This is a genomic window from Actinomyces lilanjuaniae, assembly GCF_003606385.1.
GTDB classification, from domain to species: Bacteria; Actinomycetota; Actinomycetes; order Actinomycetales; family Actinomycetaceae; genus Actinomyces; species Actinomyces lilanjuaniae.
In genome coordinates, this window is record NZ_CP032514.1 from 2,761,245 (window position 1) to 2,817,609 (window position 56,365).

The 56,365-nt window shown below is 69.1% G+C and carries 56 protein-coding genes, 1 tRNA gene and 4 pseudogenes (2 of these 61 only partly in view); 20 read left to right on the forward strand and 41 right to left on the reverse strand.

Annotation, left to right across the window (positions count from 1 at the left end; genetic code table 11):
• Positions 1-86, forward strand: the 3' portion of a protein-coding gene (locus D5R93_RS11795; protein ID WP_243106778.1) for a bifunctional glycosyltransferase family 2/GtrA family protein. It extends 1,198 nt beyond the left edge of the window; the window shows 86 of its 1,284 coding nt (coding positions 1,199-1,284); the start codon falls outside the window, past its left edge; it ends in the stop codon at positions 84-86.
• 101 nt (positions 87-187) lie between these two features.
• On the forward strand, positions 188-994 hold the full coding sequence (locus tag D5R93_RS11800) for an LppM family (lipo)protein (protein WP_147392838.1): 807 nt from the start codon (positions 188-190) through the stop codon (positions 992-994).
• A 108-nt stretch (positions 995-1,102) separates the two neighbouring features.
• Here the strand turns inward: D5R93_RS11800 and D5R93_RS11805 are convergent, their stop codons facing one another.
• The 7 genes and pseudogenes from D5R93_RS11805 to D5R93_RS11830 all read right to left on the reverse strand — a co-directional run bounded on the left by D5R93_RS11805 (position 1,103) and on the right by D5R93_RS11830 (position 6,680).
• A complete protein-coding gene (locus D5R93_RS11805; protein WP_205570057.1) occupies positions 1,103-1,483 on the reverse strand; it encodes an Rv3654c family TadE-like protein in 381 nt (126 codons plus the stop codon).
• A gap of 134 nt (positions 1,484-1,617) precedes the next feature.
• Complete coding sequence (locus D5R93_RS11810; RefSeq protein ID WP_119835552.1) at positions 1,618-1,932, reverse strand: TadE family type IV pilus minor pilin; 315 nt, start codon at positions 1,930-1,932, stop codon at positions 1,618-1,620.
• Positions 1,933-2,032: 100 nt separating this feature from the next.
• Entirely contained in the window at positions 2,033-2,281 is a 249-nt protein-coding gene (locus tag D5R93_RS11815) for a DUF4244 domain-containing protein (protein ID WP_119835551.1), read from the reverse strand.
• A gap of 206 nt (positions 2,282-2,487) precedes the next feature.
• Positions 2,488-3,399, reverse strand: coding sequence for an alpha/beta fold hydrolase (locus tag D5R93_RS11820; protein ID WP_120205425.1), 912 nt, complete (start codon positions 3,397-3,399; stop codon positions 2,488-2,490).
• 46 nt (positions 3,400-3,445) lie between these two features.
• Positions 3,446-3,904, reverse strand: a pseudogene (locus D5R93_RS15070) (phospholipase D-like domain-containing protein); the annotation flags it as partial.
• Between the two features lie 39 nt (positions 3,905-3,943).
• Entirely contained in the window at positions 3,944-4,981 is a 1,038-nt protein-coding gene (locus D5R93_RS11825; RefSeq protein ID WP_243106780.1) for a phospholipase D-like domain-containing protein, read from the reverse strand.
• 682 nt (positions 4,982-5,663) lie between these two features.
• A complete protein-coding gene (locus D5R93_RS11830) occupies positions 5,664-6,680 on the reverse strand; it encodes a hemagglutinin (protein WP_310732065.1) in 1,017 nt (338 codons plus the stop codon).
• A 202-nt stretch (positions 6,681-6,882) separates the two neighbouring features.
• Here D5R93_RS11830 and D5R93_RS11835 point away from each other — a divergent pair, with 202 nt between their 5' ends.
• Positions 6,883-7,431, forward strand: a complete 549-nt coding sequence (locus tag D5R93_RS11835; RefSeq protein ID WP_119835548.1) for a SprT-like domain-containing protein — start codon at positions 6,883-6,885, stop codon at positions 7,429-7,431.
• 173 nt (positions 7,432-7,604) lie between these two features.
• Positions 7,605-7,934 (forward strand): putative heavy metal-binding protein, encoded by a 330-nt coding sequence (locus D5R93_RS11840; protein ID WP_119835547.1) that lies wholly within the window; start codon positions 7,605-7,607, stop codon positions 7,932-7,934.
• 81 nt (positions 7,935-8,015) lie between these two features.
• Here D5R93_RS11840 and D5R93_RS11845 read toward each other — a convergent pair whose 3' ends face one another.
• The gene (locus D5R93_RS11845; protein WP_119835546.1) at positions 8,016-9,023 is read right to left on the reverse strand and encodes a LacI family DNA-binding transcriptional regulator; all 1,008 of its coding nucleotides are present in this window, start codon (positions 9,021-9,023) and stop codon (positions 8,016-8,018) included.
• Positions 9,024-9,562: 539 nt separating this feature from the next.
• Between D5R93_RS11845 and D5R93_RS11850 the strand changes: the two genes are divergently transcribed.
• The 6 genes from D5R93_RS11850 (at position 9,563) to D5R93_RS11875 (ending at position 17,128) form a co-directional block, all read left to right on the forward strand.
• On the forward strand, positions 9,563-10,852 hold the full coding sequence (locus D5R93_RS11850; protein ID WP_119835545.1) for an MFS transporter: 1,290 nt from the start codon (positions 9,563-9,565) through the stop codon (positions 10,850-10,852).
• A 285-nt stretch (positions 10,853-11,137) separates the two neighbouring features.
• A complete protein-coding gene (gene rhaI / locus D5R93_RS11855; RefSeq protein ID WP_120205428.1) occupies positions 11,138-12,307 on the forward strand; it encodes an L-rhamnose isomerase in 1,170 nt (389 codons plus the stop codon).
• A gap of 23 nt (positions 12,308-12,330) precedes the next feature.
• Positions 12,331-13,911 (forward strand): rhamnulokinase, encoded by a 1,581-nt coding sequence (locus D5R93_RS11860; protein ID WP_120205431.1) that lies wholly within the window; start codon positions 12,331-12,333, stop codon positions 13,909-13,911.
• A gap of 105 nt (positions 13,912-14,016) precedes the next feature.
• A complete protein-coding gene (locus tag D5R93_RS11865; RefSeq protein WP_120205434.1) occupies positions 14,017-14,853 on the forward strand; it encodes a class II aldolase/adducin family protein in 837 nt (278 codons plus the stop codon).
• A 14-nt stretch (positions 14,854-14,867) separates the two neighbouring features.
• Positions 14,868-15,740: an MBL fold metallo-hydrolase gene (locus D5R93_RS11870; protein WP_120205437.1), complete on the forward strand. Its 873-nt coding sequence runs from the start codon at positions 14,868-14,870 to the stop codon at positions 15,738-15,740.
• A gap of 56 nt (positions 15,741-15,796) precedes the next feature.
• Positions 15,797-17,128, forward strand: a complete 1,332-nt coding sequence (locus D5R93_RS11875) for an MFS transporter (RefSeq protein ID WP_119835541.1) — start codon at positions 15,797-15,799, stop codon at positions 17,126-17,128.
• Between the two features lie 293 nt (positions 17,129-17,421).
• Here D5R93_RS11875 and D5R93_RS11880 read toward each other — a convergent pair whose 3' ends face one another.
• The gene (locus D5R93_RS11880; protein WP_120205439.1) at positions 17,422-18,744 is read right to left on the reverse strand and encodes a glycoside hydrolase family 1 protein; all 1,323 of its coding nucleotides are present in this window, start codon (positions 18,742-18,744) and stop codon (positions 17,422-17,424) included.
• 322 nt (positions 18,745-19,066) lie between these two features.
• Between D5R93_RS11880 and D5R93_RS11885 the strand changes: the two genes are divergently transcribed.
• Positions 19,067-22,261, forward strand: a complete 3,195-nt coding sequence (locus D5R93_RS11885; RefSeq protein ID WP_162933961.1) for an alpha-L-rhamnosidase — start codon at positions 19,067-19,069, stop codon at positions 22,259-22,261.
• A 776-nt stretch (positions 22,262-23,037) separates the two neighbouring features.
• On the opposite strand, the gene D5R93_RS11890 is transcribed toward D5R93_RS11885, so the two are convergent.
• On the reverse strand, positions 23,038-23,610 hold the full coding sequence (locus D5R93_RS11890) for a hypothetical protein (RefSeq protein WP_119835537.1): 573 nt from the start codon (positions 23,608-23,610) through the stop codon (positions 23,038-23,040).
• Positions 23,611-23,785: 175 nt separating this feature from the next.
• Here D5R93_RS11890 and D5R93_RS11895 point away from each other — a divergent pair, with 175 nt between their 5' ends.
• The gene (locus tag D5R93_RS11895) at positions 23,786-25,111 is read left to right on the forward strand and encodes an AAA family ATPase (RefSeq protein ID WP_120205444.1); all 1,326 of its coding nucleotides are present in this window, start codon (positions 23,786-23,788) and stop codon (positions 25,109-25,111) included.
• Position 25,112: 1 nt separating this feature from the next.
• Entirely contained in the window at positions 25,113-25,727 is a 615-nt protein-coding gene (locus tag D5R93_RS11900; RefSeq protein WP_120205447.1) for an RloB family protein, read from the forward strand.
• A 495-nt stretch (positions 25,728-26,222) separates the two neighbouring features.
• On the opposite strand, the gene D5R93_RS14615 is transcribed toward D5R93_RS11900, so the two are convergent.
• From D5R93_RS14615 to D5R93_RS15080, 4 genes and pseudogenes are all read right to left on the reverse strand, one after another.
• Entirely contained in the window at positions 26,223-26,348 is a 126-nt protein-coding gene (locus D5R93_RS14615) for a hypothetical protein (protein ID WP_279221360.1), read from the reverse strand.
• Positions 26,349-26,469: 121 nt separating this feature from the next.
• Positions 26,470-27,342, reverse strand: coding sequence for a glycoside hydrolase family 3 protein (locus D5R93_RS11905; RefSeq protein ID WP_243106783.1), 873 nt, complete (start codon positions 27,340-27,342; stop codon positions 26,470-26,472).
• Between the two features lie 58 nt (positions 27,343-27,400).
• A pseudogene (locus D5R93_RS15075) lies at positions 27,401-27,769 on the reverse strand (MFS transporter); the annotation flags it as partial.
• Positions 27,652-28,221 carry an MFS transporter gene (locus D5R93_RS15080; protein ID WP_423243302.1) on the reverse strand — a complete coding sequence of 190 codons (570 nt, stop codon included), beginning with the start codon at positions 28,219-28,221 and terminating at the stop codon, positions 27,652-27,654. The pseudogene D5R93_RS15075 and the gene D5R93_RS15080, both read right to left, overlap by 118 nt.
• 117 nt (positions 28,222-28,338) lie before the next feature.
• Between D5R93_RS15080 and D5R93_RS11915 the strand changes: the two genes are divergently transcribed.
• From D5R93_RS11915 to D5R93_RS11925, 3 genes are all read left to right on the forward strand, one after another.
• Positions 28,339-29,385: a Gfo/Idh/MocA family oxidoreductase gene (locus D5R93_RS11915; RefSeq protein ID WP_120205454.1), complete on the forward strand. Its 1,047-nt coding sequence runs from the start codon at positions 28,339-28,341 to the stop codon at positions 29,383-29,385.
• Between the two features lie 183 nt (positions 29,386-29,568).
• Entirely contained in the window at positions 29,569-29,853 is a 285-nt protein-coding gene (locus tag D5R93_RS11920) for a putative quinol monooxygenase (RefSeq protein WP_119835535.1), read from the forward strand.
• A gap of 182 nt (positions 29,854-30,035) precedes the next feature.
• Positions 30,036-30,452 carry a DUF2218 domain-containing protein gene (locus D5R93_RS11925; protein ID WP_119835534.1) on the forward strand — a complete coding sequence of 139 codons (417 nt, stop codon included), beginning with the start codon at positions 30,036-30,038 and terminating at the stop codon, positions 30,450-30,452.
• Between the two features lie 152 nt (positions 30,453-30,604).
• Here the strand turns inward: D5R93_RS11925 and D5R93_RS11930 are convergent, their stop codons facing one another.
• The 5 genes from D5R93_RS11930 to D5R93_RS11950 all read right to left on the reverse strand — a co-directional run bounded on the left by D5R93_RS11930 (position 30,605) and on the right by D5R93_RS11950 (position 35,562).
• Complete coding sequence (locus D5R93_RS11930) at positions 30,605-32,107, reverse strand: MFS transporter (RefSeq protein ID WP_119835533.1); 1,503 nt, start codon at positions 32,105-32,107, stop codon at positions 30,605-30,607.
• Between the two features lie 10 nt (positions 32,108-32,117).
• Positions 32,118-32,981, reverse strand: a complete 864-nt coding sequence (locus D5R93_RS11935) for an IspD/TarI family cytidylyltransferase (protein WP_120205457.1) — start codon at positions 32,979-32,981, stop codon at positions 32,118-32,120.
• 72 nt (positions 32,982-33,053) lie between these two features.
• Positions 33,054-33,536, reverse strand: a complete 483-nt coding sequence (locus D5R93_RS11940; RefSeq protein ID WP_119835531.1) for a CarD family transcriptional regulator — start codon at positions 33,534-33,536, stop codon at positions 33,054-33,056.
• Between the two features lie 111 nt (positions 33,537-33,647).
• Positions 33,648-34,367, reverse strand: coding sequence for a response regulator transcription factor (locus tag D5R93_RS11945; RefSeq protein WP_119835530.1), 720 nt, complete (start codon positions 34,365-34,367; stop codon positions 33,648-33,650).
• A 1-nt stretch (position 34,368) separates the two neighbouring features.
• Complete coding sequence (locus D5R93_RS11950; protein WP_119835529.1) at positions 34,369-35,562, reverse strand: sensor histidine kinase; 1,194 nt, start codon at positions 35,560-35,562, stop codon at positions 34,369-34,371.
• A gap of 110 nt (positions 35,563-35,672) precedes the next feature.
• On the opposite strand from D5R93_RS11950, the gene phoU reads away from it, so the two are divergent.
• Positions 35,673-36,359 (forward strand): phosphate signaling complex protein PhoU, encoded by a 687-nt coding sequence (phoU, locus tag D5R93_RS11955; RefSeq protein WP_119835528.1) that lies wholly within the window; start codon positions 35,673-35,675, stop codon positions 36,357-36,359.
• A 133-nt stretch (positions 36,360-36,492) separates the two neighbouring features.
• On the opposite strand, the gene D5R93_RS11960 is transcribed toward phoU, so the two are convergent.
• From D5R93_RS11960 to D5R93_RS11970, 3 genes are all read right to left on the reverse strand, one after another.
• On the reverse strand, positions 36,493-37,230 hold the full coding sequence (locus D5R93_RS11960; RefSeq protein WP_119835527.1) for a phosphoglyceromutase: 738 nt from the start codon (positions 37,228-37,230) through the stop codon (positions 36,493-36,495).
• A gap of 162 nt (positions 37,231-37,392) precedes the next feature.
• The gene (locus D5R93_RS11965) at positions 37,393-37,710 is read right to left on the reverse strand and encodes a histone-like nucleoid-structuring protein Lsr2 (protein ID WP_119835526.1); all 318 of its coding nucleotides are present in this window, start codon (positions 37,708-37,710) and stop codon (positions 37,393-37,395) included.
• 492 nt (positions 37,711-38,202) lie between these two features.
• A tRNA-Thr gene (locus tag D5R93_RS11970) sits at positions 38,203-38,275 on the reverse strand.
• A gap of 408 nt (positions 38,276-38,683) precedes the next feature.
• On the opposite strand from D5R93_RS11970, the gene D5R93_RS11975 reads away from it, so the two are divergent.
• Together D5R93_RS11975 and D5R93_RS11980 are read left to right on the forward strand one after the other, a co-directional pair.
• Positions 38,684-40,249 carry an amino acid permease gene (locus tag D5R93_RS11975; RefSeq protein ID WP_120205459.1) on the forward strand — a complete coding sequence of 522 codons (1,566 nt, stop codon included), beginning with the start codon at positions 38,684-38,686 and terminating at the stop codon, positions 40,247-40,249.
• 1 nt (position 40,250) lies between these two features.
• Complete coding sequence (locus D5R93_RS11980; protein WP_119835524.1) at positions 40,251-41,267, forward strand: asparaginase; 1,017 nt, start codon at positions 40,251-40,253, stop codon at positions 41,265-41,267.
• Positions 41,268-41,315: 48 nt separating this feature from the next.
• Here the strand turns inward: D5R93_RS11980 and D5R93_RS11985 are convergent, their stop codons facing one another.
• Positions 41,316-42,605: an alpha/beta hydrolase gene (locus tag D5R93_RS11985; protein ID WP_243106785.1), complete on the reverse strand. Its 1,290-nt coding sequence runs from the start codon at positions 42,603-42,605 to the stop codon at positions 41,316-41,318.
• Positions 42,606-42,612: 7 nt separating this feature from the next.
• Positions 42,613-42,879 carry a hypothetical protein gene (locus D5R93_RS14355; protein ID WP_243106786.1) on the reverse strand — a complete coding sequence of 89 codons (267 nt, stop codon included), beginning with the start codon at positions 42,877-42,879 and terminating at the stop codon, positions 42,613-42,615.
• 159 nt (positions 42,880-43,038) lie between these two features.
• Between D5R93_RS14355 and D5R93_RS11990 the strand changes: the two genes are divergently transcribed.
• Positions 43,039-43,971, forward strand: coding sequence for a helix-turn-helix domain-containing protein (locus tag D5R93_RS11990; RefSeq protein WP_120205462.1), 933 nt, complete (start codon positions 43,039-43,041; stop codon positions 43,969-43,971).
• A gap of 59 nt (positions 43,972-44,030) precedes the next feature.
• On the opposite strand, the gene D5R93_RS11995 is transcribed toward D5R93_RS11990, so the two are convergent.
• From D5R93_RS11995 to topA, 17 genes and pseudogenes are all read right to left on the reverse strand, one after another.
• Positions 44,031-44,684 carry a hypothetical protein gene (locus tag D5R93_RS11995; RefSeq protein ID WP_162933963.1) on the reverse strand — a complete coding sequence of 218 codons (654 nt, stop codon included), beginning with the start codon at positions 44,682-44,684 and terminating at the stop codon, positions 44,031-44,033.
• Positions 44,660-45,340 carry a hypothetical protein gene (locus D5R93_RS12000; RefSeq protein ID WP_162933964.1) on the reverse strand — a complete coding sequence of 227 codons (681 nt, stop codon included), beginning with the start codon at positions 45,338-45,340 and terminating at the stop codon, positions 44,660-44,662. Before D5R93_RS12000 ends, D5R93_RS11995 begins: the two co-directional genes overlap by 25 nt.
• Before the next feature lie 105 nt (positions 45,341-45,445).
• Complete coding sequence (locus D5R93_RS12005; protein WP_120206080.1) at positions 45,446-46,684, reverse strand: DNA polymerase III subunit delta'; 1,239 nt, start codon at positions 46,682-46,684, stop codon at positions 45,446-45,448.
• Entirely contained in the window at positions 46,681-47,376 is a 696-nt protein-coding gene (gene tmk / locus D5R93_RS12010) for a dTMP kinase (protein ID WP_243106788.1), read from the reverse strand. The genes D5R93_RS12005 and tmk overlap by 4 nt, the downstream gene beginning before the upstream one ends.
• Before the next feature lie 49 nt (positions 47,377-47,425).
• Positions 47,426-47,983, reverse strand: a complete 558-nt coding sequence (locus tag D5R93_RS12015; RefSeq protein ID WP_162933965.1) for a hypothetical protein — start codon at positions 47,981-47,983, stop codon at positions 47,426-47,428.
• A 187-nt stretch (positions 47,984-48,170) separates the two neighbouring features.
• On the reverse strand, positions 48,171-48,458 hold the full coding sequence (locus D5R93_RS12020; protein ID WP_120205471.1) for a hypothetical protein: 288 nt from the start codon (positions 48,456-48,458) through the stop codon (positions 48,171-48,173).
• 76 nt (positions 48,459-48,534) lie between these two features.
• On the reverse strand, positions 48,535-48,744 hold the full coding sequence (locus D5R93_RS12025) for a hypothetical protein (protein WP_119835520.1): 210 nt from the start codon (positions 48,742-48,744) through the stop codon (positions 48,535-48,537).
• Positions 48,745-48,784: 40 nt separating this feature from the next.
• Positions 48,785-48,976: a hypothetical protein gene (locus tag D5R93_RS14360; protein WP_243106790.1), complete on the reverse strand. Its 192-nt coding sequence runs from the start codon at positions 48,974-48,976 to the stop codon at positions 48,785-48,787.
• Positions 48,960-49,325, reverse strand: coding sequence for an ATP-binding cassette domain-containing protein (locus tag D5R93_RS12030; RefSeq protein WP_243106792.1), 366 nt, complete (start codon positions 49,323-49,325; stop codon positions 48,960-48,962). Before D5R93_RS12030 ends, D5R93_RS14360 begins: the two co-directional genes overlap by 17 nt.
• Positions 49,325-49,747 (reverse strand): GntR family transcriptional regulator, encoded by a 423-nt coding sequence (locus tag D5R93_RS12035; protein ID WP_120205473.1) that lies wholly within the window; start codon positions 49,745-49,747, stop codon positions 49,325-49,327. The genes D5R93_RS12030 and D5R93_RS12035 overlap by 1 nt, the downstream gene beginning before the upstream one ends.
• Positions 49,748-49,861: 114 nt before the next feature.
• Entirely contained in the window at positions 49,862-50,584 is a 723-nt protein-coding gene (locus D5R93_RS13425) for a hypothetical protein (protein WP_162933966.1), read from the reverse strand.
• Between the two features lie 57 nt (positions 50,585-50,641).
• Positions 50,642-51,649 carry an OmpA family protein gene (locus tag D5R93_RS12050; protein WP_243106794.1) on the reverse strand — a complete coding sequence of 336 codons (1,008 nt, stop codon included), beginning with the start codon at positions 51,647-51,649 and terminating at the stop codon, positions 50,642-50,644.
• 505 nt (positions 51,650-52,154) lie between these two features.
• Complete coding sequence (locus D5R93_RS14620) at positions 52,155-52,286, reverse strand: hypothetical protein (protein WP_279221362.1); 132 nt, start codon at positions 52,284-52,286, stop codon at positions 52,155-52,157.
• Between the two features lie 49 nt (positions 52,287-52,335).
• On the reverse strand, positions 52,336-52,935 hold the full coding sequence (locus D5R93_RS12055; RefSeq protein ID WP_243107092.1) for a sensor histidine kinase: 600 nt from the start codon (positions 52,933-52,935) through the stop codon (positions 52,336-52,338).
• Positions 52,936-53,153: 218 nt separating this feature from the next.
• Positions 53,154-53,919: pseudogene (locus tag D5R93_RS12060) on the reverse strand (response regulator transcription factor).
• A 167-nt stretch (positions 53,920-54,086) separates the two neighbouring features.
• Positions 54,087-54,671, reverse strand: a complete 585-nt coding sequence (locus tag D5R93_RS12065; protein ID WP_147392835.1) for a DUF3060 domain-containing protein — start codon at positions 54,669-54,671, stop codon at positions 54,087-54,089.
• A gap of 935 nt (positions 54,672-55,606) precedes the next feature.
• A pseudogene (topA, locus tag D5R93_RS12070) lies at positions 55,607-56,365 on the reverse strand (type I DNA topoisomerase); it runs 2,335 nt beyond the window's last position.

Consider the following 56,365-nt stretch of genomic DNA (forward strand, 5'->3'; position numbering starts at 1 on the left):
TCTTCGGGCACCCTCCGACCGGAGGCGCTCCGCGACAGCCGGGGCACGTACGGAGAAAAGAGTCTGCAACAAGCATGCGTCAATGAGGTCTCAGGGTTCTGTATCCCTGTAGTGCCCTGTCATCCAGGTATCCGGAAGCAGACAACGAGCTTGCCTGGACACACCTCATCCCTATAAGAATTCGGGCATGACAAGACGTTCTCCCATGCGCCTGCGCTGCACCGCGGCCTTACTCCTTGCCTCTGCGGCGCTGCTTCTCACCTCCTGCGACGCTCACATCACCATGACGATCGACGGGGACAAGGACACAGTTCGCTCCTCGGTCGTGGTGTGGGACAGCGCGCTGTCGGAGACGGACTGCTCGGCGGAAGGAATGTCCGACATGCTGGGCGCCACCGCCCCCCTCCCTGACACTGCCGAGGAGACGGCCTTCACCTGGACCGACCACCAGGGCCAGCCCGCCTGCCAGATCACCAGCGCTGACGTCCCCCTGGATGAGATGGACGCCAGCACGACGGTGTCTCACGAGGAGGGCAGCTACGTCGTCGAGCTCGACCGCGGGACAACCTCTCGAGAGACCATCGAGTCGTTCTACGGACCTATGGACGTCAGCCTCACCATTACCTTCCCGGGAGAGGTGACTGAGGCCTCCGGGAACGCTGAGATCGACGGGAGCTCAGTCACCTGGTCGGACGTCCTTGAGGAGGAGGGCACGCTGCGCGCCCAGGCCGAGGACTCCTCGTTCTCGCCACTGCCGTGGGTGGCTCTGGGCGGGGTAGCGCTCCTGGCCGTGGTCGGGGCCGTGACCACCACCATCCTCCTACGCCGTAGAAGGAGGCATCGGGCAGCGCCAGCCAGCCCGGAGCCGCCCGCAACGGGGACGGCACCCTCCGCACAGCCTGGCCCGCCACCTCTCCAGCAGCCTGCTGCCAACCAGGACCAGCAGCCGCCTGCTCAGCCGCAGCAGCCTCACCAGTACACGAGCCAGGAGTGACGGGCGTCCTTCTGGTAGGCCGCCCGCTTCCAGAGGCGGCCTACCAGAAGGAGGGCGCCCACCAGGCCGTCGCCACTATGGTGGCAGTGACAGCAGCCAGAGGAGCGCTCAAAGGCCGGGGAGCGCGTTGAGGGGGCCGGCCCGGGCCTGGGCCTGGGCGTGACGAGGAACTCCTAGGACCTCCACCGGTACCGTGACACTCACGGTCACGTCCTCCCCCTTGACAGTGCACTCACCCAACCGGGCACCGTTGGCCCCCGCCACCCGCTGGGCCGCGTCGCAGGGATCTCCCGGTGCAGTCACCGAGGAGACGACCGTGGCACCTGCGAGCGCCGAGAGGTCGGCAGCCGTCCGCGCCCGGCCCGAGGCCGCCTGGGCCTGGGCGAGACCGATGACGCCAAGAGCCAGGACCAGAAGCACCCCCACCACCCCCAGCGCCGTCACGGTCCCCGCCCCGCGGTCGTCCTCGTAGACCCGGCGCGGCGCCACGGACCGCAGAGGTTCCTGCCAGCGCCTCCACCAGTACCTCCACCGGCACTCCCGCTGCGGTCCCGGCCGGGGCACTGGAGGAGGCTGCCTGTGCCTCCCGGGCTCCTGCCTTCCGAGGACTCCTACGGCTGCCCTCACGGAACACCCGGTTCCGTGTAGGCGCAGGCCCGGGAGGTGACTGTCAGCCCCAGGACCGAGAACGGCCCGGACACGGGCCGGGAGGCGGTGACACACGTCAGCTCACCGGTCTCGACACGCAGGCTCACCCTGTCCGCTACGGCCTGGGCCGGGCCCTCCACGTCCTGGGCACCCACGGCGGCCTGGCGGGCCGCGGTCCGGGCGGCGTCGGCCACCCGCATCTGGGCCAGGCCGGCGCTCACCGCGGACAGGGTCAGGAGCAGCACAAGAAGGACAGCAGGCAGGGACACTGCCAGCTCGGCAGTCACCATGCCCCGCTCTTCCCGCCACCTCGGGACCTGCCTCCCTGTCTGCTCCCGGGGCCGGAGGACCCCGGGGCCGGTCTCCCTGGGGATGAAGCCACACATCGCATCAGCCCACGGACAGGGCCGACTCGATCAGGGCCTGCAGCGCCCCGGTGAGGCTACCGGAGCGGATCAGGGCCAGGAGCAGGCCTGCGAAGGCGGCAGCCGCCAAGGTGCCGACGGCGTACTCGGCAGTCGCCATGCCTTCCTCGCCATGCCTGCTCCCCCTCATGACAAGAGCCCGAGGGGCTGACTGGCTCAGCCCGGGCCGAGTCAGAATGAGGCACGCCCATAACGTGCCCAGCGTCCTGCGCATACAGTCCTCCTTAGGTGCTTGGGGCGCGGTCGGGGCGCCCCGCGGGCACCGTGCCCGCTTCTCCAGGCTGAGCGCATCGAAGGACGTCGTCCCTGCGCCGCCGTCGGCCCTGTGGAGGCTGCCCGCACGCACGCACCTGTGGTTCCCGGGACGCCCCGCGACACCGCGAGGAAGCAGCTCCTGCGGCAGGAACGACACCGGGCTTCTCAGACAGGCCCCCCGACAGGATGCTGACCGGCACCTCGACGCCCTGCCGCTGCCTGCCGCGCCAGCCAGCGGTCCACGGCGTCGTAGAAGGCGCTGGGGCAGGAACGCCGTACCTGGTGCCCCGCCCCGGGGACAAGGACGGTCTCCACCCACGGACTGGCTATGGCCTCCACCACCGCCAGCCCCTCCCGCCCCACACGGGCGCTTCCCGGGCGGTCTCCTGTCACCAGCAGGGTCGGCACCCTCAGCGCCGCAACCGCCTCCCGCCACGGCAGCGCCGGGGCCACCACCCCGCTGAGAAGAAACGCCGGGTCACATCGCTGGGACGCCCAGACCGAGGGCAGGACCTCTGCGTCGGGCAGCACCTGGGCACCGCGAGCCACCCCCGCCGCCGGGTCCGCAGCCTCGGCAGCACGCGCACGCTCCCGGGCGGCCCCCCGGACGGCCAGCTCCTCGGGGGTGCGCGTGCCGTAGAGGGCAGGGTCCTCCAGGACCACCCCCGCTACCTTCCCAGGACAGCGCACCGCCACCGCCATCGCCGTAGCCGCACCCATGGAGTGCCCGACCAGCACCGGCGCGCCGCCCCGGAAGCCAGCAGCCCCCTGCCCGTCCTCGGGTACGCCCCCGCCGACAGGAGCGGCCTGCGTCCCAGGTCCGCAGGAGTCTTGCAGCTCGTCGAGGACGCCGACGACGTCCTCGACGAGGACCTCCCCCGCCCGGGCCAGGTCCCCCTGCGTCCACCGGGGTGACAGCCCATGGCCGCGGGCATCGACAGCCACCACCCGGTAGCCCAGCCCCGCCCAGTGCTCAATCGCGTCAGCCAGCGAGACAGCCGATCCGGTGACACCGTGCAGGAGAAGGAGGACCGGGCCATCGGCCGGACCGGACACGACACGTGCAAGACAGCTCATGACTCCATCCTCCTTCACCGAGCACAGCCCAGCACGAGGGAGGGGGCTACAGCACGGCCGACAGCAAGCGGCAGACGTTGTCCACGTAGCGACGGTACCAGGGCTCACGCGCCCACTCCTGGGCCGTCAGCTCGGAGGAGACGCGGCGGTAGCGCTCGTCGTTGGCCCGCAGCAGGTCGTCCATGTCCCCGCCGAAGGCAAGGAGCATCACCTCATAGTTCAGCGCGAAGGAGCGGTAGTCCATGTTGGAGGAACCGATCACCCCCACCTCGTCGTCCACCGTCATGTACTTGGCGTGCAGCACCGTGGGAGCCGGGTACCTGTAGATCCTCACCCCTGCGGCCAGCAGCATCCCGTAGTAGGAGCGCTGGGCGTGGTTGACGACGAACTGGTCAGACTCCTTGCCCACGAACAGCTCCACCTCGACTCCCCGGTAAGCCGCAGAAGTCATGGCCGCCAGCAGGGCTTCGTCAGGTATGAAGTAGGGGCTGGTGATGGACACCCGGTGCCGTGCCCGTGGATGAGTCCGAGGAACATCCGCAGGTTAGGCTGGGTGGGGTACCCGGGCCCCGAGGGGACCAGCTGCATGGCATTGACGACCGCACCTGGCCGCCCCGGACGAGATGCCGGTGCACCAACCAGCGGGCCCGCCCCCCGCGTGACGCGGAGCTCGGGCCTGGTCGCTAAAGGCCATCTCCAGCTCTGCTAGCTGCTCGTCGGCCTCAAAGTACCAGTCCATCGCGAAGACAGCCTGGGCCTCCTGGACGATCTCACCGGTGACCTCGACCGACAGGTCGGCCCAGGTGCGCCCTGACCACCGGTTGCGCCGCAGCCGGTAGGTCGGGTCGATGACGTTGTGCGAGCCCACGAAGGCGCGCTCGCCGTCGACAACCAGGATCTTGCGGTGGTTACGCAGATCCGGACGACGCCATCTGCCCCGCAGCGGCAGCAGCGGCATCATGAGGTGCCAGTGGATACCCGCGTCGCTCAGACGCTGGCCCAGGCTCCTCCACCCCGGGTACTTGCGGCTGCCCAGGTGGTCCAGGAGGAGCCGCACCGTCACCCCGCGCGAGGCTGCCCGCTCCAGCGCTGCGAAGAAGCCATCCGTGACCTCGTCCCAGCTCATGATGTAGAACTCGACGTGGACGTAGGAGGTGGCGGCATCGACGGCACGCGCCATCTGCTCGTAGGTGCTGACCGCGTCAGTGTGGACAGCGACTACCTCACCGGTCACGCACGGCAGCCCTGTCAGCTCGCGGTTCATACGCAGCACTCCCGCCACGGCGCTGCTGGGAAGCGCGTCGGCTGGCACGTCCGGGACGGAGCGGGTATACCTCAGGGCGACCTCATTGACAGCGTTCTGCTGCTCCAGCCGCTTGCCGCGCACCCACGGGCTGCCGATAAGCAGGTACAGAGGAAAACCCACGACAGGAAGCAGAAAGATCAGCAGCAGCCACGCTGTCGAGGACGACGGACGCCGGTTCTCTGGCACCACCCCCAGCGCGACCACCTTAATGAGGTACTCCACGACCACCCAGGACGTGGCGGCCCAGGTAGCCTGCGAGAGCAGCGGCAGTGTCATGGCCGCATAGTCTCACGAGGTCGGCGAGGCACGAAGCACCGGTGCGTACGGGACGCTCCCGCCGCGTGCACGCGTGCTCCGGTACGGCCTGACCGCCCTGCTCTCCCTCCCGGCTCCCCGCCTGCAGGAACCGGCAGCACAGGCACCGCAGATACTGTCCAGGACACACTGTCCAGGACACGGCGAGGGCCCGTTCCCGGTATGGACCAACCGGGGACGGGCCCTTCGCATCGAGGTCGCTTACCGGTTCCCATTCGGCAGCGGGTCCTCCTTCGCTGGGACGCCCAGACACATTCCCTTGGCTGTGGCCCGGACTCGGTGACAACCGGTCAGCAGTACTCCCCAGTACCTCGCGGCAGCCCCCGTCCAGCGGTGAGTAAAACTCTGCCGACATTCCCTGAAAGAATACTTAAAGGAACACTGAATATAGCCTGAAAAAGGGGCATCAAAACGGTGACGCCCTGCAACAAAACGATATCCATCAATATCGGCGACAAGAATGACGCTCTTATAAGCGCCCTCACTATGTGCGCTCGCACCAAGAGACCCGAACCCCACCACTGCCGGCTGTCCCGGCGCGCCACCGCAGCGTCTACCGGGCCGGGTGACAGACCAGCCACAGGTCACAGACCCGCCTCACCAGGCCCCGCCTCAGGGACGCCGACGCGCCGCCCGCAGCGGTTCAGGAGGACCTGGACGGTGTCGGGTCACCAAAGAACGTACGAAAGTACCCGTAGAAGTTCCAGTTCCCCCAGGAGGTACAGCCGTCACCGCCGACAGACACCGCCTCGTTCGGCTGGAAGGGAGTGTAGTTGTACAGACCGGCCGTCGCCTGGTTGGCGACTGTCAACCGCGCGGAACCGCATTCAGCCTGCGGGGAGTACGAGACCTCGGCGGGCACACCCGCTACCACGTCGTATCCCCCGGGGTCCAGACGGTAGCGCTGGAACTGGGAAGCGGCCCCGTAGAGCTGAAGGAAGAAGCCGGACCACTGTCCGTCGCAGTCGGCGCCGTCGGGACAGCCGTAGCCCGCAGCGGCCTCGTAGTCACGTGCGCTGAGAGAGGCACCGGAGGCCGTCAACAGCCCCTGCTCCTTATGGACAAGAACCAGCAGGACCTGCGGGTTGACGTCACAGGCCCGGGCCACCTCCCACACCACCAGGGCCGCGCTGCCGCCTGAGGAGGCCGATACTGGGCGAGGACACCAGGACGACGGCTCCCGGTGCTCGATCTCGAAGGTAGCCTGCGCCAGGCACGGTGTCCCGTCCAGACCCGGCACGCAGCCGCTGTTGACCTCCGAGACGAAGGCCTCGACCTGGGCCAGGGACATCGCCTCGGAGTCGTAGAAGACCTCGTCGTCAATAAGTCGAGTGGCGTCAAAGCCCTCTGTGTCCGGGACAACCGGAGCGGGCCCGCCCGCCGGCTCCTGGCCCAGACCCACCTCCTCACGCCCCGCCAGCCGCAGCACGAGCAGCGCCACGAGGACCGTGACAAGAAAGGCACCGACCACGATCCCCAGCGGGCTGTGCACGAGCCCACCGGACCCGCGAGCCCCCCGGGACGGGCCGCGCCGGGAGGGCCGTCGGCGGTGCACCGCGCCCTGGCGTGAGGCGCGCAGCCGTCGCGGCTGGCGTGAGGAGCCCGCGCCGCGGGCCGTGCGGCGGGCCCGAGGGCGCGAGCTTGTGGAGGAGTGGGACATCGGCAGTATGCTGTCACACCAAGTGCGCCGAGGAACAGGGTGCAGCCGGGCAGAACAAGGGGAAGGGCGGGACGTAACAGGACGGCAGGTCGAGGTGGCATGACCAGGGCCTGGCCTCTCAGGCGCTTGGAACAAGCAGCGATAGCCACCGGGGCGGGGACCCCGTCGGCCCCGGGCCAGCCCACCGGCTAGACTTTGGTCCGTGCACGCCCCCGACGCCCTGACACTGGCACGACGCCTGATGGAGACCTACGGGGTGGGCGACTGGGAGCTAGGCCTGGACCGCGCCAGGCGTCGCGCCGGTCAGACCGACCACTCCCGCCGTCGTATCACCCTGAGCCGCCACCTCATGACCCTCTACTCGGAGGCGGAGGTCCGCGAGACCGTCCTGCACGAGATCGCCCACGCCATCGTGGGCGCCCACCACGGCCACGACGCCGTCTGGCAGGCCCAGGCCCGCAGGATAGGCGCCTCCGGGAAGCGGCTCGTCGCTCCACAGGCACCACGGCTGCGCGGCTCCTGGGTGGGGACGTGTCCCGCAGGCCACGAGGTGGACCGGATGCGGCGCCCGAGCACACCGCTGTCGTGCTCACAGTGCTCGCGCCACTTCAGCCTGAGGCACCTGCTGACCTGGACCGTAGACGGGGCGCCGGTAGCACACGAGGAGATCGGCGAGCGCTACGCCCGGCTCCTGGCCCAGGCCCGCCACCAGCCCACCGCTCCAGCGGGCAGCCCGGCAGGTAGGCACTGACCCCGCCCTGACGTGCGCGGGCGCAGCCTCTACACTGACTCGGGTCGCTTCCCGGGCAGGGTCCCGGGAGGCGAGCCCGGGCCATGTCCTTGAGTCATGCCCTCGGGCCATGTTCCCAGACCACGACGAGCCGCCCGCCGGGAACCCACCCGGCTGCGGCAGAAGGAGCCTCCATGATTGTCACTACCACCCCTACGGTCGAGGGCTACCCTGTCACCCAGTACCTGCGTGTGGTGTGCGGGGAGACCATCGCGGGAGTCAACATGTTCAAGGACTTTGCTGCGGGAATCCGCAACATGGTGGGAGGCCGCTCTCAGTCCTACGAGAACGAGCTCCTCCAGGCCCGTGAGACCGCGCTGGCCGAGATGGTGCAGCGCGCCCAGGAGCTCGGTGCCGAGGGCGTCGTCGGGGTGGACATCGACTACGAGACGCTGGGCAGCGACAACGGCATGCTCATGGTGACGGCCTCGGGCACCGCCGTGCGCTTCTCCGCACCCCGCTGACCAGCCGGTCCGGTAGCACCTGCCCCCTGCTGCCCGCCCCGCTGGGAACGGCAACCACCCCTGCGGGCGGCGGCAGGCCCCTCAGGCAGCGGTCGAGGCACGGACCACGAGGGCCGGGGCAAAGACCTCGTGCCTGTCCCCCTCCTGGGACAGCAGCATCTGCGCTGCCGCCGCGCCCATCTGGCGCATCTGCTGGTTCACGCTGGTCAGAGGGGTGATCAGCTGGGAGGCCACAGGGATGTCGTCATAGCCCACGACAGCAACGTCGCCGGGGATGCCCAGCCCGCGGCGGCGGATCTCCCGCATCGCCCCAATGGCCATCTGGTCGTTGGCACAAAAGAGGGCGGACGGGGCCGGACGGGAGTCCAGGAGCCGCGCGGCGCCCACGGCGCCGGCGTCAGCGGTGAAGCTCTTCCCGTCCACCACAGGCTCCACCTCCACCAGCACGTCGTCCTGATCCAGCCCTGCGGCACCGAGCGCGGCCAGCACCCCCTGGCGACGCTCGGCCGACTGCCTCATGACGGACGGGCCGTTGACGAAGCCGATACGCCGGTGACCCCGGTCAAGCAGGTGGGTGACCGCCGACCGAGCGCCAGCGACGTCGTCCCCGCTGACGGTAGAGACCCCCTCCACCGGCGGATGGTCCAGGAGGACGACCCGTATCCGCCGCGCGCTGAGAATCCCCAGGTTGTCCACGGTCGAGGCCGCAGGGGTGATGATGACGCCGCGCACGTCCATCCCAGCCAGCAGGCGCATGACGTCAAGCTCACGCCCGGGGTCGGCGTCGGAGGAGCACAGCATGGGAACGCAGCCGTCCTCACGCAGGCGGTCCTCGATCCCCCGGGCCGCCTCGGTGTAGAAGGGGTTGGAGACGTCGTGGACAATAACCCCCACGGCGAAGGAGGATCCCGCCCGTAGCCCCCGTGCCGTCTGTGAGCGCACGAAGCCCAGTTCCACGATGGCGGACTCCACCCGCTCACGCGTTGCAGTCGCCACACGCTCGGGGTGGTTGAGGACGTGGGAGACGGTCCCCACGGAGACGTCGGCGAGCCTGGCGACATCTCGGACAGAGGGGCGGGAGGCAGGCATCGGCACTCTCTGGGTCAGTTGCGGTCTGTGGGGCGCTACCGGGCAGAGTCTGCCTGACAAAAGCAGCCAGTGCCAACCGGGCCGGGTCGCGCGCGGCAACAACGTCCCGGCAGGACCGCGATGCCGCCGAGCATGTCGTCCCGCCCACCTGGCCTGCCTGGCGCCGGCCCCGTCAGCCCACCCTGACCGGCACCCCGCCTGCCCGCGCCTGCCCGCGCGTCGACGCCGTCAGATATGCAGCCTGCCGGAGGTGTCCACCACCTGAACAGCTCCTCCCAGCAGTCTCCCCGTTCCCCGCCCAGGGTGTCTCGTCTCAAGGTGGGCGGAAGCGACCTTGCCACGACGAAAGGAGAGTGCTAACGTTGGTTGAAACGATTCACACCTATCTGCCTCCCCGGGCTACCAACCGGGCGTCCCGCTGCCCGGCTAGCGGCCTGCGGGCTGGCGACCCGCCGACGACGAACAAGGACGTTCCATGACCGGCTCCACCACGCTTGTCCCCGCTACTCGTACCTGCCGCCAGCAAGGAGGCCCCAGCCATGGCGCGCAGACCGCTGACCGGCTGGAAGGCCACCGCCGCCGTCTCCATGTCGAACTACATCGACTCCGGCTCCATCATTGCCATCGCCACCTCGTTGACCTTCTGGAGGCAGGCCTACTTCCCCGACGACGACGGCACCGTCGCCGGGCTCCTGGCCGCCTTCAGCGCCAACGCCTTCGGCGCCGCCATCGGCGCCCTCATCGGCGGGCCGCTGTGCGACAAGTACGGGCGCAAGTTCATCTACACCTATGACCTGCTGCTCTACGCCCTGGGCGGGATCATTGTGGCCCTCACGGCGAACCTGCCCATGCTGTTTACCGGGTTCGTCATCATCGGCCTGGCAGTGGGGGCCTCCGTCCCCGCGGGCTGGACCTACATCGCCGAGCTCGCGCCCACCAACCAGCGTGGCAAGCACATCGGCGCCACCCAACTGGCCTGGTCCTTCGGTCCCTTCCTGGGGTTCGGCCTGGCTGCTGCGCTCACCCCCTTGGGGCTGCTCGGCTCCCGCCTGGTGTTTGCCCACCTGGTGGTCATCGCCCTGGCTACCTGGTGGATCCGCCGTGGCCTGGAGGAGTCCGGGACCTGGCAGACCGCCAAGGGCGGGGCCCAGGCCAGGCCGCCGTCCATGTGGCAGGCCTTCCGCAAGCTCTTCTCCCGGCGGGTCAACATCACCGCCCTGGTCTTCCTGGCCGTCATCTACACCTGCTGGAACCAGGCCGCCAGCCAGAACGGCATCTTCCTGCCCACCATCCTGGACTCCATGGGCTACGAGACCCTCCAGACCGACCTGTTCTCCATGCTGTCCTGGGGCTTCGTCATCGTCTCCACCCTGGTCTTCATGCAGCTGGTGGACCGCGTTCCCTACCGGTGGCACTACCTGGCCGGGGGCGCCCTGGCACTCGTGTCCTGGGTGGTCCTGGTCTTCGGCCCCTCCGACGCCGCGTGGACCGCCTTCGGCTACACGATCATCTGGGGGCTGTCAGCCGGTCCGTCGGCGCAGGCGTTCTACTCGGTGTGGTCGCCCGAGCTCTTCGCCACCCCCTACCGCTCGGGCGCCCAGGGCATCGTCTTCTTCGTCGTCCGCCTGGCCTCCGGCCTCATCTCCCTCATCTTCCCCGTCATCCTGGCCCGGGAGAACGGGCTGGTGATCGACGGCCTCATCCTCATCGGATTCCTCGTGGTGGCCACGGTCGTAGGCACCGTCGGCGCGCCCCGGACCCAGGGACGCTCGCTGGAGGACATCGAGCTGGAGCGCTACGGGGAGCACGTCACCAACGAGAACGCCTGACAGGCCCCTCCCGACCCACCATGACCCTCCAGCCCCGGCACGCGATCAGGCCCTCCTCGTCATCCCCAGCCCAGTCGTCCGGGAGCTCCAGCCCCGGCACGTGAGCAGGCCTGTCTCCGGGATGACCCGCCCAGGAGCGGTCAGACCGACAGGTCCACAGCCCTCCCGGGCAACCGCCCTCCACATCACCGCCCCACCCCCGACAACCCGCACCGTCAGAGACCCAGAGAAGACACAGAGAAGACACAGAGATCAGGAGAGACCCATGCCGTCCACCACCCCTCACTGAGCGACCTCAGCGCCGAGGCCCTCAGCCTGCTTCAGACCCAGACCATCGAGCTGCCCAGCTGGGCCTTCGGCAACTCAGGCACCCGGTTCCGGGTCTTCACTACCGCCGGGGTTCCGCGCGACCCCTACGAGAAGATCGACGACGTCGCCCAGGTCCACCGCCTCACCGGCGTCACCCCTCGCGTGTCCCTGCACATCCCCTGGGACAGGGTCGAGGACTACGAGGCGCTGCGCGCCCATGCCGAGAACCAGGGCGTGACCATCGGCACCATCAACTCCAACGTCTTCCAGGACGAGGACTACAAGCTCGGCTCCCTGGCCAACCCGGACGAGAGGATCCGCCGCAAGGCGGTGGCCCACCACCTGGAGTGCATCGACGTCATGCGCGCCACCGGCTCCCCCACCCTCAAGATCTGGCTGGCCGACGGCACCAACTACCCCGGTCAGGACTCCATCCGCGCCCGCCAGGACCGCCTGGCCGAGGCCCTGTCAGAGATCTACGCCGCCCTGGACGAGGACCAGCAGCTGGTCCTGGAGTACAAGCTCTTCGAGCCGTCCTTCTACCACACCGACGTACCGGACTGGGGGACGAGCCTCGTGCACTGCCTGGCGCTGGGTGAGCGCGCCAAGGTGGTCCTGGACACCGGCCACCACGCCCCGGGCACCAACATCGAGTTCATCGTCGCCCAGCTGCTGCGACTGGGCCGCCTGGGCGCCTTCGACTTCAACTCCCGCTTCTACGCCGACGACGACCTCATCGTAGGCGCGGCCGACCCCTTCCAGCTGTTTCGCATCATGCACGAGATCGTCTCCGCCGGGGCACTGGCCCCCGACTCCGGTGTGGGCTTCATGCTGGACCAGTGCCACAACCTGGAGGAGAAGATCCCCGGGGAGATCCGCTCGGCCCTCAACGTCCAGGAGGCCACCGCCAAGGCCCTCCTGGTGGACCGGGAGGCGCTGGCAGCCGCGCAGGCCAGCGGTGACGTCCTGAGCGCCAACGCGGTGCTCATGGACGCCTACAGCACCGACGTGCGCCCGCTGCTGGCCGAGCTGCGCGACTCCCAGGGTCTGGCGCCCGACCCCATGGAGGCCTTCCTGGGCTCCGGCTACCTGGAGAAGATTCGCGCCGAGCGCGTGGGTGGCACCGCCGCCGGCTGGGGTGCCTGAGGAGGGAGCCGACCATGCCAGCCATGACCAGCGCCCAGCCCGTCCACGTCGCAGCCGTTGACCTGGGCGCCTCCTCCGGACGTGTCATCGTGGGCACCCTTGAGGACGGGCGTGTCCACCTGACCGAGACCCGCCGCTTCCTCAACGGCCCGGTGCCCTTGCCCACGGCCGACGGGCAAAGGCTCTACTGGGACGTGCTCCACCTGTGGAGCGAGGTCCGCGAGGGCCTACTGGCCGCAGCACATGAGGTGGGACCGCTCTGCGCCGTCGGGATCGACACCTGGGCGGTGGACTACGGGCTCCTTGACCACCGCGGCGCCCTGACCGGCCAGGTCTCCTCCTACCGCTGCCCGCGCACGCGGGGAGCACCGGAACGCCTCTTCCAGACGATCCCGGCCGATGAGCTCTACGCGGTCAACGGCCTGCAGGTCCAGGACTTCAACACCGTCTTCCAGCTGGTGGCCCAGGCCCGTGACGGCGGACTGCCTGACGCCCGCACCCTGCTGCTCCTGCCTGACCTGCTGGCCTACTGGCTTACCGGCCAGAAGGTCGCCGAGGTCACCAACGCCTCCACCACGGGGCTGGTCGACGTCTCCTCACGCACCTGGTCTGCTCCCCTCCTAGACCGCCTGCGCACCAGTCTGGGCCTGGACCTGGCCGGTGTCCTGCCTGCCCTGGTGGAGCCGGGCACCGTGGTGGGCACGATCGACCGAGAGGTCCTGGACGTGCTCGGACCGGGAGGCTCTCCCGTACCCGTCATCGCTGTGGGCTCCCACGACACGGCCAGCGCGGTGGTGGCCGTACCGGCCTCGACCTCACCAGGCAGCGGGAGGACCGTGGACAGCGCAGGAGCCCGGGAGGGAGATCCAGGCGGCTTCGCCTACGTGTCCTGCGGCACCTGGTCGCTGGTCGGCCTGGAGCTGGACGCCCCGGTCCTCTCCGAGGCCTCCCGGCAGGCCAACTTCACCAACGAGCTCGGCGTGGACGCCACGGTGCGCTACCTCAAGAACATTATGGGGCTGTGGGTCCTTAACGAGGCGGTGCGCACGTGGAGGGCACAGGGCCTGGAGACCTCCTACCAGGACCTGGACGCGGCGGCAGCAGCGGCCGCCCCGCTGCGCACGGTGGTCGACGTCAACGACACGGTCTTCTTCGCCCCTGGGGACATGGTGGCTCGCATCGCCGCCGCCGCCCGCGCCACCGGCCAGCCGGTGCCCCGCTCGGTGGGCGAGTACGTGCGCTGCATCGACGACTCCCTGGCCCTGGCCTACCGCCGGGCCGTGCGCGAGGCCACCGCCCTGTCGGGCACGTCGGTGGACGTGGTGCACATGGTCGGCGGAGGCACCCGTAGCCGACTCCTGTGCCAGCTGTGCGCAGACGCCACCGGGCTGCCCGTGGTCGCCGGGCCCGCAGAGGGGACCGCCCTGGGCAACATCGTGGTTGCCGCGCGCGGGGCTGGGCTGGTCCAGGGCGACCTGAGCGACCTGCGCAACCTCGTCCGGGCCTCCAGCACACTGACCCGCTACGAGCCCGCAGCCGCTGCCTCCAGCGCCTGGGAGGAGGCCGAGCAGCGGCTCCTCGGACGACAGGCCCCCACTGCCTGACCCCTCGGCACGGCCTACCCGCTCCTGTCCACGGCAGCCCGGACCGCCCCGACCACCATGAACCACCCCGCCTACCCCAACCACCCAGATGCCAAGGAGCACCTCATGACCACGACAGCCACGGACCCCACACTCAACGAGATCCTCACCCAGATGGGCGCCGCCGGAGGCCGCCTGGACCACATGGCGGCCGTGGAGGCCGGAGCCGGTAACCTCTCCGTCTACGTCGACGCCGGAGCGCAGGACCTCGGGCTGGAGCGCCGCTTCCCGCAGGTGCGTCCGGCCACCGGGCTGCCTCTGCCTGCCCCGGCCCTGGCTGGGCGCACCGTCCTGGTCACCGGCTCAGGCTGCCGTCTACGAGACGTCGCCGACTCCCCTGAGGCCACCATCTCGGCCTTCGTCGTGGACGACGGCGGCACCACCGCCACCTGGTACACCCACCCCGACCGGGCCTACGAGCGCCCTACCAGCGAGTTCAACTCCCACCTGGCGATCCACAACGACCAGGCGGAGCAGCGCGGGCTGGGATTCCAGGCGGTGGTCCACGCCCAGCCGCCCCACCTGGTCCAGCTCTCCCACATCAAGGACATCCGCAGCACCCGCGAGTTCAACCGCCGCATCCTGCGGTGGGAGCCGGAGACCATCGTGCAGGTCCCCGCAGGTGCGGAGGTGCTGGACTTCATGGTGCCTGGCAGCCAGGAGCTCATGGAGAACACTGTGAGGGCGCTGCGAGACCACGTCATCGTCGTGTGGTCCAAGCACGGCGTCATGGTGCGCTCCGACACCTCCCCTCTGGCCGCCGTCGACACGGTGGAGTACGTCGAGACCGGGGCCATGTACGAGGTGCGCAACATGGCCAGCGGCAACCTGGGCGAGGGTGTCACTGACACCGAGCTGCGTGCTGTCGTCGAGGCCTTCGGCGTGCGCACCCCGCTGCTGTGAGGACTCACGTGCCCATGAGCAGACCACCAGCCGACTCCCGGCAGCTCCTCGCCCCCGGATTCACCGACACACGGGTGAACCGCCACATCACACGCATCCACGACCCGCGCGACGTCCACATGTACCTGGTCACCGGTCGCGAGCGCGCCCTGCTCGTGGACACCGGCTACGGGGTAGGTGACCTGGCCGCCTTCGTCACCTCGCTGACAGACCTTCCCCTGACCGTGGTCCTTACCCACGGCCACATCGACCACGCCTTCGGCGCCTCTGGGCTTACCGACGTGCACATGCACCCCGCCGACCTGCCTGTGCTGGCCCGGCACCAGGTTGCCTCCCGTCGGCTCCACAACGCGGTGCGCTCCGCCCACGCCGGCACACCCGGCGACGCTCCCGCCCCGGTCCTGGCACCGGAGGTGGACCCCACCCGGCTGGTACCGCTGCACGATGGCGAACGCATCGGGCTGGGAGGCCTCACCGTCGAGGTCCTGGAGGCACCGGGGCACACCCCCGGCTCAGTGGCCCTCCTGGTGGAGGAGGAGCGAGTCCTCATCACCGGCGACGCGGCCAACCAGCTCACCTTCCTCTTCCTACCGGAGAGCTCCACGCTCACCAGCTATGCAGCCATGCTGGAGCGCCTCACGGCCCGGGCTGCCAGACGCTACGACCGGGTCCTGGTCTCCCACGGCAGCGGTGAGATCACCCCGACCGTCCTGGAGGACCTGCGCACCCTGTGCGAGCGGGTCCTGGCAGGTGACGACGACGCGGTCCCTTTCCGCTTCGAGGACATGGGGGGCCTGGTAGCCCGTGCCGTCACACGGTCTCACGGCGACCCCGGCCCGCCTGCCGACGACGCCCCCAACATCGTCTACGACCCGCACCGCCTGTGAGCTCCCCCGACACGACCACACCCGCCCGGTCCCATCCCGTTCAAAGGAGAACACCTATGACTACCACCACGACTTCTGCTACCCGAACCGGCCCTAACCCCTGGTGGGTGGGGATCGTCTCCGGCATGGCCTCCTACATCGACGCCTGCACGATCGTCTCAGCAGGTATCGCCTTTGCCATCTACCAGATGGCGCTGGGCCTGTCCGACCAGCAGGTTGGTGTGCTCTCCGGCACCCTGACCTTCTCCATCGCCCTGGGAGCCCTCAGTGGAGGCTGGCTGGGGGACCGCTTCGGGCGCAAGCACGTCTTCTCCGTCACCATGGTGATGATCGTGGTCGGTGCGGTCCTCCTCGTCGTGGCCCCCGGCTTCAGCCTGCTGCTGGTTGGGACCGTCCTGGCCGGGCTGGGGACCGGGGCGGACCTGCCGGTGTCTCTGGCCACCATCGCCGAGTCCGCCACTGACGACAACCGCGGCAAGATCATCCTCCTGTCCAACATCCTGTGGACAGTGGGCATCATCGGGGCCATCACCACCTCCTCCGTGGTGGGCAACTGGGGCCGTACGGGCGCCCAGGTCATGTTCGCCCACGTCGGCGTGGTCGCTGCCGTCACCCTCCTGGGACGCCTGTCCCTCCCGGAGTCCACCACCTGGCTGGAGGCCCGGGCCGAGCGCCGGGCAGGCCAGGCCACCGTCCGGGCGCAGCGGTCCTCACTGACCTCCCTGCTTACCGGCCCCTACGCCAAGCCCTTCTACGCGCTCATCATCTTCTACTCCCTTATCAACATCCCGGCCAATACCGGGGGGCAGTTCACCACCTGGATCGCCGTCAACCTCGCTGACGTCGACGTCGCCCTCAACTCCCGGATCGCCCTGCTGACCATGCCGGCGATCATCCTGCTCGCGATCTGGTCCATGCGGGTCATCGACACCCCCAGGCGCATGCCCTTCTTCTACGCCGGGGCGGCACTGTTCCTCACGTCGCTGCTCATCTATCCCGTCTTCGGATTCTCACTGGCCACCCTCGTGGCCTACCAGCTGGTCAACATGGCGGGCAGCGCCTTCGCCTTTGAGGGGATCATGAAGGTCTGGGCCAACGAGCGCTTCCCCACGCTGCTGCGCACCACCGCCCAGGGCACCGTCATCGCCGTCGCCCGCGTGGTCGCGGCCCTGGCGGCCTCGGTCACACCGGTGCTCCTGCGCTCCGAGCCCAGGCTCTTCTACCTGGGGCTGCTGGGTATCGCCGCCACCGGCTACGCCGTCGCCGTGTGGGCCTTCCACGGGCCGCAGCGCAACGAGTTCGCCGTCGAGGCCCACGCCGAGGCCGACGTCGCCGCCGGGGAGGAGGCCGGTCTCGACTTCACCGTACCTGCTGAGCCCAGACGCTGAAAGAAGCCGTCGTGCGCACCGTAGAAACCGTAGAACCAGTGCCTGCACCCCCCGACCACCGATTCCCCGGCTACCGAGACCAGCGCCCCCGCGCCCACCCGAGTGACCGTGGGCCACCAGCACGCCTCCACGGGAGTGGCCGTGACCCGCCCGGGCCTGACCAGCACCGAAGGAGCCGCTGGGAAGGAGCTCGACCACGCCAGGGCCCGGCCGACCTGGATAATGGCCTCTCCGGCCATGAGGAATGCCAGCGGAATCGGCTTGCGGTGAGGATTCGCCAGGCCCCGGCAGGCTCAGTCCCCGCCCAGGCACGCCCCGTTTGTACGGGCGATCTCGCCGAGCACGTAGGCACTGGGCTTGGGCGTGCGCTCCTGGGTAGAGCGGTCCACCGCAATGATGCCGAACCTGGGGCCGTAGCCAAGGACCCACTCGAAGTTGTCCATGGCCGACCAGCACATGTAGCCGCGCACGTCTACCCCCTCGGCAATCGCGGAGCCGACCTCGCCGATCGCGGTGCGCAGGAAGTCGACCCGCTGGGTGTCGTCCTCCGTGTTCAACCCGTTCTCGGTTACGTAGATCGGCATCTGGAGCGCATCCCAGGCCTGACGCACCACCGCCCCGACGGCCCAGGGCCAGATCTCCTCACCACCCTGGTTGAGGGTGGCCCCCGGCTCCGGTGGTACCGGACCCTCGGGGCCGAGCACGGTGCGGTTGTAGGTCTGGAGGCCTACGAAGTCGTCGCCCTGGCTGGCACGCAGGTAGCGCAGGTTGTTCTCCTCGGTCACGCGCGCCACCTGCTCCTCACCGCCGGGTGCGGCGTGGAAGTCGGAGTTGGCCAGGGTCCACCCCACCTGCATCGCGGGCCTGACGGCCTTGATCGCCTCGACGGCGGCGCGGTGGGCCGCGAGCTTGACCTCGTAGGCCTCCTTGGTGGCACTGAGCTGGAATCCCGCCACCCTGTCCGGCGTCGTCCCCAGGGCCGCCGCAGCCCCCTCCCAGGTGGGGTTTCCGAGCCGCTGGGAGGGCTCGGTCTCGCACATGCCCATCTCCGCCAGGAGGACGGCGAGGTTGGGCTCGTTCATGGTGCAGACGATGTCGAACAGGTCCCCGAGCTCCTCGGTGACGTGGCGGCAGTAGCGGGCGAACAGGGCGGGAGTGCCGGTGTCCTCCCAGCCGCCGCGGGCGATGAGCCACTGGGGGGAGGTGAAGTGGTGGTAGGTCACCAGCGGGGTGAGCCCGTGCTCGTGGCAGGCGCGCAGCACGTCCCGATAGTGCTCCACGGCCACCGCCGAGAACTCCCCGGGAGCGGGCTCAATACGGCTCCACTCCAGGGAGAAGCGGTAAGCGTTGAGCCCCAGGGAGGCCAGCAGGGCGATGTCCTGGCGGTAACGGGTGAAGTGGTCGCAGGCGTCGCCGGAGGACTCGGTGTACATGGTGCCCGGCACGTGCTCGTAGAGCCAGACGTCGTTGTTGGTGTTGCCGCCCTCCACCTGGTGGGAGGCGGTGGCGGCGCCCCAGAGGAAGCCCTCGGGGAACGGGGTGGCTGACGAGATGCCGGGCACGGACAGCGGCAGGCTGGGTGCTGAGGAGGTAGCAAAGGGGTCGGTGTCAATCATGGAGTGTCTCCTGTGGTGAGGACCGGGTCAGGTGAGGAAGAGGACGGGGAGCAGCCGGGAACGGAGGACAAGGTGACAGCCAGGGCGGGGACTGTCACGCCCAGCACCACTGGGCAGGGTATGGACCAGGGTAGCTGTGCCCTGCACGACCCTGGCCGCTTCTGCGCGCCTTCCCTCTGTTTCTCTCTGTCTACCCGCACCGTCTACCCGCATCGTCTACCCGCTCCTCCGGAGCAGCAAGCCCTTCCTAGTCGGCTGTTGACGTGGAAGCCGGGAGCACCTACAGTCATGAAACGGTTCAACGATGACCCTGGAGATCCTGATGTCCACTGATCACATACCCGCGCACGACGACCTCCACCACCCCCACCACACCGGCCCGGCCCGCGCACCACAGAAGGTGACCCTGCTGGACGAGGGCGCCCCCCGACTCACCGACCCCGTGGGCGACCTGGCCGCGCCCATCAGGCTACGGGTCGACCACCACCGCCCGGACTACGAGGTCCTCGGCGGAACCGGACCGTCTCCGTCCCTGTCCTGGGAGGTCCCCACCGCCCCCTCCGGCTGGACGCAGGCCGTGGCCGAGGTCGAGGTGACCCGTACGTCCCCGCTCACGGTCCCGGTGCCCAAGACAGCCCCGTCCCAGACCTCCGCTGCCCCGGTTGACTCAGCCGACCCGCTTGAGCCAGCCAGCCCAGAAGACCCAGCCTCCCCGATCTCTACCTTCACGCTGCACGGCCCGACCTCCACTTTTGTCCCCTGGCCCGCCGCTCCCCTGTCCTCCCGCGAGCGCGCCACATGGCGGGTTCGCGTCGCCGGAGCCGATGGCGCCTTCTCTGCGTGGTCCGAGCCTGCCGTCGTCGAGACCGGCCTGCTCGACCGAGGTGACTGGACAGCCCGCCCCGTCAGCGCGCCCGGCAACCGGCGCGAGGACGCCGCCCCCGTCCTAGTGCGCCGCCTCGTGGTGCCGCAGCGGCCCGGTACCACCGGCACCACCACCGGTGCCCCTGCCTCAGCCCGCCTCCACGTCACCGCAGGCGGGGTCTACGAGGTCTTTGTCGACGGGACTCGGGTCGGCGCCCACGAGCTCGCCCCCGGGTGGACGGAGTACCGGGACCGACTCCTGGTCCAGACCTACGACGTCACCGGGCTGCTGCCCCCCGGAGAGCACGAGATCGCCGTCGTCCTGGGCAACGGCTGGTACCGCGGGCACCTGACCTGGTACATGCGCGACCGCGTCTACGGGGAGGCCCTGTGGCTGCTGGCCCAGCTGGAGATCAGCGACGGCACCTCCACTACCGTCGTGGGCACCGACGCGGCCTGGACCTGGCGCCCCTCCAACGTCACCGCCAACGACCTCTACAACGGCCAGACCACCGACCTGCGCCTGCCCGCCCTGGGGGAGGTCGCCGCCGAGGCCCCGGTGGAGGTTCTGGACCTGCCCGAGGCAGACCTGGAGCCCACCATCCTGCCGCTGCCCACCGTGGTCGGCGAGCTCAGGCCTCAGCAGGTGATCACCACGCCGTCGGGCAGGAAGGTCCTGGACTTCGGCCAGAACCTCACCGGACACGTCCGCCTCACCGTTACCTCGGGTGAGCCCGGGACCACCATCACCCTGCGCCACGCCGAGGTCATGGAGGACGGCGAGCTCGGCACCCGCCCGCTGAGGCGGGCCCAGTGCACCGACCGGGTCGTCCTCGCGGGTACCGCCACCCCTGAGACCCCCGAGGTCTTCGCCCCGACCCTGACCCAGCACGGCTTCCGCTACGTCGAGGTAGAGGGCCTGGAGCCGACAAGGCGTGAGGACACCGGCAGCGCAGACCGCGCAGGCATCCCGGGCCAGGAAGGCACCTCGGGCCGTCAAGGGGCCGCTACCAGCACAGACCGTACGGACATGGTGCTCATGGAGGCTGCCACGGCCCGCGTGGTCTCAGCAGGTATGGAGCGCTCCGCCTGGTTCTCCTGCGACCAGGAGCTGGTCAACCGTCTGGTGGAGAACACGCGCTGGTCCACCATCGGCAACTTCATTACCGTGCCTACTGACTGCCCGCAGCGCGACGAGCGCCTGGGGTGGACGGGTGACATCGCCGTCTTCGCGCCCACCGCCCTGTCCCTCTATGACGCGGGCGCCTTCCTGGCGTCCTGGTGCCGCGACCTGGTATCGGCCCAGGCTCCGGACGGCGCTGTGCCCGTCGTCGTCCCCGACGTACTGGACAGCCCTCAGCTCACCTGCGCCTGGGGCGACGCCGTCACCCTGGTGCCCTGGGCCATCTACGAGGCCACGGGCGACACGGGCGTTCTGAAGGCTGGTATCGAGGCGATGGAGCGCTTTGTCGCGGGCGTGGCTGCCGCCGCAGGCCCCTCACGCCTGTGGCGCGGCGGCTTCCAGTTCGGCGACTGGCTCGACCCCGACGCCCCGCCGCAGGAGCCTGCGGCTGCCAAGGCCGATCCCGACGTGGTGGCCACCGCCTACTTCGCCCGCTCCGCCCAGGTCGTCGCCCACGCCTACGAGGCCCTGGGGCGTCCCGAGGACGCCCAGCGCCTGGGTGCCCTGGCCGCCGAGGTGCGCCAGGCCTACCTGGACGCCTACGTCACCGCGAACGGGCTTATCGTCTCCGACTGCGCCACTGTCTATGCCCAGGCCCTGGCATGGGGGCTGCTGGACACACCTGAGCGCGTCCAGGGTGCTGGCGACCGCCTGGCCGACCTGGTCCGCGCCCGGGCTTTCAGGATCTCGACCGGCTTCGTAGGGACCCCGCTGGTACCTGCGGCTCTGGTGCAGGGCGGGCACCCCGGCGTGGCGGCACGCCTGATCCTGGAGACAGGGTGCCCCTCATGGCTCTACCCAGTGACCATGGGGGCCACAACCACCTGGGAGCGCTGGGACTCCATGCTGCCCGACGGCTCGGTCAACCCCGGGGAGATGACCAGCTTCAACCACTACGCCCTGGGGGCCGTGACCCAGTGGCTGGTGAGCGACCTGGCGGGTCTGGAGGTAGTCGCGCCCGGGGGCGGGCGGCTTCGGGTGGCCCCGAAGGTCGGTCACGGGTTCTCCTCGGCGAGCGTGGTCCGTCGCCTCCCAGGCGGGACGGCGCGCGCCTCCTGGCGGAGCGACGCCGGACGGCTGCACGTACGCGTCCAGGTTCCGGTCGGAGCGCAGGCCGAGCTGGTGCTGCCGGGAGCCGAGGCTGAGACCGTGGGGCACGGCCTGCACGAGCGTGTGGTCACGCTGCCCGCGAGCCACGCTGGCTCCGACGCCGCGAGCCGGGCCGTCCGGACGGTCCGTGACCTCGTGGACGACCCCCGTGCCTGGCAGCGTCTTGCCGACGCGGCCACGCAGGCGGGGCACCCGATGTACGCCCAGGACGCGCCGGTCCAGCTCGCCTCCCTGCTCAGGCGCGAGCTGGACCGGCCGGTGTCGGTGGTGGCGCAGGCCGCCACCGTGTACGGCTTCGTCCCCGGTATGGAGGCCACGAGGAAGGCCCTGTCCGAGGTCGTGGAGGGCCTGGCTCCCTAGCCAGCCGTACTTCCCAGGAGTTTTTCAGACAGCGGTCGTGGCTCCTTTCAGGGTGGCAGGGTTACATAGTTCTTGCCGCCGGACGGAACCGGCCCCGAGGGTTGGGGAGCCCTGAGACGGGTCGTCTTCCGAGGAGTTGCCGGGTCTTAGGGAGCCCGCGTGACGCCGCTCTGGCGAAGGAGGCGGCCACCTCCCCGGGTGCATGGGAGCCCGGGAGCGGGAAGGCCCCTCGTGAGGCTTGGGCCCGTGTGCCCGGCGCCCTTCGGTGCCGGGCACACGGGCCAAGTCATGTTCTGCGCGGGGAAGACGAACCGACGGATTCGCGGCCCCTCGGAGCATGCGTGTCGGCACAGCCCAGCTTAGAGGCAGAGCCGTATCTCCCAGGGCGCGGACAGAGGCAGACAGCACGTCCTCCTCGCCCCGAACCTCAACCCAGCACGTAAGGTCCCGTCCCAGCCAGACCAGCCGATAAAACCAGACCAGCCGATAAAACTTGTGCATGCGCACCGTTGCGTAAAGACAGCCGACCTGCCCATAACGGCCATACATGTCCTACCCCGACGGGCCGGGAACCGGGAACTTTGTACCGCTACGGTGGAGGCACCGGCAGACACAGCTGCGCCACAGGCTGGAGCCCTTCCAGCGCAAGCGCCTAGCGCACGTCCTTTAGCGCAGGTCCTGGCGAGCCACGGACCACGGCAGCAGCACTGGCAACCACTGGCAGCAGGGTCACAGACCTTGCTGCTGTACCGACCCTCTGAGTCGGCAACCTCGTCTCAGACCTTCCAGGAGATGCCGCTGACGAAGGTGAGGAAGTCCTTCTCGGCAGCGGAGGCAGCGGCGTCGGCTGAGGTCCCGGTGCGCTGGACCAAGACGACGACGCTGCGGCCCTCGCGTGTAGCCATGGCTGCCCGTACCGCGACGTGCTGGCCATCGGTCTGCGTGGTGCCGGTGTAGACCTGGGCGTCCTCGCCATCGACGTCCACTGCGCCCGAGCTCGTGACGTCCGACTCCCCGAGGTCCGTGGCGGCAGCGATCTCAGAGACAGCCTGGTCCTCGCTCGGCTCACCGGCCCCCAGGTCGATGACGCCGCTGCCAGCCAGGTCGTCGTCCGGGTCCACGAAGATGATGCTGTAGCCCTCCTGGGAGTTGTCCTGCGTCCCCTCGGGCTGGGTGAGACTGACCAGGTCCTCCAGGGCGACGTCCGCAGCGGCGCCTTCCGAGGATGACACCTCGGCCGAGGCGCCCGGAACGGAGGGGTCTGCGCCTGCCGAGTCCTCCGCAGTGGAGGCACAGGCCGTCAGCGGCAGGAGCAGAACAGCCGTGAGCACCAGGAACCGGGTTTTCATGCAGGTCCTTTCGTTATCGGGTACCGGGCCACAGTCTAACCGGTCCACCACGCCAGGAGCCTCGGCTCGTGCGAGCACCACCTTCCACCGCTCCGGCCACCCCCGCACCACCCTACGAGCACCCCGAATCGGGAAGGAACTTCCCATACAAGGAACTAGCGCTATTATGGGTCCTATGCTGCTCGCCTTCTCGGTTGCTAACTACCGAACCTTCCGTGACGAGGTCACCCTCGACCTCACCCGTCGCAGCCTGCGCACGCTCACTCCCAGGGACGGGGAGACGTGGGAGGAGCTGACCTGGCGGGTCGCGGCCGTCTACGGCGCCAACGCCTCGGGCAAGTCCACCCTGTTGGATGCGCTCCGCTCCCTCTACCTGGCGGTTGAGGGGAGCCGCGGTGTCCTCCACCAGCCCTACCTGCTGGACGAGCAGCACCCCGTTGCCCCGACCACCTACACCCTCGACTTCACCCGAGGGTCCCAGCGCTACAGGTACTTCGTAGAGGCCCACGGCTGGGGCATCGCCCACGAGGAGCTGTGGGAGGCTGAGAGGCGATGGAAGAGACTCTTCCTGCGCACCCAGGACCGTGACGACCCAGAGCCCACAGTTGTCCCCGGGCCGTCCCTGAGGGGGGCCACGGCCGAGGTCCGCCGTATCACCACGTCTAAGGACCTGTTCCTGGCGCTCGCGCTGCGCTACCGCCACGCCTCCCTGGCGCCGGTCGCCCGCTCCCTGAGGTCCATACGCCCCATCCAGCACACCGACATCGAGCGCGACGCACGCCTCAGCTGGCTGACAGAGCACCTGGCCGAGGAGACGGCGGGCGCCACACAGTGGCACGACGTTGTTGATGCTGTCGCCCACAGCGCAGACCTGGGCATCCTGCGCGTCGAACTGGAGGAGCGGGACATCCCTCACGAGCTGCTCGCAAGGATCAGGCTCCTGTTCACCTCTGACGACGAGGAGCCACCGGAGATCCCCGACGAGCTGCTGCGCCAACTCCAGCACTCCCTCGTCTTCGTGCACCGTGGTACCGATGGCAAGGAGTACAGGCTGCCCCTGGAGGCCCAGAGCCAGGGCACGCTCACCTGGCTGGCCACTATGGGGCCGGCCGCCGACGCCCTGAGCCACGGCCACCTTCTCCTCGTCGATGAGCTGGACGCAAGCCTGCACCCGACGGCCGTCGCGTCCCTCGTCGAGCTGTTCAAGGACACCGACCTCAACCGCCACGGCGCCCAACTGGTGTTCACCACCCATGACGCCAGCCTGCTGGGCAACTCCCCCACACAACCGCTGGAGCGCGGTGAGGTGTGGCTGTGCGAGAAGGACGATGACGGCAGCGCTGACCTGTACTCCGTCGCCGACTTCACCGGTCCCCGCCAAGGCACCAACAAGGAACGACAGTACCTAGCTGGCGCCTTTGGCGCCGTGCCTCGAGTAGACACCTCCAGCCTTCGACATGCCCTCACAGCGCCCTCGCTCTACCGGGAGGTCGAGGGCTGACATGGGTCCCAGACAGCCCAGACCGCACAGGGGACGCACAGACCGCCAACAACGTAGGACAGTCCTCATTGTCACCAACGGCCGCCAGACCGAGAAGATGTACCTTGACCACATCAAGCAGCAGGTCATCAGACGGGACGTGTCCGTCAAGACCCAGTTCATCAACGGTGACCCCCTAACACTCATCAAGGAACTCAAAAGACCTCGCGCCGACCTGTCCGCATACCGGGAAGTCTGGATTGTCGTGGACCAGGACGGGCAGGACTGCTCGAAGTTCCTAAGAGACTGCCGGAGCCTGAGCACCCGTACCAGGAAGGTCCACGGCGTCATCTCCGTCCCCTGCTTCGAGGTGTGGCTCAACGCCCACTACGGCCCCGTCCGCAACTACCAGAACCAGGCTGACGCGCAGTACCACTACCGTGAACTCACCGGCCTGTCAGCCAGGCAGGAGAAACTAGTACCTCGCGACTTCCCGTGGGCGGAGGCACAGGCTGCGGCTCAGCGGTGCTTCCTGCCCTCTGACGGGCTGCCGGGTCTCGACACCCAGCCGAGCCGCTCCGCCACCACGATGCCTCACCTGCTGCACAGCCTCAGGCTGGTAGACCTCAAGAACTGACACAGCTCGTCGCAGCATCCTCATAGATGAGTCGGCACGTCAGTCTTCCGTGAGGATCCGGTGCATCTAGGTGCACCAGGGAGGAGGCAGACATCAGGTCAGGCCCCAGTGACCCGCTACGTTAGGAGAACGCCGAGGACGTCGCCGCAGCCACCGCTGCACGAGCGGAGAGCGAGCCGCCGATCCCACATGATAAGCTCATGGCCGAGCTTCTGGTCCTCGGTCCTACGGGTAGGCCACCGCCGTCCTCACCCGCCCGCGTACAGGCGGACCGGAAACTCCCCGGGCACCCGGCCGTACCCGCTGCGCCTGGGAGCCAGCACCACTGGCCCACAGACAGTCCGCCTGTCCGCCGAACCTGTCACACCTGCTGCGCCCGACAGACCTGTACCACCCGGGTCACGCGGCACCCGTCGCAGGACCACCGGGGCCAGCGGGTCCAAGGTGAATGTGACCCGGGTGCAGCCCTTTCGGTGCCCGTGGAGCCCGGCGCCCTCAAGGCGGCGGGACCAGGGCCCACCGCTGGGTGTCATCAGCCCAGAAACCAGGTGAGAAGGCAATCTCGACCTCGCCGAACCCCGCTGCGGCGACGGCGCGCAGCTCCTCCACCAACTCAGCCATCGGGACCGGGGCTCACGGCCGTCTCCTCACGGGTCATGGCCCTGAAGGTGCGCGAGAGGCCGGTCAGGCGGCGACAGTGAGGACCAGGAGCTCAGTCCCGGAGTCCGGGCCGAGCCTGACCTCAAAGTAGGAACTGGGCTCTGGGCTCCAGGTCCTGATACTTGGAGGTGAAGGCTCTGCAGGCTAGGCGGCCCGTCCTGGCCGACGTCACAGGCGAGCCTGACCATGACCCGCTGGTGGCGGCAGGACGACCGGTGGTCTCGTGGGCATCGTATGCGGCAGGCACCTGGCCCTCGTATCGTGGGAACCCGGTAGACAGCCTTCCCGATGGGGTGACGGTACCAGTGAGGATATCGGCAATGACCTCCGGGGCGGTGGTACCCAAGTGCCAGGCCTGGAGGACAGCACCGGTCAGGTCAACCCGCTTCTCGACGACCAGCGGGCGCCCGGACACGAGCACGACCGCCAGGGGCGTACCGGTGGCGGCAACCGCATGGACAAGCGCGACCTGGTTGCCTGGAAGACGGAGGTCGGCGCGAGACACCGCCTCCTCGGTGAGGTGGCTAGGTTCCTCAAGAGCGAGGACCACCAGGTCAGCCGAGGCCACACGGCGCGCCAGGAGGTTCTCCACCCCGGAGGTATCTCCGACCACGACGCCTTGCAGCCTCTGTGCGGACATGCTCACCGTATTAAAGTCGCGCCCGTCCTTGGCACCACCGGAGTCCTCACCCTGCTCCGCGGCCGCGCGACGCGCCTCCAGGTCGGCGGTGATCCGTTCCGCCATCGGCCGGTCCAGCCTGCAGAACAGCAGCGGAATAATGGCGACAGCAGCCAGGACGGACGGGACCAGGTTGGCTACGACGTTGATTCCGATCAGCGCCTGGTCGGTCTGGACTCTGGCCCCACCCACGTAGCCGAAGGCGCCCATGATAAGCAGACCGAGCCTCCCGAACAGCCTGACGAGGTTGATAAGGAGCAAGGCGAAGACGATCAATCAACTGCCCGTTATCCAGGACCGCCCTAACCGTGCGCCCGAAAGGAACCCTGGGCTGCTCCGGCGTCAGGGTGATGACCTCCCTGGCCCTCAAGGCCGTGACCCAGAAGAGGGGCACAGCCAGAACCGCGAGAAGGCCCATGGTCGGCACGAAGCCCCTGGCACTGTTTTCGTCGTCACCCGCGCCAGAAAAGAGGAGCGGCAGCGGCATGACAACCGCCCTCAGGAGGATCTGGGACAGGCCGCGCCCCCACCGAGCGCAGCCAGTCGAGGTCAAGACGGGTCCCGTGGCGGTCGTCATGACCCCGGCTATGGCCCAGTAGGGAATGTTGACCACGGTGTTGAGAAAGCCGTAGAGAAAGCACAGCACCACGTAGGCGACGCCCGCGTACCAGACCTTGGCGGTGGACCCGGCGCTGGGCGATGTGAAGGCGAGGACAAAGGAGACGGCGAGCAGGGGCGCGTCGAAGATGATGTAGGGACGGAAGCGGCCCCCCACCGGGATCTGGTGCGCTCGGCGAGATAGCCGAGTCCCAGGTCCTGGACTCCGTCCAGGATGCAGGCCACGAGCATGATCGTGGCTGCGGTGGCAGGGGTGATCAGAGCGACATCGGTGTAGAAGATGAGGAACCAGGAGCCGACGGTGGTCCTGGGAGCCGAACTCGGCAAAGGGATAAGGAGAGCTACGTCCGGCTCAACCTGGGGCTGGGCATGGGCATCGCCTCCGGGGGCAGGTGCACCGAGGGGCTGGGGCCAGCCCCCGGGAGATCGCCCACATCCAGGTCGGAGACCCGGGCGGGAGAAGGTGCCGAATGCGCGAGCTGGTCGAGCAGCGTCGCCAGGACGTGTGAGGCTGCGGTGAGCGGTACCAGCCGCCACGAGGCAAGACAGGGAAGATCTGCTTGGAGCACACGAAGGTCAGTCCCACGCCGGGCCGTCTCCTGCCCCCAGGGGAGTGCTAGTGTCGTGAGCACCACAACGGCAGGAGACAACCGCATGGCAAGGCGCATCCTGAGCATCGGGTTCATCGGCAACGGGAAGGGGACCAACCGGTACCACATCCCCTTCTCGCAGGTGCTACCTGAGAAGTTCCGCGTCAAGACCGTGCACGCACGCCACATCAGGCACGACGTGTGGCCAGCACTGCCCAACGTGACCTACACCTGTGACCTGGAGGCCGTGCTCACCGACCCCGAGATCGACGTGGTGGAGATTAGCACGCCGCACTCCACCCACTACGAGCTCAGTCGGCAGGCGCTCAAGGCGGGCAAGCACGTGGTGTGCGACAAGGCCTTCGTCGGCACCGTGGCACAGGCCGAGGAGCTCTACGCGCTCGCCGACGCCCAGGGTGTCACCGTCCAGTGCTACCAGAACCGCCGATTCGACTCGGACTATCTCACGGCGCGTAAGGTCATGGAGTCGGGCAAGCTGGGCAAGGTGTTCGAGATCGTCACGCACTACGACTACTGGCGCGAGGAGTTCGTTGAGCACGGGAGGACGGGCGTCTACGACCGCCTCTCAGGTATCGTGTACGGCCACTCCTGCCACTGCGTCGACCAGCTCATCGACTGGCTCGGCGTGCCCGACCGCTGGCACGCCGAGGCCCGCCAGCTCTACGGACCAGGACGTCCCGACCTGTACTTCGACTTCGACCTCTACTACGACGACCTGGGGATCAAGGCGACCGCGGCAGCAAGCTACACGGCCGCTATCCAGCGCCCGAGCTTTGAGGTGTACGGCGACCGCGGTACCTTCATCAAGGTGGAGAAAGACCAGCAGGAGCGCGACCTCAAGCACTTCTACCTTCCGGCCGGCCACGACGACTTCGGCCTCGACACGCCCGAGCAGTGGGGCACGCTGCGCTACTACGACGACGACAGCCGCATGCACCAGGAGCGGGTGGAGACCGTGCGGTCGTCCTACTCCATGTTCTACGACGCCCTGTACGAGACCGTGGCCCACGGCGCCCCGCCGCTGGTGCGGCCCGAGGAGACCCTGGCCCAGCTGCGGATCCTTGAGGACGCGGTCAAGGACCTGAGGTAGGCGGCGGCCCCGGACCTGGCTGCAAGAAGCCTGAGGACCAGGCCCGCCCGGCATCACAGTGGCGCATCGCACCTGTGCGGGCACCTTGCAGAATGCCCCGGTGCCGTCGTTCCTCCGGGTACGTGACCACCGCCTCCACGCGCACCGCGCACCCACCCGTCCCACATCGCAGGAAGGACACCTATGATCCACGTCATCGCCACCTTTGCGGTCAGTTCCGACCAGGTCGACAGGTTCATCGAGACGGCTCAGCCCCTCGTGTCAGCCTCGCGCGCCGAGAACGGCAACATCTCCTACGAGCTGCTGCGCTCGCGTGAGGAGCCCACCCGCCTGACCTTCCTGGAGACCTGGAGGGACGACGCCGCGCTCCAGGCACACAGCGCCTCGCAGCACTTCACCACGATCATCTCCCGCCTGCTGCTGCTTGCCGAGGGGGAGCCCTCGATCGTCCAGTACGTAGCAGCCTGACGGATGTATCAGGCAGCCGCCTGCTGCCAGTCAAGGCCCCGGGGCGACGGGGCGGGGACCTCGTCTTCACCGGGCCGAGCCAGGGCGACCTCGATACCCACTTCCGCGCCACCCCGGTCAGCGGCGCCAGCCCCGCTGCACGTTGCTGGCGACCTCCGCACCACACAGGTTATTCTTCCCTTATGAGTACTAGCCCACCACACCACAGCACGGATCACCCTGTCCTCGACCACCACTCGACCGCCCGCGTCGCCACGAGCAGCCCGTCACGCTACGGGCGGCAGCTCGTGGACCACATGACCCGCAAGATCCAGGCCGAGTGGAACGACACCACGTCCACCGGACGGCTGGCCTTCGATCTCGACGGCCCGGTGACCGGTGTCGTCGACCTCACCTGCGAGGCTGACACCCTGGTCATGGCGCTGTCGGCCGCCAAGGACGAGCAGGAGCGTCTGGAGCAGGTGGTCGGCTCCCACCTGGCCCGTTTTGGCTATCGCGACGGCCTGGCTGTCTCCTGGACACGGCAGGACGGCTCAGCCGGGACCACTCAGGGCCCTCTGTCCGAGGAGGACGTGGAACGCCTGAGCCGCAGACGCTAGGAGCACGCTGCCCGCCAGACCAGGCAGGCCAGCGCCTCCGGCTGGACACAGGAGCGCGCCAGGCAAGCCAGCACCCCGCCGCAAGCAGGCTGAGCGGCTCCAGGCACGCTCTGACCCGCACGCCCGGCGTACAGCCTGCCCTCGGCCCAGCGTCACGCCCCGGCGCCACCGAGGGCGACCTGCCCGTCGGTGTCCCTGACCCGCAGCATGAGCAGCAGGCCCGCCAGCACGACCGCGACTACTCCCAGGACCCCCCAGTGGGTGGCACTCGCGCCCTCGACCGAGGCGCCCACCCCTAGGAACGCCCCGTACATCATGGGTGCCAGGAAGGACACCGCCCGCCCGGTGGTGGCGTAGAGCCCGAAGACCTCCCCCTCCCGGCCCGGCGGGATAAGCCGCGCCAGGAACGAGCGCGACGCCGACTGGGCCGGCCCCACGCAGCCGGACAGGACCAGTCCCAGCGCCCAGAAGACGCCGGCTCCCGCGTCGTGCAGGACGAAGACCAGGACCCCTGCTACCACCAGGACGGCAAGGCTGCCCAGGATGACCCGACGGGCTCCGACGGCGTCGTCCAGACGTCCGGCAGCAATTGTGGTCACCCCGGCCACCAGGTTCGCGGCGACGGCGAAGACGACAACGTCCCCGGCAGAGAAGCCGAAGGTCGCCTGGGCGATGACGCCGCCGTAGGTGAACACGCCCGCCAGCCCGTCACGGAACACGGCGGAGGCCAGGAGGAACCACAAGACCTCCGGGTGGTCATGGCGCAGACGCGCAAGGGTGCGCCACAGGCCCACGTAGGAGGCGACCAGTGACTCACGGCGTCTGGGCACCTGCTCCTGCTGGTCGTCAGGTCCAGTCTCCATGGTGGCTGCCTGTCGCTCCTGACCCCGGCTGGCCTCCTCCTGGTTGGCCACGGCGACCCGAGCACGGCGGCGTCTGGCGCCCCGCCCGGACTGCGTCACCACGACCGGTAGGGCGAACACTCCAAACCACAGGGCCGACAGCAGCACCGACACCCGGACGTCCAGGCCGTCCTCGCCAGTGACGCCGAACCACCCCACCTGCGGCTGTATGAAGCCGACGTAGACGATGAGCAGCAGGACGATGCCCCCGATATAGCCCATGCCCCACCCCAGGCCGGAGACGGCCCCGATCCTGTCCCTGGTAGCCAGGTGACCCAGCATGCCGTTGTAGTTGACGGTGGCCAGCTCAAAGAAGACGTTGCCCACCCCCAGCAGGACGATCCCCAGCCACAGGTAGCCCGGCCGGGGCAGAACCAGGAACATCGCCGCGGACACAGCCACCACGACAGCCGTGTAGGCAGCCAGCCAGAACACGGTGCGTCCGGCCCGGTCCGCGCGCTGGCCGGTGACCGGTGCCAGGAGTGCGATGCACACGCCCGCCACAGCCAGCCCGGTACTGAGCGCGGACTGGGTGGAGGCCTCGGGACCAAAGGCCTCGCTGGTGAGGTAGACGGTGAAGACAAAGGTCGTGATGACGGCGTTGAAAGCCGCCGACCCCCAGTCCCACAGCCCCCAGGCGAGGACGGGCCAGGTCAGCAGCGACGAGCGGCGCGGGGAGGAGGCCCAGGGGCAGGCACGCGGCGCGCCTGCGTCTGCCGGGAGTCGTGAGGAGGGCGGGGCAGGCTTTGTCATGGTAGGAACACTACTGCTCCCCGGACGAGGGCGGGCGCGTACGGGAATCCTCGTCGCGCAGGACAGCCTCAGCCAGGGCCAGGTCCAGGGGCGTGGTGATCTTGAAGGCCTGCTCATGCCCGGCCACGACGACGACCCGCCCGCCCTGGGCCTCGACCAGCCCGGCATCGTCCGAGGCCGCCAGGGCCTCGTCCACCTCTCTGGCGGCGCCGGCCCGGTGGGCCGACACCAGGACACCGGCTGAGAAGCCCTGCGGGGTCTGCACGGCGCGCAGCCGCGCACGCTCGGGCGTGCCGACGACGGCCTCGGCCCAGGGCCCGGGCGGCTCCTCACCTCCCGACTCCAGGCACCCAGGACGGTCCGGCACCGCCGACAGGTACGCCGGCCCGGGCTGGGCCGCGACGAGCCCGGGGGCCACCTCCTTGACCGTGTCGGCAACGGCCAGGGCGGGGACCACCGCACCGTGGCCCGCGCGCACCGCAGCCACGACCCGACGCGTCACCTCCGGCGGGGTCAGCGCCCGGGCCGCGTCGTGAACCAGCACCACCTCGGCACCCGGCATCCTGTCCAGCGCAGCCTCCAGACCCAGACGGACCGAGGCCTGCCGAGAGACGGGCGAGCCCGCCACGACCTCGACAGCCTCGGCCGCCACCGCGTCTACCTCGACGCGGAAGCGGTCCAGCTCTGCGGCTGGCGCGGTCACTACGACATGGTCCACCACACCGGAGTCAACAAGCCCCTGGGCAGCACGACGTAGCAGGGACAGCCCTCCCACCCTCACCAAGGCCTTGGGGCCTCCCGCCCCCAGCCGACGGCCTGAGCCGGCTGCGGTCAAGACAGCCACCACGCCCTGCGCGGGAGGGGCAAGTGACATGGCAGGAGAGCTGGAAGGGCGGGTGGGGCTCACACAGGGGACAGTAGCGTGGAACCGTCGTGCCCGCCGAGATCAGGATGCCAGCGCCTCGTCCAGCCGGGACTCGGCAACCTCCTCCGGGGTCTTCTGGGCCAGAGCCAGCTCAGAGACCAGGATCTGCCTGGCCTTGGCGAGCATCCGCTTCTCTCCGGCAGACAGTCCCCGGTCCGTGTCGCGGCGGGACAGGTCACGAACCACCTCAGCCACCTTGATGACGTCACCGGAGGCGATCTTCTCCTGGTTGGCCTTGAAACGCCGCGACCAGTTGGTGGGTTCCTCTGTCAGCGGGGCCCGCAGAACGTCAAAAACTCTCTCCAGACCGGTCTCATCGACGACGTCACGAACCCCGATCAGCTCGACGCTCTCCGCAGGGACAAGAATTGTCAGATCCCCCTGAGCCACCTCAAGCTGCAGGTAGGTCTTGGACTCTCCCCGCACTTTGCGCTGTCGAATATCAATAATCCGAGCTGCGCCGTGGTGGGGGTAGACAACGGTCTCGCCGATCTCAAAGGTCATAGGGATGACTCTCCAGGTTGTTTGTGGAGCCCTAGTTTATCAGGGAACTCTGCCGTAACGTCGGGGACGTATCTCACAGGAGTCCTACCCTCCCGCGCCGCAACACAGAGGTCAGGTACCAGGGGCGGGGACAAGCCGGTAGCCCAGGCCGCGCACAGTGACCAGCATCGTGGGACGAGAGGGGTCCGCCTCGATCTTGGCACGCAGCCGCTTGACGTGGACGTCGAGAGTCCTGGTGTCACCTACGTAGTCAGTACCCCATACCTCGTCGATAATCTGGCGGCGGGTGAGAACCCGGTCCTGGTGACGCAGGAACAGCTCCAAGAGCTCGAACTCACGCAGCGGCATCGCTACCACCTCTGCGTCAACCCGCACCTCGTGACGCCCCAGGTCCATGACGACGCGTCCCGCCTCCAGCACCAGCCCTTCCTCCTGCCGCAGGCTGGCCACCCGGCTGCGTCGTAGCACCGCGTTGACCCGGGCAGCCAGCTCCCGGTAGGAGTAAGGCTTGGTGACGTAGTCGTCGGCACCCAATTCCAGCCCCACGATCTTGTCCACCTCGGAGTCCTTGGCGCTGAGCACGATGATGGGCACTGCGGAGCCGCGCCGGATCCGGCGGCAGACCTCGGTCCCGCTCAGGCGTGGCAGCATCAGGTCCAGCAGGACCAGGTCTATCGGCCCGCAGCCACCGGGGGCGGAGGCGGCCTCAAAGATCTCCACCGCAGCGACCCCGTCCACGGCCTGGACCACCTCAAACCCGTCGCGCCTCAGACTTAGCGTCAGCGGCTCACGAAAGTTCTCCTCGTCCTCAACCAGGAGGATACGCGTCACGTCACTGCCCTCCCGCTGCCGGCCCCTGGAGCAGCCCAGTCTCCCGCCCGCGCAGTCGGGGCAGGACCAGGGTGAAGGTCGAGCCCCGCCCCGGGGCGGACCACACCTCGACAGCACCTCCGTGGTCGGCAGCGACGTGCTTGACGATGCTCAGCCCCAGCCCCGTGCCGCCAGTGGAGCGCGAACGTGCCCTGTCCACCCGGTAGAACCGCTCGAAGACCCGGTCCTGCTCGTCCTTGCTGATCCCGACGCCCTGGTCCACGACCGCGACGCGCACCAGGCCGTCGTCACGCTCGTCCAGGGAGGTGCCCACAGCCACCCGGCTACGGGGGCCGGAGTAACGCACCGCGTTGTCCAGGAGGTTGCGTACAGCCGTGGTGATAAGAGCGGCGTCGCCACGGACCCGCAGTCCCGGCACACCCCCGGAGACCAGCTCGACCTGGCAGGCCTCCGCCTCCACCCTGACACGGTCCAGAGCCTCGGCGACCACCTCGTCGAGGTCGACCTCCTCGGGCTCCTCCAGGGCGTCACCCTCCTGGAGCCGCGTCAGCTCGATAATCTCGTGGACAAGCACCTCCAGGCGACGCGCCTCCTTGCGTATGCGCCCCGCGTAGTCGCTCACGAAACCCGGATCCAGGGCAGGGTCACGAGCGCCTTCCTCCACGGTCTCGGCCAGCAGCGCTATCGCACCGACAGGAGTCTTGAGCTCGTGGGAGACGTTGGCGACAAAGTCCCGGCGCATCTCCTCCACCCTCCGTGCTGCTGTACGGTCCTCCGCAAGGACGAGCACGCGCCCCTGCCCCAGCCCAGCCACCCGCACCTGGAGGTAGAACTGCCCCGCACCGCTGACGGGCCCCCGAGCCACCGTCACGGGAGCCTCCTGAGGCAATCCCGTGGCCCGCACCGCTGCCACCATCGCGGCCACGGCAGGCTCGGCCACAGCGTCGTCGCGCACGATGTTGTAGGTGTAGGCGCTGGCTGAGGCTCGCAGGACCTCGTCGTCCTCGTCCAGGACGACGACAGTGGAGCTCAGGGCCGCCAGGACGGAGACGACCGTATCGGTCCCGGCCAGTCCTCCCGGCTGCGGGGAGGACTGGCCGCGCCTCCTGCCGCGCGCCCCGCCCACGGCCAGGACAGCGACCACCCCTGCTGCCGCCCCAACGACAGCAGCGATGAGCAACCAGACAGCTTCCACGTCCTCTAGGTTAGAAGCCGAGGCCGTCCTCGCAGGCCTCCCACGCCCCCTACGAGGCTGAGGAACAGCAAAGGAACAGCCGAGGAACAATCAAGGACAAGGAGCATGTCGTGCGTGAGATCTTCCACCAGGAGCTCAGCCAGCTGGGCGCTGACCTTGAGTCCATGGCGCACCAGGTCGCCACCGCTGTCGAGCGCGCCGCGGAGTCCCTGCGTCACGGCGACATCATTGTCGCCGAGCAGGTCATTGACGCCGACGAGCGCATCAACGACCTCCAGCGTGACATCGACGACCTGTGCGTCATGCTGCTGGCCCGCCAGCAACCGGTTGCCGGCGACCTCCGCCACGTCCTGTCCGCCCTGCGGGTAGCCCAGACCCTGGAGCGCCAGGGAGACCTGGCCCGCCATGTCGCGGCAATCGCCCGGGGACGCTACCCCGAGCCCCCCGCCCCTGAGCCGGTCCTCGGCCTCCTCCTGCAGATGGCGGACCTGGCTGTCCGCGCGGGCAGGGACGTGGCCCGCCTGATCGAGACCAGGGACCTGGGCCTGGCCAAGACGATCGAGGCCGGGGACAGCAAGCTGGACGCCCTGCACCGCAGGTCCTTCCAGATGATCCTGGACCCAGCTCACGAACTGAGCCGCCAGCAGGTTATCGACGCGGTCCTGCTGGGCCGCTTCCTGGAGCGGTTCGGGGACCACTCCACCTCCGTAGCCCGCCGAGTCGCCTACCTGGTCTCAGGGGCGTCGCTGCCGGAGACCCACGACAACGAGGACGCCGACGCCCTGCACCGGCGCTGACCCACCACCACACGCCACGTGGGCCGTGCACCCGGCTGCAGGGGTGCACGGCCCACGTCTCAGTCCCAGTAGGGTCCCAGACAGCCGGAGAAGCGAGCGGCGACAGCCTCAGCAGCCGCCGTCTCGCACCGACTCACCTGCCCTGGTTAGCCACTGCGGCGATCTTGGCCTCGGCCTCAGGGTCAAGGTAGCGGCCACCCTTGGTCAGTGGCCTGAGAGTCTCCTCGTCGAGCTCGTAGACGAGCGGGATACCGGTCGGAATGTTGACACCGGCAATGTCCTCGTCGGAGATCTCGTCAAGATGCTTGACGATTGCCCGCAGCGAGTTGCCGTGGGCGGCGATCATGACGGTCCTGCCCGTCCGGATCTCCGGGACGACCGTGCCCTCCCAGTAGGGCAGCAGACGCTCCAGCACGTCCTTCAGGCACTCCGTGGCAGGAATGGGCTCCCCGGCGTAACGGGGATCCGAGTCCTGGGAGAACTCCGAGCCTAACTCGATCTCCGGGGGAGGGACGTCGTAGGAGCGACGCCAGAGCATGAACTGCTCCTCTCCGTACTCGTCCCGGATCTCCTTCTTGTTCTTACCCTGCAGGGCGCCGTAGTGACGTTCGTTGAGACGCCAGTGCCGCTCCACAGGAATCCAGTGGCGGTCCGCAGCATCCAGAGCCAGGTTAGCGGTCATGATGGCACGGCGCAGCACGGAGGTGAAGAGCTTCTCGGGCAGGACTCCCGCCTCCTTGAGAAGCTCGCCGCCGCGGACAGCCTCTGCACGCCCCTTGTCTGACAGCGGCACATCGACCCAGCCGGTAAAGAGGTTCTTTGCGTTCCATTCGCTCTCGCCGTGGCGGAGCAGCACGAGGGTGTAAGCCATAGGCCTATCCTGCCAGGCCGCGCTCCGCGACGCGAGACCCCAGAGGTCCCAGGGCGCCGAGGACCCGAGTCACAGGGCAGTACGCCCTGGCTACGGCACACGTCCACGACCTGGGCGTCAGCACACGGGCTGCGCGGCCGACGCAGCCTCGCGCCGCGCCTCTCAGTGGGCCTTGTAGTAGGCGTCGCGGATCTCCGCCGAGACACGCCCGCGGTCGGAGACCTCCATACCCTGCTCCCGCGCCCACTCGCGGATCTTCTGCGTGTCCGACGACCCAGAGGAGCGGCGCCGGGTGTTACGCCGCCCGCCGACTCGACGAGCCTTTGCCACCCACTCCTCAAGAGACTCACGAAGAGCGGCCGCGTGCTCGTCGTTTACGTCAATCTCGTAGGTAACGCCGTCAAGCGCGAAGGTGATGGTCTGGGTCGCCTCGGAGCCGTCGACGTCGTCGACAAGGATGACTTGCGTCTTCTGTGCCATGGTCCCTCAATCAGATACGGGTGCGGGATTACCTGAGCGAATCCCGCTCCGGACGGCATCTAGACTAAACGTCTTCCAGAATTGATGCAACACTCGTCATCAGACGACGCCCTCTAACCTCGCCGACTCCACAGGGTTATCCGGATAGCAGCCTCGGAGGGAAAGCAGGCGTAGCCGACAAGGACGTGCTCACGGCACCAGCAGGGAAGAACATGACGGGACCATGGGTCAGCCGCGTCCCGGCAGGAGCGCAGCAGGAGGGCTTTTCAATATCAGCCACCTATTTTCTCAGAATCCTCCCAGGATGGGTACCGACAGCCGACGGCCAGTCGTCGCGAGGTTCTACAGGCCGACGCGTGCAGGCTGCACCGCCCCGACCTCTCCTGTCGTTCCCTCCTGGGCCCGAGTAATGTCGCAGCGTGCTGCCCTGTCCCGCAGGCACAGGCACTACAGACGACGGCAGCCTGGCACATGGTGCCAGGCTGCCGGTCGAGCCGCCTGTGGGAATCGAACCCACGACCTATTCATTACGAGTGAATCGCTCTGCCGACTGAGCTAAGGCGGCGCACCGCTGGATGCGGGCGTGCCGAACATACCGGTCCGAGAGCCCTGCGTGCAATCTGCACCCGGACGAGCAGACGGTGTTTCTGGACACAGCAGGAACACCTCGACCACCAGACAGGGCCGTCTGCGGCCTCACGGCAGAGCCGCTGTTTCTGCCCACCTGAGGGAGCGCACAGCCAGCCGCGACCGCCCGGCGCACAGCCGCACCTAGGGAAAAACGCTAGCCTGGTTCCAGCAGGCCCGCCCCCGCCCTGGTCGGCGCCGACGGCACCGCAGCTGTCTGCGCTCCCAGCGGAGCACCGGGGAGCGGGCTGCCAGGACGCCGCGGTGTCCGCCCACCCTCCACGAGACAGGCGCACAGCGGCTACCAGCACACGCGCCGCATGACCTCCGACCCGGAAGGACAGCCATGGCACAGACCTCCCACCCGCCTCGTACCTCACCCGGAGGGGGCTCTGCACCAGGGCAGGAGCCCTGTGTCCAAGACAGAGGGGACACCGGCTACAACAAGTCCCTCAAGAACCGTCACCTCCAGATGATCGCCATCGGCGGGTCCATCGGCACCGGCCTGTTCCTCGGCGCCGGTGGACGTCTTGCCCAGGGCGGCCCCGGCCTGGCCATCGCCTACGCCGTGTGCGGCCTGTTCGCCTTCCTCATGGTACGAGCACTAGGCGAGCTGGCGATCCGCAGGCCCTCCTCCGGGGCTTTTGTCTCCTACGCACGGGAGTTCCTGGGGGAGAAGGGCGCCTTCGTCACCGGCTGGCTGTTCTTCCTGGACTGGTCGGTCACCGTCATGGCCGACATCACCGCCGTCGCCCTCTACCTGCGCTACTGGAGCGCCTTCCACGTGATACCCCAGTGGGTTCTCGCGCTGGTCGCCCTAGCTCTCGTGTTCGCCCTCAACATGATGAATGTCAAGATGTTCGGCGAGGCTGAGTTCTGGTTCGCCCTCATCAAGGTCGCCGCCATCGTCGCATTCATGGTGGCCGCCATCTGGGCTATCCTCGTGGGGGCTCCGGTCGGCGAGTCCACCGCAGGCATCCACAACATCACCGACAACTCCGGCATCTTTCCCGAGGGCCTGCCAATCGTCTTCGCGCTGACGCTCGGTGTGGTGTTCGCCTTCGGGGGCACCGAGATGGTAGGTGTGGCCGCTGGGGAGGCCAAGGACGCGGAACGCGTGCTTCCCAAGGCCATCAACTCCATGATCCTGCGCATCTTCGTCTTCTACGTAGGGTCGGTAGCCCTCATGGCGCTGGTCCTGCCCTACACGGCCTACTCCGCCAACGAGTCACCTTTTGTCACCTTCTTCTCCGGCCTGGGCATCCCCCACGCCGGAGACATCATCCAGGTTGTCGTCCTCACCGCAGCCATGTCCTCCCTCAACGCCGGCCTGTACGCCACCGGACGCACCCTGCGGTCAATGGCCGTGGCGGGAGAGGCACCCAGGGTCGCGGCGGGGCTCAACAGGAACCAGGTACCTGCCGGGGGCATCACCCTCACCTCCGCGCTGGGGCTGCTGGGGGTCGTGCTCAACGCCCACCTGCCCGAGGACGCCTTCGAGATCGTCATGAACCTTGCCGGAATCGGTATCGCAGGCACCTGGGCGGCCATTCTGGTCACCCACCTCGCCTACCTGCGAAAAGTCAGAGCAGGGGAGGAGACCCGGCCCGACTACAAGATGCCCTGGGCACCTTGGTCCACCTACGCCGCCCTCCTCTTCTTCACCGTCGTGGTGGCCTCCAACCTCACCAGCCCTGCCGGACGCTGGACGCTGGCGCTGTTCGCCGCCATCGTCGTCATGATGGTGGCTGGCTGGTACGCGGTGCGCGGCCGCATCCGTGGGGACCTCCTCGACGAGGTCCTGGCTGAGGACACCACAGCCTCCGCTGACCCCGGCGGTACTGACGGTCCTGCCGCCTCCTGCGGCCCAGGCTCCGGGCCGCGCCCGGCCGCCCCAGCCCGGGAGGACTGACATGCGCGTCCACATCACCTACACCGGGGGGACCATCGGGATGGTGGACTCCCCTCGTGGGCTGGTCCCGGGCGCAGACCTAGAGGGGTGGCTCGCCACCCTCCTGGACGGCACCGACCTCGCCCAGAACGTGACGATGACAGCCCTGGACCCGCTCATCGACTCCTCCAACGCGACGCCGTTGTCCTGGCAGGCTGTCGTGGAGGACCTGCGCGCCCACGCCGCCTCGGACCCGCACCAGGCCTTCGTGGTCCTGCACGGCACCGACACCATGGCCTACACCTCCGCTGCCCTGTCCTACGCCCTCACCGACTTCCCCTGCCCCGTGGTCATCACCGGCTCCCAGCTGCCGCTGGGCGTCGTGGGCTCGGACGCCGCCCCCAACGTCACCGGGGCACTGCGAGCGGCCACGAGCGGACGCCTGGAGACAGTGGCCCTGTTCTTCGGCCACCGCCTCCTGGCCGGCAACCGTGCCACCAAGAGCTCGTCGTGGGCCTTCAAGGGCTTCACCTCCCCCAACGCCGCGCCCCTGGCCATGACAGGAGCACCCTGGCAGTGGTCGCCCCCGCAGGCCCAGGGATCAGGCTGGCCCAGGGCGTTGCCCTACACCCGCCACGACGTGGTCGTGGCGGACCTGGCTCCCGGTATCACCGCCCAGCGGCTGGAGGCCATGCTGACCCCCCAGCCGGAGGCCGTCGTGCTACGGGCATTCGGCGTGGGCAACGTCCCCAGCCAGGAGCCCGGCCTGACCACCGTGATCAAGGAGACCGTCGCAGCAGGTACGGCGGTCGTCGTCGCTTCCCAGTGCCAGGAGGCTGAGGTCCTCCTGGGCCACTACGAGGCCGGTGACGCGCTGGCCCGCGCCGGAGCGGTCGGCAGTGCAGACATGACCCTGGAGGCCACCTACGCCAAGGTCCAGTTCCTGCTCAGCCAGGGTCTGCGCGGAGCCGACCTGGCCGCCGCCGTGGGGCGCTCAGTTGCCGGAGAACTGACCGAGCAGGCCCAGCAGCCCGGCTAGCCCGAGCGCCTCGGCGGGGGCAGGGAGCACACGGGCGCCGACACGGGCTCAGTCGCCGGAGCAGGTCAGGTCATCCTGCGGCAGGTCCCCCCTCAGCAGGTAGGCGTCAACAACGTCACCCACACACTCGCCAGCACGGCCGTAGGCCGTGTGCCCCTCACCCTCCCAGGTGAGAAGCCGACCAGACTCCAGCTGGTCGGCCAGGGAGACCGACCACTCGTAGGGGGTCGCCGGGTCGCCCGTGGTGCCGACGACCAGGATCGGGGCGGCGCCGCTGGCCGTGACCTCGCTGTTCTCGTTGCCGGAGAAGTGGTCCCAGCCCTGACAGTAGGCGTGGGCGTAGGTCAGCTCCTCGCCAAAGGTAGGCGAGGCCTGCCTCACGGCCTGCGCCTGCTGCTTCCAGGCCGCCTCGTCACCCTCGACAGGGTAGTCCTGGCAGTTGACAGCGGTGATGGCTTCCGAGCTGTTGCCCCGGTAAGCGCCCTGACTGTCCCGCTGAGCGAAGGCGTCAGCCACAGCAAGCAGCGTCGAGCCGTCCGGGTTGTCCCCCATGGCCTGGCCCAGCCCCGTCGTCAGCACGTCCCCCCAGGTGTCGGGGTCATAGAGGGATCCCAGGACAGCGGAGCGCGCCAGGGGGCGGGTCAGCGGCCTGCTGGAGTCACTGGTGGGGATCGCGGAGGTGGCGATGGAGTCCAGGAGCTGGCGGACCTGCTCGACCCCGGAGTCGACGTCCCCGCTAAGAGGGCAGGACGGCCCGGACTGGCAGTCCTCGACATAGACGCGCAGCGCCCGCTCAAAGCCCTCAGCCTGGCCCTGGGCGACCTCGTCCAGGCTGAGGGCGGGGTCAAGGCCACCGTCCAGGACCATGCGACCCACGTTGTCAGGGAACAGGTCGGCGTAGGTCGCCCCCAGGTAGGTCCCGTAGGAGTAGCCCAGGTAGGTCAGCACGTCCTGGCCGTTGACAGCGCGCAGGACGTCAAGGTCGCGGGCGGCGCTCTCGGTTGAGACATGGTCCAGGAGCCCGGGGACCTCGGTGGCCTCCTGGCAGGCGGCCTCGTCCTCCTGGGCAGCGGCAGCGGCCTGCTGGGGGGAGGCGTTCTCCTCCTGCCCGTCGGTGCCACTGCGCCGCTCATCGAGCTCGGCGTCGGTCCAGCAGTCCACGGCGGTGGACTGCCCCACGCCACGCGGGTCAAAGCCGACGACATCGTAACTGTCCGTTACGTCCCGGGAGAACCGCTCCCTCACGTTCTCGACAATAGTGACCCCCGAGCCGCCAGGGCCACCGGGGTTGACCAGCAGCACGCCCGCCGACTCCCCGTCGGCGGCGCGCCTCTTCATCGCGATGTCAATGGTCTCCCCTCCGGGTCGTCATAGTCCAAGGGACAGAGACGGTGGCACAGGTGTAGCCGGTGTCCTCCTGCGTCTTGTCCATGCCGTCGCTGCACGGGTACCAGTCGGCCTCCTGGGAGTAGTAGGTCTCCAGGCCGACCGGGACCTGCGGAGAGACCTCGGCAGAGGCAGGGGTCGCCGCGACAGGCTCACCCCCTGGCAGGCAGTCAGGCCCGTGCACGCGAGCAGCAGGGCGCACGATACGGCGAGGGCCGACGAACACGGCGTCTGGTCGTAGAGGTGTTCACAAGGCGAGCCTACGAGCACGCTAGGCTCGCGTCTCTCCTTCCCAGGGCGGAGCCATCCGTACCTGTGTCCCGTGCCCCTGGGGGGACCCGAGGGAACCTCCCGGCAGGGGGCACCACCACGTAGCCTGGCTCCTATGGACATCCGCCAGGAGATCAAGAGGTTCCTCACCACGCGCCGCGCCAGGGTGACACCGCAGATGGCCGGGCTTCCTGTCACTGCCGGGAACCGGCGCGTGCCGGGGCTTCGCCGCGAGGAGGTAGCCCTTCTGGCCGGCGTGAGCGTGGACTACTACACCCGCCTGGAGCGCGGGAACCTGTCAGGAGCCTCCCGGGAGGTCCTGGACGCCTTGAGCCAGGCACTCCTCCTGGACGACGCGGAGACCCAGCACCTGCACGACCTGGCCCGCTCGGCCAGCCCCAGCGGGCAGGTACGGAGCCACCGCTCCCACCAGGCCGACAGCACCCTACGTCCCGGGGTGCAGTGGATCCTGGACTCCATGCCGATGCCCGCAGCCGTCCACGACGCCACCGGCAGCTACCTGGCCACCAACCTTATGGCCCGGGCGCTCTACTCCCCGCTGTTCGTTGACCCCGCCCCCGGGCTAGCCAGGAACGGTAGTGGCAGGGGCAGCGCGAGACCGAGCATGCCCCGGTTCATGTTCCTGGACGAGCGCTCGCGCTCCTTCTTCCCCCGCTGGGAGCAGGGGGCTGAGGACCTGGTGGCCATGCTGCGGCTGGCGGCAGGCTCGAACCCCGGCGACCCGGAGCTAACGGCGCTCGTCGGTGAGCTGTCCACTCACAGCCGCGAGTTCTCCGTCATGTGGGCACGCCACGACGTGCGCTACGTGTGTCGGGCGGACAAGCTGGTGCACCACCCGGTGGTCGGGCAGATGCACCTGGTCTGCGAGTCCACCGCGATGACCAGCAGCCCGGGCCTGACCATGGTGGTCTACGGGGTGGAGCCAGGCAGCCCCAGCGCCGACGCCATGCGGCTGCTGGCCTCCTGGGCCGCCAGCGAGGTCGCCTCTGCCACGCAGCCGGCCAGGGACACGCACATAGCCAGCTGACGTCACAAACCTTGCTTGGGGGCGGGTCGAGGTGCCGACTCAGCAGGCTGACGGCTCGCTCACCGCGTCCCTCGCAGGAGGTAGTCAGCTCGCTGCGCGCTTCTCACCCGCGCCTGCTCCGCCTCCAGGTCGGCCAGAGGCTGGTAGACGCCGTCATCATGGACCACACCGCGAGAGACACCCCACATCCAGATCGTCTCTACCGCCTCCAGGGCGCACAAGATCGCCTGACGCTCATCCCTGGACCTCCAGGTCAGCGCGGGCAGCAGGGCACCGGAGCCATCAGCAGCAACCACGACGACCGCCGCAGTGGTGCGCCCGCCGGAGGCGCGCAGTGTGACGAAGATGGAGGACCGCGACCTCGGCCAGTCCAGCCACCTGGCCCGCAGCCCGTCGACGTGGGACAGACCCTCCCGGGTGACCGTCAGACGCGTGCACGCGCTCCTGTAAGCGTGGAACAGCTGGACAGCAGCAAGCAGAAGTGGCACCGCGACAAGAAGGGTCGCAAGGAGGTAGCCCTGCGGCCGGACGGAGCCGACGGAAGGGTCGGCAGACACGCTGTGTGCCTCCTGAATCCGGGGGAGGATGACGCTGGAGGCGAGCCATCCCAGCACGGCGTAGACGACGGCAAGGACCACGCGCGGCAGCCAGGTTGTCAGCCTCCTTCTGAGGACAAGCGGTTCCTGGCTTACCAGGGACGGGTCGGCCGACACACCACCGGGACTGCTCGTCTCCGTGGCAACCACAGCGCCGGGCGCCCCGTCGGGGCCAGGGACGGCCCCGACGTCGCAGACGTACCCGTTGGCCCGTGCCCACGCCCAGATCTCGTCGACCTCTGCCTCAAGGCGGTCCCGAACCCCTTCCCTGCCGACCGCCGAGACACGCGGGCGGCCAGCCTGGTCCGGCGGCCACCGGCTGAGACCTCCACCCGGCCGAGCACCGTCACCGCCCCGCGCCGGGAGACACCTGTTCTCGACGGGCTGGCGTGGTCGCGGCGGACCGACACGTCGACGACGAAGGCGGCCCGCGAGCAGGGCCACGGCAGGTGCCTGGTGCGGAGGAGCCCCCGGGAGTGGATACCGGTGGCGTCAAAGACCGTGCGCTGCCGCAACGGCACCACCCCGGCCACGACAGCCCCCAGGCCCATCGCCAGGCCCACAGTGCGTATGAGGCCGATCAACAGCAGGAACGACCCGGCCCCTGCGGGTTCCTGGAACGCGCTCACCATGCGCGTCAGAATGGCGCACATCGCCAGCCCGATCAGGATCATCAGGCCCCCGTTCACGCGGGCAGACAGGTTCGGCCGACGCACCAGGCGCGGCGGCCCGTAGGAGGAGCCGGGGCCTGGAACGGGGCTGGTCGCTGACACGTGCTCTCCTCTTCTCCACGATCTCTCTACGACCCCTCCACGACCTCTCCCAGATCTCCTCAGGGTCAGGCGGTTCGAGCGCGATCCTGGACCAGGACGGCGCCCTCAGGCCTGGGGGCGCAGCTGGACCATGAGGGCCTCCACCGCTAGCAGCGGAGCAGCGCTGGAGCCCAGGCGGGAGCGGCACTCCTCGATAGCGGCGATCCGCGCCAGGGACTGCTGGGCACCGGTGGTGCGGGCCACCTGGTCCACCGTGTCCGCCAGGTCGATATTGACACGCTCCACGTCGCTACCCAGCTGGATGGCGAGCACGTCCCGGTAGAAGGACAGCAGGTCAGTCATGGCCCGGTCCAGTACGTCGGTACGTGCCCGACGGGCGCGCCGCTTCTGGTCCTCCTCCAGCTGGCGCACCTGGGCACGCAGGGCTGGAGGAATCTTGCCTCCCTCCTCCAGCCCCAGGGCACGGGCCAACTCGGCTCTCTCCCGGGCGTCACGCTCAGCCGTAGCCTCCTTGGCCTCCGTCTCGGCCGCCTCCACCAAGGAGGCGGCCGCCAGGACCGCGTCACCAACGCTGCGCAGCGACACCGGCGACATGAGCAGCCGGTGGCGGCGCTCCCACGCGCCAGGGTCCGTGGCCAGGTGACGGGCCACCCCGATGTGGGACTGGCTGGCCCGTGCCGCCTGCTGCGCCAGCTGCGGGTCGGCGCCGTCACGGCGCACGAGGAGCTCGGCGACCGCCTGCGTCGAGGGGACCCGCAGGGTCACCAGCCGACAGCGGGAACGGATAGTGGGCAAGACGTCGTCGGCGCTGGGCGTACACAGCAGCCACACGGTCTGCGGCGGGGGCTCCTCCACGGACTTCAGCAGCACGTTGGTGGTCCGCTCCGCCATGCGGTCCGCGTCCTCCACGAGGACCACCCGCCAGCGGCCGGTCCAGGGACGGCGCTGCGCCTCCCCGACCAGGCCCCGAACCTCCTCCATGGTGATGATGAGCCTCTCCGTGGCCACGCGCACCACGTCCGGGTGGGACCCCGCCATGACGTCACGGCAGGGCTTGCATCGGCCGCACCCGGGGACCGGCCCGGTGCACTGGAGGGAGGCGGCAAAAGCCCTGGCCGCGTTGGAGCGCCCCGAGCCGGGAGGCCCGGTCACCAACCAGGCGTGGGCCATGGCTGAGTCCCCGGCGTTGCCAGCGTTTCCGGCATCCGGGTCGTCGTCGCGGCCAGGGGTGGTCGCAGCAGCCGCCTCCTGGCGCCTGTGGGCGAGGGACCGGGCCGCCCGGGCGGCCGCCGACAGGACGCCCACCACCTCCTCCTGGCCGACGACGTCGTCCCACACGCTCATGCGGCCCCGTCCCCGCTGGCGCGACCGCTGGAGGCCAGCAGCCCCCACACGGCAGAGGTGACGTCCTCGGCGACCTCGTCCACGCTGCGGGCGGCGTTGACGATGGTGAAGCGCTCGGGCTCGGAGGCGGCCAGGGTAAGGAACTGCTCCCGCAGCGCGGCACGGAACTTCGCGCCCTCGCGCTCCACACGGTCGACCTCCCCACGATCCTGCGTACGGCGGGAGGCCAGGTCGGGATCGGCGTCGAGCAGGATCGTCAGGTCAGGCAGGAGCCCGCTGGTGGCCCACAGGGACAGGTCACGCAGCTCGTGGGGACCCAGGCTGCGGGCAGCCCCCTGGTAGGCCACGGAGGAGTCGAGATAGCGGTCGGTCAGCACCACGGCGCCGCACTCCAGCGCGGGGCGCACGAGCGTGGCGACGTGGTGCGCCCGGTCCGCGGCGTAGAGGAGGGCCTCCGCGCGCGGGTCGACGTGGCCTCCGTGCAGGAGGAGGCGGCGCACGTCGGAGCCGAGCTCGGTGCCACCCGGCTCCCGGGTGACGACGACCTCGACCCCCGCCGCAGTCAGTGCGTCGGCCAAGAGCGTCAGCTGGGTGGTCTTGCCGACGCCGTCGGCCCCCTCGAAGGAGATGAACAGTCCGGGGCGGGAGCCGGCACGGTCACTGTGCACGCTACGGTCGGCTGAGGTGGTCACGCGCTCAGGGTAGCCGGGGAGCCTGGGAGGCTGCAGGCAGCAGGCCCCGTCACGACACGGTGAGGGGGAGCCGGGCCGTGCGCTGCGAGGTCCTTCCCTGGACCACCAGCACGTAGTCGCCGGGGGCCAGGTCGTCAGGCAGTGTGGCCGTGACCGAGTAGGGGTCCTGCCCGGTGCGGCTGCGCGGGGTCCTGCCCGTGGTGACACCACCAACACGCTCGCCGGTCTCCTCCAGGACCACGTCCACGTCCTCGCCGGAGAGGAGCCCCTCCCCCTGGACCGTCACCGTCTGGCCCGCACCCAGGCTGGCAGGGTCCCCGACCAGGGCGGCGGTCACAGGGACGGCGGCAGAGCACTGGTCAGCGACCTCGTCCGGGTAGGACACGGAGGCTCCCGCCCGCCGTGGCTCCTCCTCGTTGACGTTGACGCTGCCGTTGACGAGCACGCTGAAGAAGATGTCGTCAGGGAACGTGGGGTCAGGGCGCCCCGTGATGGTCCAGCTGATGAGGGTCGTGGTGTCGTCCTGGGTGTCCCAGGTGGTCTCCTCCAACAGGGTCTGGTCGTCCCAGACCCTGGCCTGGAAGGTGTAGGCCCCGGTGGTGGTCACCGGCACCGACACGGTGCACCCTCGCGAACAGGCTCTCCGACCTGAGCACTCACGCCCTCGGGGCGGGTAGGCAGGACCCGGACCTCCTGGGGGCGTAGGTAACGGTGCCCCGGGGCCGGAGCAGGTGGCCTCGTAGGTGTAGGTCCCTGGCTGGTCAGGAACCTTGACCGAGGCGAACCACCCCCGCTCAGCTGACCGACGCTACTGGTGGCCACGACCTCACCGTCGAGGCGGACGACAGCCTCACCGGCCTCACCGGCCCCCTCGGCGTCGGGACAGGCTCGCAGGAGAGCCTGTCGGAGAAGGCCACGTAGCTGCCGACCTGGGTCACCTGGGTACTGACACTCACCGAGGGACGTGGTGAGGGAGGCGAGGGCTCCTGCGCCACGCTGGCAGGGACCAGACCCAGCAGGAGCATGGCGGCGGCGGCTACCGCGACCACGAGACGGCGTGTGTACAGACGACGTGTGTGCATGATGGCACTCCTTTCATGCCGGTGGGAACGCAAACGGCCGAGATAGTAACATCATGCCCATCACGACAATATAGGGTCACCTGGGTGGAGACTGGGAGACCATCACCGCACACCACACCACCGGGTTCGTCACCGGGTTCTGGTCAGAAGAAAAACTCCCCTCCCCAAGGAGCCGGGCCAGCCAGCCAGCGCACACCCACAGCAGGTACACCACCCCTACCAGAGGCAGGTACCACGTCGGCACCAGGCGCAGGTCAAGGCGGACCGCCGCCATCACCGTGCTCATGACCGCGCTGCTGCGATCACCCGTGCTAGCCGTTCCTGGCTCAGCCACGACGGTCCCCCTTGGCGATGTAGACGGCGAGCTCCTCAATGCTGGGGGCCTCGACGACCGCCCGGTCAGCCAGGGCCTCGGCCTCGCTGGCAGGCATGAGAGCCTCCCAGCCCAGCGACGTGCTGCGCACGCCCAGGCTCACCTGCCGCACGGCACCGGTGAGGTGCTCAGGGGTGCCCCGCACCGACCTTCCGGAGCGGGTCCAGCCGGGCTGCAGCCAGCTCCCGGGCGAAGACCTCACGGTTCCAGGTGGGGTAGAAGGGCGTCAGGGCGCTCTCGACATCCCTCACCCGCCACTCAGCGTGGTACGGCGCGGTGTCGAAGACGACACCGACACGCTCGTGCGGCAGGCAGGCAGCCGTGCCGGAGTCCGGGAGGGCCATGCCCAGGACAGCCTTGATCGTCGTGGTCTTGCCCGAGCCATTGGCGCCGACAAACCCGGTGATGTAGCCCTGCGGCACCGAGAAGGTGACGTCGTCCAGGCTGAAGCCTGGGTAGTGCTTGGTCAGGTGAGTGACCTCAATGGGGTTCACTAGCTCTCCTTCGTGCTCTCTCCCGGCTCCCCACCGGGGGCCTGGGATGTCGTCATGACGGTGTCGAGCATGGTGTGCAGCTCCTCGCTGCTGAGCCCGACCAGGCGGGCCCGCTCGACCGCGCGGTCGAGGTGCTCCTCCACCTCCCGCAGGACCTGCTCGTGCACGAGCTCGGAGTTACGAGGCAGGGCGAAGTACCCCTTGCCAGGGACGTTGGCAAGGAAGCCCTCGGCCACCAGGTCGGAGTAGGCCCGCGTGGTGGTGATGACGCTGACGCGCAGGTCCCGGGCCAGCGCCCGGATGGAGGGCAGGGCCTCGTCGGCCTCGACCCGCCCGGTCAGGATCGCGTCACGTACCTGCTGGGCGATCTGCTCGTAGATCGGAACCCCCGCCGTGTTCGACAGGACAACCGTCAGCGGCATGACACCCCCTTCCGTACATAGACACTATAGACAGTATGAACGGAAGCGTGTCAAGTCAGGGCCGCCCTGGGCGCTCGCACCTGCCCGGCTGGCAGGGCACAGCCGGGCAGGAGGTCAGTCGCTCTCCGCAGGACGAGCCTCCGTGCCGGAGCCGGTGTCCTCAATGATGGGGGTCCGACCCGCCCAGACCACGGTGCTGTAACTGCCACTGACGACTACCCGGTTGACATCGCGCACGTAGACCTCGATACCGTCACCGTTGATCACCACCGTGTCGGCGTACTCGGCAATCGCCACCGTGTACGCCCCCGTAACCGTCAGGGTGGTGCAGTCACCCGTGACACGCACCTCCTCGGACCGCTGGCTCAGCAACAGCGGACCGTTGTCGCACCTCACCGTCTTGTCAACAAACCCCTCCTCAAACAACCAGTCCGAGTCGGTAATGGTCGCCGAGGCGCCCGGGCGGTCGGCGGAGCCCAAGTCCACCTCTGCCTCCTCCTCGTCCCGGGCACCGGGCACCGCGTCAGTCCCCTCCTGCTCAGACGCGTCCGCGCTGCTGTGCACCTGGACCTCAGAGGCCTGGGACGTCGGCTCGTCCTGCTGAGACTCCTCGGCCTCGGCAGAGCGAGGAGACGCCTCGGTACGGGTCTCAGCGGCCTCGCTGCTCTGCGTAGCCTTGGCGTCGGTGTCTGCCTGGGTCGGCTGGGAGGACTGTGACGAGCTGTCACCTCCTCCCGGCGAGGACACAGAGATCGAGCAGGCTCCCAGGCTCAGGGCCACGCAGGCCGCAGCAGCGCCAGCAGCCAGGACAGGACGGAAACGGGTCACAAGGTTCACAACAAACTCCGGTTCAGGTCAGATCAGGGACGGCAAGGGACAGCCCACCAGCCAGGCTCAGAAGGCGGGGATGAAGACCTCCACGCGGCGGTTGAGCTGGCGCCCCGCCGGGTTGTCGGAGCCGTCCTCGTTCTCGTTGGACGCGACCGGCTGGGTCTCCCCGTAGCCGGTGGCCTCCATGGAGGCGGTCACACCCTGGCTAGCCAGCTCCTCAACGACAGCCTGGGCGCGCTCCTCAGACAGGGTCTGGTTGAAGGCCTCGTCCGACACGGAGTCAGTGTGACCGTGGACCTGGATAGCCGGGGCGCCCGAGCTGGTCAGCACCTCAGCCAGGTTGCCCAGGGTCTGGGAGGCGTCATCGCGGACCTCGGAGGAGCCAAAGTCGAAGAGAACCCTGTCCTCCAGGGTGATGAGCGTCCCGCAGGAGGTCACCGGCTGGATGGCGTCGATCGAGGGGAAGGAGCCGACCTTGCCCACCTGCGGCAGCGGGTCAGCGTCCACGGTGAGGGTGGCAGTGGGGCTGGCGACCAGAGCGGTCCCGTCGCCGCTGTTGGTGATGGACAAGGTGGCGTCGGAGTACGTACCGGAGCCGTCCCCGTTGTTGGTGATCGTCACCGTGGGATCAGAGTACGTGCCCGACCCGTCGCCGTTGTTGGTGATCGTCACCCCGGCGTCCGCGTAGGTTCCTGACCCGTCCCCGTTGACCGTCACGGACAGGGTGGGGTCGGAGTAGGTCCCCGACCCGTCACCGTTGCTGGTGATCGTCACCGTAGGGTCAGAGTACGTGCCCGAGCCGTCACCGTTGTTGGTGATCGTCACCGTGGGGTCAGAGTACGCCCCCGAGCCGTCGCCGTTGTTGGTCGTGGAGGAGCCCTCGGAGGAAGTGACCGCGGAGCCGTCACCACCCAGCACGGTGTGCCCCGAGCCCGAGGCCAGCACACCCGGCTCCTCGCAGCGGGCAGGCCCCACACTCACCCCGGGGACTGAGTCGACCTCCTGGGTCAGGTCGGGGGTGAACATGTCAGAGGACTCGGTGAGCAGGCTGAGGTCGGGCAGCGTGAACATGGGGACGGGCGGGATCTCCCGACGGCGTAGCCGGGTACCGCATTCTCCCCTCCGGGACGGGCGAGGCTGACCCTTCCGCAGACGCCTGGGAGGACGCCGATGAGCCTGCCAAGCCCCGCGGCTCCTGGGCCGCCGACTGGGGCCAGAACTGGTGTCGCCCTCGGAGCCGCTGCCACCGGAGCCGGACCCGCCGATGTCCAGGGAGCAGGCAGCCAGGGAGACGGTAGCAAGGATGGCGCAGACCAGGGCGGCCGGGCGCCGTACGGGAAGTGGTGTGTCATGAGGAGGACTCTAGGGTCCCGTTATCGCCCTGTCGTCTCCGTGCTGTCGCAGCCTCGCGACAGCCTGCCCGGCACCCGCTGGCCCCGGGAGACGGGACCGGACGCTCTCCTCGCGCCGGGAGCGCTGCCTTGTCCGCCCGCTCCCGGCCCTGCGGCGGCCAGGCGGTCGCACCCTCAGCCTGGTGGCGGCCCCGCTACCGGGAGGGAGAGCCACACCCGGGTCCCTACCCCTGCCGGGAGGTCATCCTCGCCTGCCCACCGTGGCGTCGCAGGATCGTGGCCACCAGCGGCAGGCCCAGGCCGGAGCCAGGCAGGCCGCGGGCGTTGCCCGCGCGCGCCAACTCGCTCCACACCACGGGCAGGTCCGCCGGGGCACGCCGATACCGGTGTCAGCCACTTCGATCGCTACCGCGCCCGCCTCCTCCCGGCCTCGGACCTCAACGGTGCCCCTGAGGAGGTGTACTTCGCGGCATTGGACACCACGTTGTAGATCGCTGAGTAGAGCAGGTCGCCGTCGCCGCGCACGTGGGGCAGGGGCCAGGGGACCTGGGGCAGGTCCACGCGCATACGGACCGCCTGGTTCCTGGAGGCGGCCTCCTCGGCGACGGCCTGGACAGCGTCCTGGACGGTCTCCGCCAGGTCCACGTCCTCCAGGGCCAGGGGCAGGGTCTCCAGGTCGGCCAGCTTGCGCAGGTCGGCGACAAGACGGCCCATACGGCGCGCCTGGGCGTCCACCACGTCGGCCCGGGCTGGCAGGTCGGCGGGCATGATCTGGGGGAGGTCGGCCACAGCCGCCCGCACGGCGGTCAGGGGGTTCTTCAGCTCGTGGTCCAGGCGCCGCAGGAACTGCTGGTGCTGCGCCCAGGCCTCCTCCTGGGCCTGGCGCCGCGCGCGCTCACCGGCGACGCGCAGGCGCCAGCGCACCAGGACCACGACCAGGGCCGAGGCCAGCAAGACCGTACCCGTCTCGAGCACCAGCAGCGGCAGCGTCGCAGTCAGGGTCATAGTGGTGTGCGGAACAGTCAGGAACGCGGCTCCTGTCGTCACGACCACGACGAGCACAGCCAGGCTCCAGGCCACGAGCCAGGGCCTGCGCGAGGGGGCGTTCCCACCCGTGGCCCTGGAGGCACCTGGCGCACCCGGCGGCTCCGACGTGGTCGACACAGCTGGCACGGCAGCCACCGCCTGGGAGCCGTCAGGCCCAGGCGCGGGCAGGGAGCCCCTCACGCGTGGACCCTGGCGCGAAACCGGTACCCCACCGAGGGAACGGTCTCGATGTAGGTGGGCTGCCCAGCCGCGTCCCCAGGATCTTGCGGATCTCGCGGACACGGTGATCCACCGCCCGCGTCGAGGCGGCGAAGTCGATCCCCACAGGGCCGCCAGCAGGGCCTCACGAGTGTGCAGCTCCCCGGGGTGGCTCATGAGGTAGTCCAGGAGCATGGTCGCCTTGGGGGTCAGCGACAGCTCCCTGCCCGCGAGCGTCACCCGCCGGGAGGCTCGCTCCAGCACCAGGTCCCCAGCCACCAGGCGCGCAGCGGAGGTCAGCGGCTGGGTGCTCCCCTGGGTGCGGCGCAGCACCGCCCGGATGCGCGAGGCCAGCTCGGCCGGGTCGAAGGGCTTGGACAGGTAGTCGTCGGCACCGTCGTCCAGCGCGGAGACCCGCTCGTAGGAGGCGTCCACCTGGGTGAGGAGGATGATCGGGGTCCAGGTCCCGCCCGCCCGGATCCGGCGGACCAGCTCGCGACCGTCCATACGGGGCATGAGGACGTCGGAGACCACGATATCCACGTCGCGGGCCGCAAGAAGGTCCAGCGCCTCTACCCCGTCGGAGGCCAGGAGCACCCGGTAGCCGCTGCGCTCCAGGTAGGGGCCCAGCGAGCGGCGGATGGCTGACTCGTCATCGACGAGCAGGACGGTGGCCGTGGGGGCCGCAGAAGTCGCGGACGCAACCGACTGCGGAGCGGACGGGACAGGGGTGGGCGCTGACATGGGCGCGATCCTCCTCGGTGGTGCTCGGTGAGTCCTGGGGGCGCTCGGCAACCTCAGCCCCAGCCACTGACACCACCCCCGTGACGCCGACCGCAGCGACCGGGGGCGTTGACCAGGCCGGGCGCCAGCGCCGCCAGGGGCAGCGCAGGAGCTGGACTACCTCAGTCCTAGCCGATCTGGGTGGCGACGTTGCCGGAGCCCATGTCGGTGACGTCCGGAGTGCCGCTGAGCCAGTAGACCTTGACGTCAGAGCCAGTGATCATGACCGTGCTGACGCTGCGCACGTAGACGGTGACGTCACTGCCCGCAACGGCCAGGGTGCCCACGTTCTCCGCAGCAACCGTGACTTCAGAGCCCAGGACGCCCAGCTCACCGTCGAGGTCACCCACGAGGTTGAAACTCTCCCCCGACCCCGAGACGGCGTAGGAGCCGGAGACGGTCTGCCTGGTCCCGTTGCTGATGGCGTCCTGCCAGCCAGGATCGGTGATGTCGGAGGTGTCGCTGTCGGAGGTGCCCGAGCCAGCGTCGCCCTCAGAGTCTGCCGAGCTGCTGGCGTTGTCGGAGCCGCTGGAGCCGTCCTGGCCCTGCGCCGCCTCGGTGGTGGTAGCGTCACCAGAACCTGCAGAGTCAGCCCCACCGCCATCGGAGCCGCCGACCGACACCGAGCAGGCCGTCAGGGACAGCCCCAGCACAAGAGCTGCGGCAGGGGCCAGCAGGTATCGAGAGACACGAGAAGAGCAAGAAGCACGCACAGGGATTCCTTTCCAGGGACGCTCACCGCAGCGGGAACACTCACCGCGCTGTCGCTGTGAAGCCTAGTGACCGCGTGACGCGGCCGCGTCGCGAGCCTGTCGCAGATCAGCGACAGGACAACAGCCGGAAACCACGCCTCGACCAGAAGACCTTATACTGTGCTTTCCGTCGCATTTTCTGGGTGGAGGCTGGATATCCATTAAGTGAATTCCACTTCAGCGGGAATCGTACAAGGTAGGCTGCCACGAATCTCGCCAGGCCGAAAGACGTCAACAGGAGCCGATTTCATTCCAGTTCACCCTGACAGTCTCCCACCCCGAGCGTCGTGCCCGACCAGTCGTGACCGAGCCGCAGGCCGACCAGTAGCCTCGTGCCCTGAACGCGTGACCCGCCTCAGTTGCACGCAGGCGCGCTAGTGCTCCCGCCTCGGGCGTGTGAGCCTGGCACCCCTCCGGGGGAACTCCTTGCCGAAGCGCTCCTGCCCCGGGCCTGTGAGCCTGGCTCACACCGCTCCACCTGTGCTTGACGGTCTCCACCCAGGCCTGAACCGCGCCAGGCAAACCCCCGTCACTCCACCCCACCTGGAACAGGCATAACAACTATACCTGGCCCACACCCACGACGACCGCTACATGCCCGCTACACGGTGTGGAGGCCGCCAACTGCCCCACGCCCACGCCGACCGCTGGCCTCGTGCCCGAGAGAGGCCGCCTCGGTGCGGCCGACCTGCCCCACACCCACGACGACCACTGGGCTGGAGGACAGGCTGGAACAGCCCTGACAGGTAAACACTCCCCGGGACCGACTCCTCGAAAACGACCAATTCCTCACAGACGACCAACGTGCCAGTCGTTCTCTGAGGATTTGGTACATGTACCTTTCAGTAGCTGGTACATTTCGGCGCACCGCCCCACCTCAGGCGGTACCAGCCTTCCTAGCTCTGACCGGTTCCGTCAGTGCTGGCCGTCCCGGTGCTGGTCCCCCTGCTGCTGGCGGTCTTTGACGTCGTCCCACCGCCTGCGGCCTTACGCGTCCCAGCCGTGCCTCCCGCCGTCCTGCGGGCGCTGGCCTTGCTGGCACCCGTCCTGCCGGTACTCGTCTTACGGGTGGCGCGCTTCTTGGCAGGCCCCTTGGCCCGCTTCTCAGCCAGCAGCTCGTAGGCGCGCTCGGCGATGACCGTGGCCGGGTCGTCCCCCCGGCGCAGAGTCACGTTGGTCTCCCCGTCGGTGAAGTACGGCCCGAAGCGGCCGTCCTTGATGACGACAGGGCGCCCCGTGGCCGGGTCCGTGCCCAGGTCACGCAGAGGAGGCCGCGCAGCGGACTGCCCCCGACGACGCTTGGGCTGGGAGAACAGCTCCAGGGCCTGCTCCAGGGTGACGGAGAAGATCTGCTCCTCGGTCTCCAGGGACCGCGAGTCCGAGCCCTTCTTCAAGTAGGGGCCGTAGCGGCCGTTCTGCGCAGTGATGTCCTCCCCGGACTCCGGGTCCTGCCCCACCACCCGAGGCAGACTGAGCAGGTCGAGGGCCTGCTCCAGGGTGACCGTGGCCAGGTCCATCGACCTCAGCAGGCTCGCCGTACGCGGCTTGGGCCTCGCCGTCCTCGCCTTCCTTGAGGTCTGGGACGCCCTGGCCGACCTAGCAGACGACGTCGCAGCCCCGGCGGGGTCAGTAGCCTCACCGCCCTGGCTGCCCGC

Excerpts from the sequence above, each read along its gene's own strand:
- D5R93_RS11800 (WP_147392838.1), top strand. The coding sequence starts at position 188 with ATGACAAGACGTTCTCCCATGCGCCTGCGCTGCACCGCGGCCTTACTC.
- D5R93_RS11810 (WP_119835552.1), bottom strand. The coding sequence starts at position 1,932 with ATGGTGACTGCCGAGCTGGCAGTGTCCCTGCCTGCTGTCCTTCTTGTG.
- D5R93_RS11815 (WP_119835551.1), bottom strand. The coding sequence starts at position 2,281 with ATGCGCAGGACGCTGGGCACGTTATGGGCGTGCCTCATTCTGACTCGG.
- D5R93_RS11820 (WP_120205425.1), bottom strand. The coding sequence starts at position 3,399 with ATGAGCTGTCTTGCACGTGTCGTGTCCGGTCCGGCCGATGGCCCGGTC.
- D5R93_RS11825 (WP_243106780.1), bottom strand. The coding sequence starts at position 4,981 with ATGACACTGCCGCTGCTCTCGCAGGCTACCTGGGCCGCCACGTCCTGG.
- D5R93_RS11830 (WP_310732065.1), bottom strand. The coding sequence starts at position 6,680 with ATGTCCCACTCCTCCACAAGCTCGCGCCCTCGGGCCCGCCGCACGGCC.
- D5R93_RS11840 (WP_119835547.1), top strand. The coding sequence starts at position 7,605 with ATGATTGTCACTACCACCCCTACGGTCGAGGGCTACCCTGTCACCCAG.
- D5R93_RS11845 (WP_119835546.1), bottom strand. The coding sequence starts at position 9,023 with ATGCCTGCCTCCCGCCCCTCTGTCCGAGATGTCGCCAGGCTCGCCGAC.
- D5R93_RS11850 (WP_119835545.1), top strand. The coding sequence starts at position 9,563 with ATGGCGCGCAGACCGCTGACCGGCTGGAAGGCCACCGCCGCCGTCTCC.
- D5R93_RS11860 (WP_120205431.1), top strand. The coding sequence starts at position 12,331 with ATGACCAGCGCCCAGCCCGTCCACGTCGCAGCCGTTGACCTGGGCGCC.
- D5R93_RS11865 (WP_120205434.1), top strand. The coding sequence starts at position 14,017 with ATGACCACGACAGCCACGGACCCCACACTCAACGAGATCCTCACCCAG.
- D5R93_RS11870 (WP_120205437.1), top strand. The coding sequence starts at position 14,868 with ATGAGCAGACCACCAGCCGACTCCCGGCAGCTCCTCGCCCCCGGATTC.
- D5R93_RS11875 (WP_119835541.1), top strand. The coding sequence starts at position 15,797 with ATGACTACCACCACGACTTCTGCTACCCGAACCGGCCCTAACCCCTGG.
- D5R93_RS11880 (WP_120205439.1), bottom strand. The coding sequence starts at position 18,744 with ATGATTGACACCGACCCCTTTGCTACCTCCTCAGCACCCAGCCTGCCG.
- D5R93_RS11885 (WP_162933961.1), top strand. The coding sequence starts at position 19,067 with ATGTCCACTGATCACATACCCGCGCACGACGACCTCCACCACCCCCAC.
- D5R93_RS11890 (WP_119835537.1), bottom strand. The coding sequence starts at position 23,610 with ATGAAAACCCGGTTCCTGGTGCTCACGGCTGTTCTGCTCCTGCCGCTG.
- D5R93_RS11895 (WP_120205444.1), top strand. The coding sequence starts at position 23,786 with ATGCTGCTCGCCTTCTCGGTTGCTAACTACCGAACCTTCCGTGACGAG.
- D5R93_RS11900 (WP_120205447.1), top strand. The coding sequence starts at position 25,113 with ATGGGTCCCAGACAGCCCAGACCGCACAGGGGACGCACAGACCGCCAA.
- D5R93_RS14615 (WP_279221360.1), bottom strand. The coding sequence starts at position 26,348 with ATGGCTGAGTTGGTGGAGGAGCTGCGCGCCGTCGCCGCAGCGGGGTTC.
- D5R93_RS11915 (WP_120205454.1), top strand. The coding sequence starts at position 28,339 with ATGGCAAGGCGCATCCTGAGCATCGGGTTCATCGGCAACGGGAAGGGG.
- D5R93_RS11920 (WP_119835535.1), top strand. The coding sequence starts at position 29,569 with ATGATCCACGTCATCGCCACCTTTGCGGTCAGTTCCGACCAGGTCGAC.
- D5R93_RS11925 (WP_119835534.1), top strand. The coding sequence starts at position 30,036 with ATGAGTACTAGCCCACCACACCACAGCACGGATCACCCTGTCCTCGAC.
- D5R93_RS11930 (WP_119835533.1), bottom strand. The coding sequence starts at position 32,107 with ATGACAAAGCCTGCCCCGCCCTCCTCACGACTCCCGGCAGACGCAGGC.
- D5R93_RS11935 (WP_120205457.1), bottom strand. The coding sequence starts at position 32,981 with ATGTCACTTGCCCCTCCCGCGCAGGGCGTGGTGGCTGTCTTGACCGCA.
- D5R93_RS11940 (WP_119835531.1), bottom strand. The coding sequence starts at position 33,536 with ATGACCTTTGAGATCGGCGAGACCGTTGTCTACCCCCACCACGGCGCA.
- D5R93_RS11960 (WP_119835527.1), bottom strand. The coding sequence starts at position 37,230 with ATGGCTTACACCCTCGTGCTGCTCCGCCACGGCGAGAGCGAATGGAAC.
- D5R93_RS11965 (WP_119835526.1), bottom strand. The coding sequence starts at position 37,710 with ATGGCACAGAAGACGCAAGTCATCCTTGTCGACGACGTCGACGGCTCC.
- D5R93_RS11975 (WP_120205459.1), top strand. The coding sequence starts at position 38,684 with ATGGCACAGACCTCCCACCCGCCTCGTACCTCACCCGGAGGGGGCTCT.
- D5R93_RS11980 (WP_119835524.1), top strand. The coding sequence starts at position 40,251 with ATGCGCGTCCACATCACCTACACCGGGGGGACCATCGGGATGGTGGAC.
- D5R93_RS11985 (WP_243106785.1), bottom strand. The coding sequence starts at position 42,605 with ATGAAGAGGCGCGCCGCCGACGGGGAGTCGGCGGGCGTGCTGCTGGTC.
- D5R93_RS11990 (WP_120205462.1), top strand. The coding sequence starts at position 43,039 with ATGGACATCCGCCAGGAGATCAAGAGGTTCCTCACCACGCGCCGCGCC.
- D5R93_RS12005 (WP_120206080.1), bottom strand. The coding sequence starts at position 46,684 with ATGAGCGTGTGGGACGACGTCGTCGGCCAGGAGGAGGTGGTGGGCGTC.
- D5R93_RS12020 (WP_120205471.1), bottom strand. The coding sequence starts at position 48,458 with ATGCACACACGTCGTCTGTACACACGCCGTCTCGTGGTCGCGGTAGCC.
- D5R93_RS12025 (WP_119835520.1), bottom strand. The coding sequence starts at position 48,744 with ATGAGCACGGTGATGGCGGCGGTCCGCCTTGACCTGCGCCTGGTGCCG.
- D5R93_RS12035 (WP_120205473.1), bottom strand. The coding sequence starts at position 49,747 with ATGCCGCTGACGGTTGTCCTGTCGAACACGGCGGGGGTTCCGATCTAC.
- D5R93_RS12050 (WP_243106794.1), bottom strand. The coding sequence starts at position 51,649 with ATGTTCACGCTGCCCGACCTCAGCCTGCTCACCGAGTCCTCTGACATG.
- D5R93_RS12055 (WP_243107092.1), bottom strand. The coding sequence starts at position 52,935 with ATGACCCTGACTGCGACGCTGCCGCTGCTGGTGCTCGAGACGGGTACG.